Genomic DNA, 57,671 nt, shown 5'->3' with positions numbered 1-57,671 from the left:
GGAGCCAAAGGGTTAGATGCAGGCCCAAACCTCCATATAGCCCGAGTTAATTCGTTACGACGATTGATTGAAGAGTGCCAAACGCTCATTGAACACGCACTCTATTCAGAATCAGTCGCAAAACTACTACAGATCTCAGTGGCTGAAGTCGAACGGAATGCGCAGCGCTCACCTCCCTATCTGCATGGATTCGAGCTGGAACCGGGAGTATGGCGTTTTCCAGCCTGGCAGTTCACCGATGCAGGGGAGATTCCGCACCTGGCCACTATTCTCCCTATCTTAGCGCATCGAGAACCAATGTTTTTAGATCGATTCATGCGTCTTCCACATTGCGATCTAGAAATTGATCACAAACCTGTGAGCCCCAGAGACTGGCTCATCGCCAAACACGATCCAGATCAGATCTTTCAGTTGGTTCGACTTCTGGAGTCAGATTAATTGCCTCTTCTCTTCAATCAAAATCCCTCACTCATCTTCAGGATTAACCCAAAGCCCGTTCTTGATCTGGCGAGGTTCATGACGTCGTATTGACGGCTGCATTTTCCGACTTCCGATGAAAAACAGTCCGAAGGCTCGGCGAGCAAGATTTGGAGGACTTCAGAAATCCGATATTCTGGTCATCAGATTTCTTTACTCGGAGGGAACGATGGATATGCTCGCAGGATTGATTGGCTTTGGCGGATTTTTTCTAACACTGGCACTGCTGGGTCTGGTTGGCTACTGGCGGGCCGATCAATTAGAAGCGTGGGCGAAAAAGCGCTACTCGAAAGGAAATGATTGCCATGGCTAGCAGCTTTCCCGATCATAGAGGCACTGAGGACCTGCGCGTATATCTCGATTGCGCAGCAATTGCGATGCTTATGCTGAGTACTCTCACTCTAGTTGGAGCATACGGGCCATACGCCTGGATAAGTCCCGAGGACATTGAGGGCGTAAGCGGCAAATCGGGATTGATGTTTGTCGCCCCCTTATCGGGAGCATTAATAATCAGCGGCTTTCAGATCACGTCGAATCGCGCTGGCCGAAACCTGCCAACTGCCGCGGAGATGGCGCTGTTTTGTACTCTCCATTTGGTAGCGTTTTTGGCCAGCTATCTGGCAATCGCATTTTTCCAGATCTTAATGACTTCCATGGTCATTTTATTGATCGGCACTGCATTTACCTTTTTTCTTCCTGCAGCTGGCTTCATTCATATCAGAAGAAAGCGTCATCGATCATCTCACTAAAGGAGATGAATGCAAGAAGGCCAATCCGAATATCGACTGGTCCAGCATTGTTTGAGAGAGCTTCTACTTCTCGAATGGCTAAAGAAAAGCCATTTAGCCGCCGGCGAAAGCTACCCCGTCTTGTCGTCTGGCAGGCCCCAGTTCTTTTTTCGCACAACGCCAGGCTTTGCCCTGACTCTACTTCCGGTCAATTGGGTTCGCGTGTGGCTATCAGTCCTCACGCGACGGCTGATCCCGGTCTTCCATGAAATCCTCGGAACCCCCCTCGCTGGAGTCAAAGTACTCATCCCAAACGGGATCGGTAGGTCGCTCATAGCGTTTGACAGAACCTTTTAGCCGCTCAAGTGGCGAAAGCTCCTGCGGGAGAGGCACGGCTAACGCGTCAGCATGGGCCGAATCCACATCCAGATCTTCCAACGGTTCCTGTTCAGTAAAGCGTTTCTTTTTCACCATGGCCATCCTCCGAGTGAGCATCAATGCCACACAGGGCAGTTTAACAGGGCGTCAGCCGCGGCAGCGAGGAGCCGTTCCGAAGAGCCTCTCCGATTCAGTTCATAGATAAGGGGCCAAAGGCGCACCTCACGTTAGAACTCCAGCAATTTGAAGCTCTGGCCCAATAACTTGCAGCGGTCTTTGACTACTCGAAGACAGGTATCACTTGCAGAGTTATTTCCCCATCATTCTCTCGTATCTGATTAATAGACGCCTCGGAACTGAGGAACTCACTCGCGTTGATTATTATCTCAGCATCAGAAGAATGGCAGGTAATACAGATCTCCTTGCTCTCACCGAAGTCCACATCGAGATCCTCGTAAGGGTAACCTGGCGCAAGAGCCAACTTCATGGATGTCCCGTCCGGGCTATCGGTCATCTCCAATAGGGTTTTAGGGACTACTCTCACGCGGATGCTTTCTGAATCCTCATCCACATCCGCCTGGGTGATTAGATCTATACCATGGGATTTCCTCTTCCCCATGTTCTCAATCTGGCCCATGAAGTGATCGTTGATTCGGGCCGCCTGATTCCCCAAATTGCTTGAAATAAGTATCTCATCAGCGACTGCAATCACAGAAACTTCCGCATCCCATCCTTCCTCCTCGATCTCAAAATCTGAGCGCTCAACCATGGTCTTCTCGAAGCGCCTTTTGGCCTCCTCCAGCGGGATATTCAGATAGATAGCGTGGTTCTGATTGTCCGCATAGGTGATGACAACAGCCTGCATTAACGACTTGTCGGTGCGCGGATCGATTCCTTCAGCATCGCTCGACACAGCGACAGACTTAGTCCTAAAAAGAACTTGTGGGGTGGTATTTTCGGTCATGAATTCTCCTTTTCTGACCTGAGTATACAAGACAGGCCTCCGATTCCAGAACAAGCCGCGTGCGATTCTCAGCCAGCCAAAGCAAGTTACTGCTCACAGCTATTCCAAATCCATCAACGCTTTGGTCAGATACGTCTGAAGAGCGTTGGACAAGGTGCTAATATCAACATCTTCACGGTTCCTCTGCCGCTTCCATACCTCATTCCGAAGCCATAGTGCGACGGCATCGAAATTGTCTCGCGCCCTTTGCTGTTTTAGCAGCCAGACCAGGTCTCGCCCTTGCGAAATATTGTTCAAACGAATTAAAACTTCCGCCACTTCGGCGATATCTCTCTGAGTCTCGAAGCTAAGAGATGATTTAGGCATTTTCAGATTCCTCCAAGTCTTCTGAACGCGAGTCAATCAGGCGCTCGAAGGCGCTGCCGTCCATACGGGTCACATTCGGAATAAAACGCGAGTAAACCTTGAACAACATTTCAGTAGAGGAATGGCCCAACACTCGAGCCACCCATTCAGGGTTCTCTCCGGATGCCAACAACAACGTGGCTGCGGTATGCCGTGTCTGATAAGGCCGCCGCTTTTTCAAGTTCAGAGCTTGAAGTAAGGGGTACCAGACGCGCTTGGTCACGTTGTTGTGATCAAGCGGCTCACCGAGACGATTGCAAAATACGAACTTGCTCAGTTTGCCGGTTGCCGCGTGCTGTGCCTTGAGTGCGTCATAAACCGGGCCAAACATAGGGATTTCCCGCTGGGAGCCATCGGTTTTGGTGTATTCGGTCTTACCATTGATCAGCGTCTCGCGAACAAGAATCTCGCGCTTCTCAAAATCCACGTGCTCCCACTTCAAGCCATCGATTTCGCCGGTGCGCATGCCCGTGAAGAAGCGGACTTGATAGTAGTTGCGGTAGTCCTCCCGCACGTACTTGGTGATCTTATCTACCTCATCCATCGAGAAGGGTTCGATCTGGACCTTTTTCAGCTTCAGCGGCTTGATGTTGCGATAGGGATTGGCAAAGTCGTAGCGCTCGGCCCCCTCTGTCAGAATCATCCGTAGGATCGCCATGTGGCTATTAATGCTTTTGGGGGCCATTTGGGCATTGCCTCCCCTGCCCTTACGGGCCCCCAGCTTGTTGCGCGCGGCCAAGATGTGCGATTTGGTGATCTCGGTCAGGCGCTTGTTTTTGAACGCCGGCTTAAGGGAGCTTTCAAGAATGGACTCAACATTGCGCAGATGAGAAGCGCGCCATTGGATCTTGTTCTCTTGGAGCCACAGATCGGCGAAATCAGGGAACAGCGGCGACTGATCGGTTTCCTGATCCGGATCAGCCATTACATTTGAAGCCCGGCTGCTTCCAGAAAGCGCCCCTGCCTTGGCCAGTTTTTTCAGGTTCTTGCTGCCCGGGAAGAATTCAGCGTAATCGAATTCACCCAGGAGAATTTTGGCCTCAACTTTCTGAAGAAGTGCTTCGCACTTTTTACGGTTGGCCGGCGTATCCGGCAGCGCGGTCTGTTCCCTGCACCGCAGCCCCTCGAACATAAAATCCAGATAAAGCTTGCCGGTCTCCTTACGCTCTCTCACCTTACCCATGACATACCGCTCCGCTTGCCATGGGAATTGACAGGTGTTCGTGCTCACGAGCACTGACCAGCATTTCCTTTTCAACTTCTTCCCAGAGAAAGAGAATTTTCCGTCGGCCAAAAGGCTTGATGTAATGCTTGCCCTCCAGCAGTACCGTGTCTTTAAGACATTGACGGATTGTCCGGCAGTCATATTTGATGCGATCAGCCAGCTCTTCAGTGGTCAGATAGGTGTAGGAATTTTCCATCGAAATGTTCCTTCTGTTGCGTTACCCTAGATCAACAAAAGACATTCTCCGTATCAGAATGTCATCCTAAATGACATATTAAGCAACAAAAGTACATTTGCAAGCACTTTTTGCTATTCAGGATGGCATTTTTTAATTAAGGATGGTTGCGAATGATTCGATGTCACCTGGCGCGCCTAATGGGCGAGCGCAAAATGAAGATCGTGGATGTGGCGAGAGAGACGGGGCTGAACCGGAACACCATCACCCTGCTGTATAAAGAAACGGCCCAGAGAATTGATCTCGATGCGTTGGACAAACTGTGCAAGCTGTTCGATTGCGAGGTGGGTGAGCTTCTGGAATTTCAGAGAGATAAATGAAAATCAATCAAAGTTTTCGGGTGCCTACGTCGAAAACTGAGTGAGTCAAAGCAGTGACCCAGTGGACTTTCAGGCACATCGGAAACAATTAAGCTGGCGCTATTCTCAATGGGTGACGCCAGCTATTCCCATTTTCCCCTTTTTCTAAGAGCTCCACTCATCCAGCGTTCGATTACTGGAAACCAGCTTCTTAAGCAAAGGAGCGGGCGCCCAATGAGATTCTCCTGTGTCAGCATAAAGAGTCTCAATACACTCTAATATATGTTCAAGCCCGCGCTGACTGGCATAGAACATGGGACCACCACGGTATGCTGGGAAGCCGTATCCATTTACATAGACCACATCGATATCGCCTGGCCGCAGTGCAATCCCCTCTTCGAGTAGTCGGAACCCCTCATTAATCAAGGCCATCAGGTGTCGGTTTAGAATTTTCTCATCGGACAAGCTGCAGCGCCTGACGCCGTGCTTTTCGGCTTGCGCCCTGATAACTTCTAGGACGACCGGATCGGCTGAACGAGCACGAGTTTCCGGATCATACGCGTAATACCCTGCCCCGGTTTTTTGGCCGAGTCGTCCCAGTTCGACCAGAGCATCGGCGATACAGTAACTTTTGGGATCCCCTTTCTGCTCGTCTGTAAGGGCCTGACGCGCCTTGTACCCGATATCCAGGCCAGCGAGATCACCAACCGCCAGCGGCCCCATGGCCATACCAAAACCTGTCAGCACACCATCTATCTGGGCCGGCTCTGCACCTTCAATCAGGCATAGCTGGGCTTCCCTGGCATATTGTCTGAGCATTCTGTTACCAATGAAGCCGAAACAGACACCGGCCAACACCGGAACCTTGCCTATACGCTTACCCAATGCCATTGCAGTGGCAATTACATCATCTGCCGTATTCTCTGCCCTTACGACCTCTAATAAGCGCATCAGATTGGCGGGGCTGAAGAAGTGCAAGCCAACGACGTCCCGCGGGCGCGAAGTTGACGCCGCAATCTCGTTCACATCCAAGTAGGAGGTGTTGGTTGCCAGAATCGTTCCTCTCCTGCATACCTCGTCCAAGCGACCGAACACTTGCTTTTTCACAGCCATGCTCTCAAAGACCGCCTCAATGACGAGATCAACATTGGCAAGCTCTTGGTAACTGGTGGTGCCGCTGATGAGCGCCTCTCTTTCTGTCGCCTCGGCTTCCGACAGCTTTCCCTTGCTTACACTCATACCGTAATTCTTGCCAATGAGCGCAAGTCCCCTGTCCAACCCATCCTCACTAATTTCGAGCAAGGTCACAGGGATGCCAGCGCTGGCAAATGACATGGCAATACCACCACCCATAGTCCCAGCGCCAATAATGCCGACCCTCTGGACGGCACGGGGAGTAGCAGACTTGTCAATTCCGGGGACCTTTGGTGCCTGCCGTTCCGCAAAGAAAATATGCCTTAACGCAGCCGACTGCTCAGATTTGACACATGCCATGAAGCGGGAACGCTCAAAAGCCAGCCCTTCTTTAAACGGCATTTCCATGGCCGCCTCAACGCAACTCACTATTTTCTGTGGTGCTTCCTGGCCTCTCTTACGCTTATTCAGTTGGCCTCGATAACTCTCAAAGGAGTCTTTGTCGAAGCTGCCTTTCGGGATGGAGAGATCGCGGATCTGTCTCGGGCGCGCCCCGTCAGTGATGAGTTCGCGGGCATATTCCATGGCGCAACGAGCAAGATCGCCGTCAAAAACCCGATCAACAACACCAAGATCCCGAGCTTCCGTCGCACTGATTTTTTTACCGGTTGTCATGATATCCAGAGCAGCTTTTACCCCTGCCAGGCGAGGTAAACGCTGGGTTCCACCCGCGCCGGGCAGTAGCCCCAAGGTAACTTCCGGGAGACCGACGGAAGCTGATGTTAATGCACACCGGTAGTGACAGCTCAAAGCCAGCTCAAACCCGCCCCCCAACGCGGATCCATGTATAGCGGCGATAACAGGCTTGGCTGAAGATTCAAGAGCCGCATTCACCTGAGGCAGCGTCGGCTCCTGCATTGGTTTGCCAAACTCATTGATATCCGCACCGGCGCTAAATGTTCGCCCCTCGCACAAGACAACAATTGCTTTGGTGCCGTCGTCCTGCGCCAACTTTACCGCGTCGCAAATGCCCTCGCGCACACCCCGGGACAATGCATTTACAGGGGGGTTGTCGATGCTGATAATACCGAGATCATCAAGTTGTTGATAAGAGACCAACATATGTGAATCGTTCCTCTATTGAAAGATGGAGTCGAAATCTGAACACGTAACTTAAGTGGGATTGAGGTCAACGGACGGAAGTCAGACGACTCCCCGGGCCTGAAGATTCCGGATTTCTTCAGCTGATTTGCCGAGATCTCTCTCAAGAATTGCGACCGTATCCTCCCCAAGTGAGGGAGGTGCCTTTTCGTATCGCTGCGGGGTTTTGGAAAACTTGATTGGATTCGCAACTCCCGGAACCTTACCAAGAACAGGATGTTCCAATTCCAGCTTCATGTTCCGGGCCTTGACCTGCGGATCTTCAAAAACCTCTGCAATATTCTGAATGGGGCCGCACGGCACTTGTACTTTACCGAGGCAATCCATCCACTCCCGACTAGTCCTCAAGCGGGTGTACTCGCACAGCTTTCCGACAAGCTCCTGTCGATGAACAACTCGCTCCGGATTTGTTGCAAACCGCGGATCCCTCGGCAGTTCTTCGCATCCCATGACGCCACAAAGACGATGGAACTGGGCATCATTACCAACGGCAATGATTACCTGGCCGTCTTTAGTGGGAAACGGCTGGTAGGGTGCAAGATTGGGATGATATTCACCTGTTCGGCCGGGGACCCTGCCGCTACAAAAGTAATTCAGAGCCTGGTTCGCCAGCCAACTGACCTGCACGTCCAGTAGGGCCATATCAATATGCTGCCCCTCGCCTGTTTTCGTGCGGTGATGAATAGCGGCAAGAACGGCGATCGCCGCATTCATCCCGGTGGTCAAATCAGCCACCGCCATACCCACGCGTTGCGGCCCCGCCCCGGGTTTTCCATCCGCCACACCGGTGATACTCATCAATCCCGACTGAGCCTGAATCAGGTAATCGTAGCCTGCGTTATGGGCCATGGGGCCGGTGTGTCCAAACCCTGTGATCGAACAGTAAACAATACCGGGATTCAGCGCTGAGAGGTCTCCATAACCTAGCCCCTTTTTCTCCAACCCACCGGTTTTGAAGTTCTCTACCAGAACATCGCAACCTGCGGCTAATTCACGGATCAGCGCCTGGCCCTCTGGTTTACCAATATCGATGGTCACAGAGTACTTGCCACGATTGGCAGAGAGGTAATAAGCCGACTGCTTGGTAGGATTACCTGCCTTATCCCTAAGCCAAGGAGGGCCCCAATGACGGGTATCATCTCCCTGTTCGGGGCGCTCGACCTTGATGACCTCAGCCCCCAAATCAGCCATGATCTGGGTACACCAGGGGCCAGCCATAACGCGGGACAAATCAAGTACTCGAATTCCTGATAATGGACCAGACATACCAGACTCCTGGGTCAGAGTGAGCTTTCAGCGTTGCGAATCATTTGCTTGGCAATAACCAACTGTTGGATTTGAGAAGTGCCTTCGTAAAGCCGAAACAGACGCACATCCCGATAGAATCGCTCGACACAATATTCACTGATATAACCGGCGCCACCATGGATCTGCACTGCGCGATCCGCGACACGGCCTACCATTTCGGTGCAGTAGAGCTTGCAGCTGGAAGCATTCATGGACACCGCGGCACCGGAATCATAGGCTCGCGCGGTTTCCTCCACCATGCATTTGCCGGCGTAGTACTCGGTCTGACTGTCAGCCAACATTGCCTGGACCAACTGAAAGTTGGCGACTTCAGTGCCGAATTGTTTTCTCTGGGTCGAGTAGGCGAGGCTCTCGTCTATTAGCCTTTTGGCTGTACCAACGCTCAGTGCACTTATGTGCAACCGCCCCCTGTCCAGAACTTTCATCGCTGTCTTAAAACCCTGCCCTTCCTTTCCTCCGATCATGGCAGATACCGGCACTCGAACATCTTCGAAAATCACGTCGCAGGTATGAGAGCCTTTCTGGCCCATTTTCTTATCGGGCTGCCCCAACGAGATGCCCGGTAAATCCGCGTCCACCAGAAAAGCGGATACACCCCGACTGCCTTCCTCCCGACTTCCAGTTCTGGCCATCACCGTGAAAACACCCGCCCGAGGCGCGTTGGTTATATAACGTTTGCTGCCATTGATGACGTATTCGTCGCCGTCTCGCTTTGCCGTCGTCACGACCGAACCCGCATCGGAACCGGCGTCCGCTTCCGTCAGTGCAAATGAACCAATCAGTTCGCCGGAGGCGAGTTTCGGAAGGTACTTTGCTTTCTGTTCGGGAGTGCCGTCGATGATAATGCCTTGGGAACCAATGCCTACGTTGGTACCAAACATCGACCTAAACACCGGTGACGTGTACCCCATCTCCTGAATGATGGCTACTTCCTCACTCATGGTGAGCCCAAGACCACCGAACTCTTCCGGGATTGATAGCCCGAAGAGTCCCATTTCTTTCATTTCCTCGATGACCCCTTCGGGTATGTGATCCTCTTCCGCGACCTGCATTTCCAGCGGAACCAGGCGATCCCGGACATATCGCCGGATGCTGTCAATAAATTGGTTCAAAGTCTCTTTATCAAGTGCCATTCCGTTCTCCAGAACTTATTAAGTTGTGAACTAAATTACTAACTTCTAAACGAAGTAGCTATTATATGATCAACATATCTCCTATAACTTCTACTTATACATTTAACTGTTACCAAAAAATTAATTACCAACCGGTATAACGGCTATTTATCTTTTTGATTATTTTAAAGTTTCATAAAAAAGCCTCGGTAAAACCCAACCGAGGCAAAGGTAGAAATATACTGAAGATTCACGCCTTAATTAAAAGCTTGGTCAACGGTTAGCATTGACCTCAAGTAGCAAGTCTATGCTCAATTAGTTCTTGAGAATTATTCGTCCGGAAACCTTTCCATCGGACAGGTCTTCCACGGCAGATTCAGCCCTCTCAAGGGCCCGAATTTCTACAGGAATGTCTAGAAGATCATGTTGATTGGCAAACGTTACCAGCTCTTTCATTTCGGCCAGTGTTCCTGTGTAGGAGCCGATAATTGTAACTGCCTTCGTGACCAGGAAAGGAATCGGATAGCGCAGTTCGCCGCCATGTAAACCGACAACGACCAGCTTTCCTCCCTTCCTCAGAACCTTAAGGCCAAACTCAACAGTTTGTTCGTTGCCGACGAAGTCCAGAACAGCCATGCAATTCCCGTCTGCCTCCCGAGCCAACGCATCAGTCGCATCTACGCTACGGGGATCGAGTACGACTTTTGCGCCGGCCTTCTTGGCAATCTCTCGTTTATCCTCGGAAACATCCACGGCAACAATGTTACTGATTCCGGCGGATCTCAGCGTTCTGATTGCCAATTGGCCAAGCCCACCGCAGCCAATAACAATCACATACTCTTCTTCGTGCAACGGCTGAATTTTCTTGATCGCTGAAAAGGTTGTCAGGCCGGAACAGGCCAACAGAGATGCATTTGCAGGGTTGAGATTGCCAAGATCTAACAGGTAACGCGGATGGGGAACCGTAATGTATTCCGAGTAACCACCGGGTTTAAAAATGCCGAGTGAAGCAGGCTTACCGCACAGATTTTCTTCGCCCCGCTGACACACAGAACATTCGCCACAACCAATCCATGGATAGATTAACCTACGCTCGCCGATCGATGCATCGCTGGCATCCTCGCCCACGGCCACAATGGTTCCCACAACTTCGTGGCCAAGTGTTACCGGCAGCTTTATTCCACGGTCTCCGAGATTCAGCTTTTTACCGTTGCCAAGGCCGTAATAGCCGTCATGCACATGAACATCACTATGGCAAACACCGCAGTAATCGACTTTCAGCAAAACCTCATTTCCTTGCGGAACGGGTATCTCGTACTTTACCGGTTCCAATTTGCCCGCGAACTCCGAAAACTCATAACGGATGTATGCTCCGTCAGTCTCAGCCTGATTCGACATTATTATTACTCCCATGGTTCAGATAGATACCGGATCGAATAGCACTGTTTATTAAACTTGCCCGTACCCGGTACGAATATCTGGATTATCGGTTTTCGAATGATTCAACTAATAGAACTTCCTAATTATCATCCCGTTATTTTGCCTTTCTGGATTGAATAGAGTTATTTTTCTTTTGTACAAACCTTTGAAACGAAACCTCCTCATTAACATCAAGCCATCCTCGAAATAAAAACAACAACCGGGTTATTCAGAAAAAGCAGGATACTCCAATATCTGAACAGGAATCTTCAATACTCAGACTTGGCCGGGATTTAATCTGCAGTTGAAAGTCTTCAGCACCAGCGTAATCCGCAAGTCGCAATCTTTTATGTAAGGGGCTGAAAGACGTTGTATTCATCAGCAAAAAACCAAGAGGAAAAACAATGACAATTAGCAACGAATCCAATGTCTTGCGCGACCTTTATCAGGATTGGACCAATCGAATGACTGCCAATCCTGATCTTTCCATTGAAAACCTGCGCAGCATGTTTGATGAATGGGGCCAGCCTGCTCTGGAACCGGAAAACGTTCGCTATAAGAGCGACCATATTGGCGGCGTGGAAGCCATCTGGGCATTGCCAGACGGTGCGGATAGCTCACGCGCCATCATTTACACACATGGTGGCGGCTTCGCTGTGGGGTCCGCAGACAGCCATCGTAAAATGGCCGGCCACCTTGCCAAGGCCCTTAAAGTTCAGGCCGTAATTCTCCACTACCGCCGAGCACCGGAACATCCGTTTCCTGCCCAGATTGAGGACGCTGTATCCGCTTACAAAGCGTTGCTGGACCAAGGCTACAAAGCAGACAACCTGATCAACGCAGGCGATAGCGCCGGAGGCAATCTGGCCATTGCCAGCGTGCTCAAGTTCCGTGATCTGGGGCTTTCCCTACCAGGGGCGGTGATCGCCTATTCTCCGTGGCTCGACATGGCGCTGCGCGGCGCCACTCTGGAATCCAATGCTTCAACCGATGCACTCGTTGGAAAGCCAATCCTGGAGGGCATGGCGGGCATGTTTCTCGGCGACAAAACCGATCCACTCGATCCATTAGCCAATCCGTTGGAAAACGATTTCGCCGGTTTCCCGCCGCTTTATATCACCGCTGGAGGCGCCGAAACGCTGCTTAGCGATTCAGAAACCCTTTACGCCAAGGCCAAAGACCAGGGTGTAAAAGCTGTGCTTTCTGTGGTGCCTGGCATGCAGCACGTGTTTCCCGCTCTCTCGGGCCGTGCACCGGAAGCAAACGAGGAGCTGGATCGTATCGCCGATTGGTATCGGAACCTCTGATACCTCTTAACCCGCGCCGGTAATTGCCGGCGCGGGCATACCCTGAATTAACAACAAACGAAGCAACGGGGCGCTTCTTGCTCCGTGGATGAATTGTGTTCGAAGAGGAAACTCACATGAACGAGAAAACCACAAACACAAGAACCGAGACCCCTGATTTTGACGCCGTTGTAGTCGGCGCAGGATTCGGAGGGCTCTATGCCGTTCACAAACTGCGGGATGAACAAGGGCTGAAAGTTCAGGCCTACGACAACGCCAGCGACGTTGGTGGCACCTGGTACTGGAATCGCTATCCTGGTGCGTTATCAGATACCGAGAGCTTCTGCTATCGATTCTCCTTCGACAAGGAGGGATTGAAAAACGCCCGGTGGAAGAACCGCTATCTGACGCAGCCCGAAGTTCTGGACTATCTGAACGATGTGGCTGACCGTTACGACCTTCGGCGCAGCTACCAGTTCCACACCAAGGTAACCGCTGCCCATTTCGACGAATCTACCCAACTCTGGCGAGTCTGGACAGACAAAGATCAGGTGGTTACCGCAAAATATCTGGTAACCGGCCTGGGCCTTCTGTCAGCAACCAACAAACCGCTTTTCGATGGAATGGACACGTTCAAAGGCGAAATCATTCACACCGGTGCATGGCCTGAAGGAACGGATCTCTCCGGACAGCGAGTGGGCGTTGTCGGCACAGGTTCTACCGGGGTCCAGGTTATCATTGCGATGGCCGAAACTGCAGAACACCTGACCGTATTTCAACGGTCTCCACAGTACGTGGTACCGATTGGAAACTGGCCCGAAAGTGAGGAGAAAATTCAGGAATACAAAGCAAACTATGACGCTATCTGGGATCAGGTGAAGTCGTCTGCTGTTGCCTTCGGCTTTGAAGAGAGCACTGTGCCTGCCACCTCAGTCTCGGAAGAAGAACGTGAACGCGTCTTCGAGGAAATCTGGAACAAAGGCGGTGGCTTCCGGTTCATGTTCGAAACATTTTCGGATATTGCAACAGACCAGGAGGCTAACGACGCTGCAGCAAACTTTATAAAGCGGAAAATTGCTCAGATCGTAAAGGATCCCGATACCGCCAAAAAACTGATGCCCAGTGATCTCTACGCCAAGCGTCCCCTGTGTGGCAATCACTACTACGAGGTGTATAACCGCGATAACGTATCCCTGGAAGATGTTAAAGCCGATCCAATTTCAAAGTTCACGGAAAACGGCATTCTCCTTGAAAGCGGCAAGGAGATTGAGCTGGACGCAGTGATCTTTGCCACAGGCTTCGATGCCGTAGAGGGAAACTACACTCGAATCGATCTTAAGGGCCGCAATGACGTCACCATTCAGGATAAATGGAAAGACGGCCCCTTGGGCTATTTGGGGGTAATGGAAGCAGATTTCCCCAACTTCTTCATGATTCTGGGGCCGAACGGTCCCTTCACCAACCTTGTCCCAAGCATTGAGACCCAGGTTGAGTGGATTTCCGATACGATTGCACTGACTGAACGGAACGGCCATAAGACCATCGAACCGAAACCCGAGGCACAGGAAGCCTGGGTACACACCTGCCAATCGATTGCCAATATGACACTTTTTCCCAAAGCCCAATCATGGATCTTCGGGGCGAATATCCCGGGCAAGAAAAATACCGTCCGTTTCTACATGGCCGGGCTTGGCGCCTACCGGCAAGAGCTTCAGGCCGTCGTTGAAGACAACTATTCGACGCTCGAATTCGACAGCTGAGCAACGCATATCAACTACGGAAGGGGGTGGTTAACAAAACTACCGCCCTTCTGTCACCTGAGCAGACTCAAGGAAAAAATGATGAAACGAGTAACTGGAAAGGTTGCCTTGGTTACCGGTGGTGCCATGGGGATGGGGAAATCACACTCGGAACTACTGGCTGCTGAGGGAGCAAAAGTATTCGTCTGTGACATTGACGTGGAAAACGGCAATCAGGTCGTGGAAGCAATTCGCGGCCAAGGAGGAGATGCTGAGTTTTTGCGACTGGACGTGTCCAGTGAAGCTGACTGGAAGGCTGCGATCAAATCAATCAAAGAAAAGGCCGACAGGCTGGACATCCTTGTCAACAACGCAGGAACACTCATTCTCAAACCAGTCCATGAGACCAGTAACGAAGAATGGGATCGCACGTTCGATATAAACGTACGTGGAACCTTTCTCGGCATTCGGGAAGCCGTGCCTCTCATGCAGGAAAGTACCGGCGGCTCAATTATCAATATTTCATCCATTTATGGCATCGTCGGCGCGCCAAGCGCTGGCGCGTACATCGCATCAAAGGGCGCTGTACGCCTGATGACCAAGTCCTGCGCCGTGGACCTCGCAGACTTTAATATCCGCGTCAATTCCGTGCACCCCGGGGTGATCGATACGCCCATGACCAAGGATTTGCTACACGCGGATGAAGAAACCCGTAAAGCACTTCTTGGCCCCACGCTCATGAACCGACCCAGCACACCTGACGAGGTATCAAAAGCGGTGCTGTTTCTCGCATCCGACGAATCATCCTTCGTACATGGCGCAGAAATCGTTGTGGATGGAGGATATACCGCGAATTGATTGAACTTCCATCAGAGCCTGCTTCTACCCGAAGCAGGCCCCTTCCGGCCGTATATCAATCTTCAAATAGGGGCCGGTCATAGAAATGAGTACAATAGTAAGTAGGGCAAGAAGTGGCAACAAGTTGCGGGAGAACTTCGAAGTACTAATATTAAAGATCAATAAGATAGTTACTTTTCTGAGCGGGCTCGCCATGGCCCTAATGATGATACATCTCAGCCTGGATATTCTAGTCCGATTTCTGTTCAACACCCCCTGCCCGAAACTATCACCATAGTTGCTTACTACTGCATGCTCATCGCCAGCTTCCCGCCACTGGCGTACGCCGAGCAGATCAACTCGTCGATCGCCGTGGAAATACTGGCCACGAAGTTCTCTCGGAAAACTCAAAACCGCGTGAACGAATGGATCTACATGTTGATCAGTACAACCGTATTTATGATGACCATCTGAGCCCTCAAAGGAGCCTTGAGTAACCACCGGTCCAACACGTCGTGCTACAAAGTAAAGTATCCGGTAAAAAGAGCTACGCTTATTCCCGGGCCATTCTTGAGCATGTAATGCTCAACCGCCCGGAATGTCAGAAAGAATTCGCGTCAAACAACCAGGTTTTTACCTCGGCTGTATCTAAAACCGCTTATGTAATGTTCTGTAATGGTCCAGTAAATACGGTTGAAGAATTAAACGGCAAGGGCTTGCGAATATCTGGCGCTTCCTAGCGCTCGCTGGGCGAACAACTTCGGGGGATCACCGATGGCAATCCTGGTAAATGAAGTTTATGCAACACTCGAGCAAGGTGTTGTGGATTAAGGATTGCACCTTCCGATCACCCATAGAACTGAACAATTTCAATCTCCATGATGTTGTCGAAAATATTACTATCGACGCGCCAGGCGGTCTATATGCCGCAGGGAGGGGGAGGGGGCAGCAACTTTTCGTGACACGTGGAATCGTTTCAACACCAAAGAAAAGGAAGGTCTGCTGAAAGACGGATCGATTATGGCTGTCTATGTTACCTTCCTCTATCAACAACAAGCCGATAGCGACATTATTAAAGCAAAATAAAAGGCATTAACATGCTGAGGCCAGAAGGTGATCTCCTCTAAAAATCAATATTTTATGAAATTAAATCTGAAGTTCACTCCGGAATTCTACGAAGATGAGTAGAACATTGATGGGGCGAGAACTAAGAAGCTTGCAGGCAAGATGTCCGAACTGGTAGAAAAATAGAACGGACTTGTTGGGAATATCGAGACAGCAAATTAATTGGCTGAGCTTTATTATGATGAAGCTAATTCGAGATTTTATCCTGCTACTTATGGGAAAAGAAAGATGCCACTGATCCATACAGAAAAAAGCCCCGACATAGAGTCGGGGCAACTAGGGGCACAACAACGCTTAAATCAATGTTCAGAAAGTGTATTTAGCCATCGCCTGAAGACGTGTCGCCTTCCCTTCACGCCCCCCCACCAACTCTCGGGTATGGTGGCTAACTTCAATACCGTAATCGACATTCTCAACGGGCGACCACAGGTAGTTCAAATAAAGGCTCGTGTTTTGTTCGCCCTCATTGCTAACGTCAACATTTTTTATGTCGTCCAGATCAGCTTCGGACACACCATAGGCCAGGTTTGCTAAACCAGGACCAACAGCCACGGATATTCCAAGAGTACCGCCAACGGCTTCGATAGCTTCGAGTTTGGCAGTAACAGGGTCGTAGTAGGCCGGCGCAGCCGGGTTTAACCACAGGTAACCACCAACACCTTCACCGTAGACTACTGCACCTTGCAGGCTCACCCTTGATGAAACAGGCATTTTTCCCGAGAAGGTGACACCATAACCGAATTCGTCTTCTTCCCGATCAGCAGCGGCATCATAAGCAGTTAACTTCCGCAACACGGCTCCTAAGGAATAGTTCATACTGCCCAGAGCATCGTCATATCTGAGAGTCAGATCTGGAAGGCTACTCTTGATTTCGACGGTCTCTTCCATTTCATAGGCTCGGCCTCCTTGCTTGTCAGCCTCCTCTAAAGCTATCGAGAGCCCCCCTGTTGAGTAACGAATCTGCGCCTGACGGTCCAGGTTTGTTTGTCCTACCTGACCGGTGAAATCAATGCTCGGCGTGTAACCAAGAAACGTCGAAAAGTTCGTTTCGGTTTGACCTGCAAGAATGCCATTCCATGTACCGTACCCCTGCCGGAGTCGAAAGGTCCCGCCAGGCCCATAAAAATCACCTTCAACCCGGGTCTCGATATTTCCGAGCTCGCTAGGAGTAATGGTTGAAATGCCGATCCTGGACTCTAAGGCGTGTGCGTCAAAATGACCATCGGGGCCATTTGTATCGTCAAGCCTGATATTCTGGTGGATAATCGAAATACCCAGAGGCGAATCGAAATCATAGATGAGGTCAAGCTTTGCGTAACCATACAGCGTAAGGTTTGTGTCGCCCACTGTGATACTTTCAGAAAATGCCGGGAGGGATACTGTCGCCAATAAAATTACACCCGGCAGTTTCAATTTCGCCATCTTAAAATAGCTACGATTCGTTTTGTTACTGAATTTATCAGCAGTACTATTGTTTATATTTTCCTGGATCATCTGGCTTTTCCTTTGTTGATTTTTTATAAAACCAACTCAAATGATCCTGATATATACCTTTGAAATATTGAATGTATTTATTGTTTTTTTGAACCATAAGATAAATAAACCAATTAAATTAAATGGCATTTAAAAAATTTTTAAATTTTTGACAATGATTACAACCAAAATATAAACCGAAATTACTGCATAGCAATTCCACATGAAAATACATGCAACCACGGGATCGGGGAAGTTCATATGGGAGTGAGGTGGTTCCGGAAAATCAGCCAGGCATAAAAACGATGCGCGACTCACTCTTCAAGCAGAGAGTCGGGCATCTAAGGTAAATATATTGATCGGCAATTCAACAAAATTCAGTTAGTTTCGTCTTATTCCTGTATCTGTTAGGCGTTGTAGAAAATTTGTTCTTGAACAGACGCGTCAGATGGCTCTGATCGGAAAAACCACACTCCATTGCAATTACCTTGATCGGTATATCCATCGGCGACTCTAGCATCGCCTTCGCCATTTCCAGCCTCCGCTGAAGAATATAGGCGTGTGGAGGCATACCAAACGCATTTCTGAACAGGCGAATAAAGTACGAATTACTAAATCCCGAGATTTCCGCCAAATCATCGATACTTATACATTGGTCAAGGTTTTCAACAATATATTCTTCAATCGTTTTTTGCTTTGAAACAGGCATACTTCGATCAACCTGAATTTCACGAAGCTTGCATTGAGAATATTCCCTGATCAGATGGATACATATCTGAGTCTCAATGGTTTCCGCATATAGTTGACCACCGAGACTTTCACCCAGGCACTCCCGTTCGTATGACTTCATCAACTCAGCCAGTGTGGCATCCTGAGAAACCGCTCTATGATCGATATTCAAGCTGTCAATATCTTTCTCAAAGAGATCATTAGCGACTTTTTTAATAGCAAACTCGGAGACATAAACGTGTGAGACCTGAATATCATTTGTCCAGAACCATCGAGATGGCTCTCCACGCGCCAGAATTGTCACGCTATCGGTACGAGCGTCCTGATTTGCCCACTTACCCGAATGGAAGAAACCAAGATTCTCAGGCGGAGACTCCCACCTGACCAGCATGTAATCTCGCATTTCAGGAATATAAACTTCAGTTTTATCGAACCGATAGTTTCTCATCGAAAGCCGATTTTTCAGCGAACTTTCTACAGTACCGTCACAGATTACCTGCCCAGGTATAACATTAAGAATGTCATTTGGTGCTAACAAGTTGCTGGTCATTAACGGTCTCCTTTTTGTTTTTGATCGAAAGACCCGAAGATAAAATTAAGTTTATAACCATTTAACTCAAAGAAAACTCATACTCTTGGCTCTCAACCGAAATCAGCTCATCTGAGTCACAAACTTGGTAGCCAGATAACTATCAAAGGTCTCACTGCCACCTTCCCTACCATAGCCGCTTTCCTTGACGCCTCCAAAGGGAGTTTCCGCCAACGCCAGCCCTATGTGGTTCACAGAGACCATACCGACTTCCAGGCCATTGGTAATACGATGGGCATTGCTAACAGATGAGGTGTACGCATAGGCAGCCAACCCGAAGGACAACCGGTTAGCTCGTTCCAGCACTTCGGTGATGCTGTCGAACGGCACAAAACCTGCAATTGGGCCAAAGGGTTCATCATTCATGAACATCGCATCATCAGGAACATCTTTGAGAACCGTTGGTGGATAAAAGTTCCCCGCGCCAGACGGCGTCTCACCGCCCGTCACCAACACGCCGCCCTTCTGGCAAGCGTCGTCAACTAACTTTTGCATCTCCCCTACCCTACGGGATTGGGCCAGAGGCCCCATCGTTGTGGAGTCATCGGACCCACATCCCACTTTGATTTTCTTTGCCTCTTCGGAAAACCTGGAGACAAAATCGTTGTAGATATTCCGCTGAACGAAGAACCGGGTCGGACAGATACAAATCTGCCCCGCGTTCCGAAACTTGAATCCGGCCAAGTCTTTAACGGCTTTGTCGATATCTGCGTCGTCACAAACAATGACCGGCGCGTGACCGCCAAGCTCCATGGTGCAACGTTTCATGTTGGCTCCGGCAAGTGACGCCAGCTTCCGACCGACCGGCGTAGAGCCAGTAAAGCTGATCTTCTGGACGATCGGCGACCTGATCAAGTACTCGGAAATCATGCCAGAGTCACCAGATACGACGTTAAAAACGCCCTTTGGCAAACCTGCATCATGGAATATTTGTGCCATCAGCATCACGGAGGCAGGGGTGTCGCTTGACCCTTTAAGAATAACCGTACAGCCCGCGCCAATGGCAGCGACAACTTTGCGGAAAGCCTGACTGAAAGGAAAATTCCACGGCGAGAAAGCAACGCACACTCCTATCGGTTCCTTAAGTGCGGTTTGTTGTACATTCGATTTTCGTGAAGGAATGATACGACCATATATTCTGCGGCATTCCTCCGCGTGCCATTCAGCATGCTCAGCACAGGACAAGACCTCGCCAATGGCTTCGCGAACCGGCTTCCCTTGTTCCAACGTGAGTACCCGACCCGTGTTCTCTGCTCTTTCTCGAATAAGTTCTGCCACCTTCCGTAAAATCCGGGAACGCCCCACGGCGGGTTCCTTCTTCCACAAACGAAAGGCTTGTTCCGACGATTCCAGCGCCCGGTCCAGGTCACTTTCACTTGCATAAGGTAGCGTGGCCAAAACCTCATTATTGGAGGGATTCATGACCGACTGGCTGGATTCACCATTCCCGTCCACAAACTGACCACCGATGTACATCTTGAGATTGGGATACATATTGCTTCTCCGTCTTTTTTTGGCTCTTCTCCCGCCCCACAAGCGCTTGTCTCGCGCCAGCAACAACGTGCTTCAGCAGACCAAAGCACTCACATTCGTGATTTGCTTTCTTCACGTCGATGGGGAGTACGTTTGAAAAGGGGTAGCGCAACCCTCAAAGAAATCCGCGCGGGCTGATTCGAACGATTTCTACGGCCCTAACCTTTCTTCCTCACAATACTGCACATGATGCAAGGGTTACCTGATAGCGTCTTGAAGCAATTTGTCCGCTAATTGAATAAAAATGACAAAGATCAAAAAAGCCAAACGCCGCGACTAAGACCAAAGCAAAACAGAGAACGCATAAACCAATGTTTCTATTATCGTTTTTAATGACCTTGTTTGAAACGCGATCAGTATCGTTTTTTTCTATATTTCCTAGTGATCGTTGGTATAGCTTAAAGAACGGCTCGCAATCAGCGAGATACGGGATCTAACAATAAGTGATCAACACTGTATGGCTTCCAACCTCAAGATTGATCTTCGCCAACTGAACAGCTTTCTTACCATTGCCGAGAGAGGTAGTTTCAGTCGCGCCTCGGAGGCGCTATTCATTGCACAACCGGCTTTAAGCCGCCAAATTAGATTGCTTGAAGAAGCCCTGGATGCTGAGCTGTTTGTTCGCCATGGGCGGGGTGTTCTGCTAACGACCGCAGGAGAAGTTCTTTATGAACGCGCCAAAGGCCTGCTTCAGGATACAGAACAGCTTCAAGCAGATGTGGCGGCAGTCTCTGGAACCGTAACCGGTCAGGTGAAGCTCGGATTGCTACCAACTATCTCCAACGAATTGGCAACGATGATCGTCAAACAGTTCCGCACACTTTATCCACGTGTAAATCTCGCGGTGAGATCAGCCATGAGCGGCACGCTGCAGCAAATGGTTTCTCAGCAAAAGCTGGATCTGGTGATCACCTATGATCAAAGCAAGCATAAGAACTCGCGCCATACCCCACTTATTGACGAGCGTTTTTTCCTGATTGCTCCACCGAACACTGAAATCTCGAAACGGGACACTGTGAATCTTGACGAAGTTCTCAATCTACCGCTGATCCTACCCGAAGAAAAACATGGCTTGAGAGCGCGAATGGAAAAGGAAGCGATGCAAAGGGGCAAAAAGATCAACCTGGCCTTTGAGGTCAGTGCGTGGCCGCTTCTAAGCGAGATGATCAAGCAGCAGCTTGGTTATACCATTTTGTCCTCTGCCACTGTCAATGAAATGGTGGAACGTGGAGAGGTTGTTGCCGTCCCTATCGTTAAACCTGAACTATACCGTTCTCTGGCGATAGCTACTCCAGGCAACCGGCCCACTTCAATCGCTGTCAGAAAGTTGATTGAGGTGATTTTCTATCAAGTCACACAACACGTCGAATCCGGGCGATGGAGCGGCAAGCTGCTATTTGAAAAACGCCGTTGATTACCAATCCTCTCTCAACCAATGACATATACATTTTTTAGATGCCTTTTATGCCAATCATATAATTGTGACACCCACTTGCAACCTGTAAGTTGGGCGGCCAGAAATGATTACATAGGTCCCCACTTGATCTGCTTCCGGCGGAATGAGGTTTCCAACTGATGAATGTTTTTATTTGCCATCCCCGCCGCTCGGCTATCGGCCGCTTCGGCGGCACCCTGGCCAGCGTTCGCCCTGATGACCTGGCGGCCCACATCTTCAAAGCCGTGCTTGAGCAGGCTCCGGAACTGGACCCGGTCGCCATTGACGAAGTGATGATGGGCTCCGCCAACCAGGCAGGTGAAGACAACCGCAACGTGGCAAGGATGTCTGCCCTGCTGGCCGGCTTGCCTACGTCGGTTCCCGGCACCACTCTCAATCGTCTGTGCGGCTCCGGCATGGATGCCGTGGGCTCGGCTTTTCGCGCCATCCGCGCCGGTGAAATGGATTTGGTACTGGCCGGCGGCGTGGAATCCATGTCTCGCGCGCCCTACGTGATGGGCAAGGCCGACAGCGCCTTTTCCCGTAGCCAGAAGATTGAGGACACCACCATTGGCTGGCGATTTGTGAACCCGCTGATGAAAAAGCAATACGGCATCGACTCCATGCCGGAAACGGCAGAGAACGTGGCCGAGCAATACAAAGTGTCACGTGAAGATCAGGACCTGTTCGCCTTCCGTTCCCAGGAGAAGACGGCCCGAGCCCAGAAGGAAGGACGCTTCGCCGAAGAAATCGTGCCGGTGTCCATTCCGCGCCGGAAACAGGACCCACTGGTATTCGACACCGACGAGCATCCCCGCGAAAGCACGCTCGAGAAACTTGCTGCCCTGCCCACGCCCTTCCGTGAGAATGGCAGCGTGACCGCTGGTAATGCCTCCGGCGTCAACGACGGCGCCGCCGCCATGCTGGTTGCCAGCGAAACCGCGGTAAAACAGCAGGGCCTCAAGCCCATGGCAAAAATCCTCGGTATGGCCACTGCCGGCGTGGAACCGCGCATCATGGGCATCGGCCCGGTACCCGCCGTCCGCAAATTGCTGGAAAAGCAGAACATCAGTATCGACGACATCGACGTAATCGAACTTAACGAGGCCTTTGCCGCCCAGGGCCTCGCGGTCCTGCGTGAGCTCGGCATTGCTGATGACGATACCCGGGTGAACCCAAACGGCGGCGCCATTGCCCTTGGCCACCCGCTGGGCATGTCTGGCGCCCGCCTGCTGATGACCGCCGCCCACCAACTGCAGCGCACCGGTGGCCGTTACGCCCTGTGCACCATGTGTGTGGGTGTGGGCCAGGGTATTGCTACACTGATTGAACGGGTTTGAAATTTAGCTAATGGGCCTGCCGTTGAGGACTGGCCCATTTCCACCCTGACCCATTCAACGACTTGCCTTTCCATCAGCCATTATTAGATGGAGGCATCATCAGAAAAACGCCTGAATCCCGGTCTGGGCTGGACCCAGAATCAAGGCGTGAACATCGTGGGTGCCTTCATAGGTATTCACCACTTCCAGATTCACCAGGTGTCGCGCCACCCCAAATTCATTAATGATGCCGTTACCCCCGAGCACCACTGAAAATGATTGCCGACTTCCTAGAGAAGCAGCGCAATCGACCAAAGTCGGAATAAAACTGACCGAAAAGTGGGGGCGCGAATTTTCGCTTTTGTTTAGCTGAGTCCGGAGTGTGCCCTGGTCGCAACGCGAACATTCAGATTGGACAGGTAACGCGGAGCGAAGCGACGGCCCAATAGGGATCTCCCGTCTTGCGCTCCTTGTTACGTTTTCTCTCCCTCAGGAAAGAGCTGATTAATAAAGTCCGCACAAACTGCAATGTGATGAATACAGTCCCCGATCAACATCGATGAGCCGTGAGCTTGAGAGTTTCGCAGATGAGGAATGCCTTTCAGCATCGCTGTGCACCACTCGTTGGCCGGCGACGGATTTTCAATGTGGCGGAATCCCGCGTCAGAGATCCAACCATTCTGAAGCGCGATACGGAGAAGTTTGCCCAACATCATATGCTTTTCAGGTTTCGCTTTAAGTTTCAGAGCATGCTCGATCACGGTATAGGTTTTCAAATGCACTTCTGGAGCCAGTGCATAAAAATAGTAGCTATAAAGTGCCATGTTTCTTGCGACATTAAATTGACCCTTAATCTCATCCGGGACTTCGTGGTTCAGATGCTCTTGCGACAACAAATCGTGCATTTTTTCCAGGCTAGGAACACCACCACAGACAGCACCCATTAAACGATGCTTTTCGTCCATTTCGGTTAGCTCGTCGAGGCTTTTGAGTTGCTCCATAACCCATTATTCCTTACAAATAACATCGCCTATAAAAAATGTTCTTGGCGCCAGAGTATAACGGACGACGTGATTCACTTGTTGAACACTGTTTCAGTCCCAAACCTTGTGACGGATATTCCCGACAACTTCGCGCAACCATTGGGGCGCTTCCTCGCTTGCGTATAAGCAGCACGCGATCTGACCTTTCACAAACGGTACAGACCTACACCCAAAATCTTGGATCTCGGAAACATCCGTGTAGGGCTCTTCATAAACTCCAAAGACATGTTTCAAGTTCACATAAAACAGGAGATCCATCGACTTACGATCTCTGTGCGCGTATTTGGAATTAGCTTTTGGCTTCTGCCCAGCAGCGTTTGATTATACGGACGCCCCTGTAGCCACCTAGATCTTCGCCGGTTTGAGTTGCTGGAAGAAAACCAAAAGTCTCTCCAAAGAGTTCACCAAGTTTTGCTCCTCAGCCTCAACATCTTCCCAGGTTCGACCAAAACTAGCATACAAGTGGATATCATTTCGCTTTCCGTGAATACGCTTTAAATCAGGCAAGATCGCAGTAATTTCTGGACCGTGGACTCCATGATTCTCCCAAGCATAAATAACCGAGCCAAAGGTTCGGTGCTTCGGGTCTTTTTTCATCAATTTCTTCAAATTGCGGTTTTCTGCGTGGGCCCTCATTGCGCATTCGACGATGGATGCCCCAACGACAATGCTACTCGACACAGCGCCAGCTCTAGTCGAAAGGCTTAAAGGGGTGGGCGTATGCCAATGTGGACGTTCTGCTGGTACCTCCGACCAGCTTTGGAGGCGCCCAATTATCATGTCTTTCAAAAAACTGTAGTACTGATGCGCTTCCGCTATGGCATTAACAGCTTCTTGATCCGGCACGTCACGCCAGAGCATTCGTAGACGACCCAATTCCTGAAGCTGATATTCCGGTTGTGAAAAATCAAACCATCGAGACATAGATAAAGCTCACAACATTCTGGTCAAATAAAACGTTAGCTGGTCGTATAACGCATCGGCTCTTCGGAGTGCCGGAGCGCCAGCACAGGCGCGTCCGGCAATAGGCACTTGTTATGCCTCCCGAGGTCACAACTTAAAGTTCCGCAAGTAGCATCAATTAACCCTAGAGGAAACCTTTCCGACCATCATTTGGGTTGCCGGTGAACACTGTCATGCTTAGTCGGTCCAATACAGAATCGGGCGGATGCTGGTTTTCAACGATCACGATCTGGCTATCGCTACTGTGGTGGTCGACAAGATAAGCATAAAAGCTCTCTTTCAAATTTGTGCCCTGTAGTTGCCGATCTTCATCGCCTTCCGGCTTGAAATACGCAAGAAGCGGCGAGTCCAGCACAACAAAGCCAGGATGCGGCAGGTCGTTTTCGAGGCAATACTCCAGTAATGCGATACTTACCGCTGCGTGCGTAATAGCACGAAGCCCTTTGCCCCGACTACCTCGCGGCTTTCCATCGATGACAAAATCGGTCGTTTCCTTGTCGAAATGAACGAAGCAGTCACCTGGGAAATCCCATGCTTTCAGCAACTTGGCAATCCTGAGTGAAAAGTCATGCGCAACAGAGTCAGGTAGGCCGGAGACGACGGCGCCAGAGGAACCTGCTTCGCCTTCATCTTGCTCTAAAGCTATCCTACGCTCTTCGAGCTTCGCCGCTCTGGCGTATAGGTCGATCCCCCTCTGGACCTCTGCCCGCTTTTCAATAAGCTCCGAGAAAGATGCCCTTTCTTCACTCACAGTCGGCGCTACGGTTTCTTGAATCTGGGCGCTAACATTCTCGTACTCTCGATTTTTATCTAACAACTCTTGTTCTTGAGAGACTGCCTCGGACTTTAATTTAGCGACAGTCGCTTGGAGTTCGCCCTTTAGTCGCACTATCTTTGCAATTTCTGCGGTAGCTGCCTGAACGATCGCCTCAACGTCCCCATCGCAGGCAGCATCATGTTGCTGTGCTTGCGGTGATGCTCCGCAGAGTGGACAAGGAACCGATTCCACATGAGCGAACATCGCTCCGCTTTCCTGTATTGCCGTCAAACGTTCAATATCGACAGCATAGTGCTCAAGGAGAAGATCAAATCTAGCCAACAGATCGACAATTTCGTCTAATCGGTCCCGAATCGCCGTTCGAACATCCACCAATTCTCGTCGTTGCTCCAAAAGGGAATCAAGCTGGGATTGAATAGCCTTCAGATTTTCCCGGCGATGCTCGATAGTCTCGTCGAGGCGACCAATCTGTTCCTTAAGGTCGGCATCTTCTTCACCAAGGTCTGCAATTTCCTGTCTAATTTCGGCCAGCAGTTCATCAATCAGCTCGATTTGTTTTGCACTATCTGTTCCCCTCTGCGTTGTCTCAACAACATCGGAATCATCTACACCCGATAGAAGAAGCTTTATTGTCGCCAACTCGGCAGTTTTCAAAGTGTATTGACCACCCCAGAAGGGCGAGCCGATTTGCTGAATCTCGCCTTCTTGGACGATCACAAGTCTTGCCAGATTCCTGAAACTTAAACTCTGCGTTGTACCCTTCTTCTTGCTGCGCAATATGCGTTTTCCAAGAAGCCCGATTTTATCGAGAAGGAATCCCGAAACGTTGTCGGTTTTTCCGTGACTATGATCTTTTTTGAGGACTTCAACTGCGGCATCCTCATCGAGAAGGTTCCGAGCCTTGAAGTTTCCCCCAGAACTCGCGCGATAGAAGCGCCATTGCTCCCCTGAGGTCATATCAAGGTCGAATTGGATTTCACCGAATGGAGTTCGCTCTGGAATGCCTCTTAATTCGGATCCTCCAAGCATGAAATCAATCGATTCCGCGAGGAACGACTTCCCCGTATCCGATGCGCCGCAAATCACATTCACACCGTTCGAGAACGTCAACTCGGCCATTTTGTTGGGGCCGGAAAATGCGATCCGACGCAGTTGGAGGTACCTGTTGCTCATTGGTTACCTCGCGGTCTATCTATGATTTGGAACTGGGTGGACCAATTCTCAAACAACCGATGCATCGTTTGTCGAATCTCCGATGTTTCCACACCCGCGAACTGCTCGACCGCCCAATGCGCGCGCTCTTTTAGCCTCTGAGAATAGCTGGATGTTAGCGAGGCGAGAAAAGGCGCAGCGGCGTCTCCAGCGATGTAGTCGAAACCTTCCTCTGCGGGTATTTGCTGTATGAGGTTTCGGCTCATCATCAATAAAATGCCCTTTTCAATTAGCCCACGTCGGACTAGCAATTCTCCTGCTCTCATAGGCAGAGCTGCGTGAAGACTTTCAGGCCCATCGGCATCTTCGGAATGGACGACGAGATAATCCATTTCGACCAGTCTTTCGAGGTCGAAAGCTTCCGGATAGGCAGCGACCAGAATCTCTAGAGAGCGGATACCAGTTTCCAGTGGGCTGTTGAATGGTGCCGGGTGAGAGTGGTTAGTCATCGTCCATCATCCATTTGAGACGATCCTCATTCGCTAGCTGGTGGCAGATGCCCTGCCGATCCTGCGACTTGGTTGCTGACGCAAGTGGATTTGCCGTCAAAGCGACAGATGATGCCTGTGCCACTGTTGCTTTCATCCTTTCGTACCCGTTGGGATGGGTTGAGTCGGCAACATCTACGACGCCGTGAAAAATCTCGTCCTGAAGATTGTCGAATGTCCCTTCTGGCACAGTGTCTCTGGCAAAGTTTCTTAATGCTTCAGCATGATAGAAGCGCTCACGTTGCCTCCAGAAATTCTGTTCCAACGTGCTGTGTGCGGCGAGCGCGTTTATATCCTGGAGTGGGCTTCCCAAATGATCTCCATAAGCGTCAAGGAGCTGGCGGATATACCGGCTCTCGGATGTCGCAGGGACAGCGGGCGGCTCTTCGGGATCTGGCCTTGAAGGCAAACCACCGCCAAATCGGACTGCGTGAAACCCGGTATGACTATGCGCTTCAATCAGCTCAACATGTGATTTCGATGAAAATATCCTGAAATCAAAAGCGTCCACATATGACAGTAGTCTTCCGCTGAGCTCGATTTCCTTGGTTGAGGTGATTCCGCTTTTACAGTGCCCCTCCCAATTTTCTTTGAATTTTTCACGAAGCTCGGTCGGTTTATTTAGAAGTTTTTCTAATGTTGTTCCAACACCGAGGGATGCCACGAAATAATGCTTTCGTGGTGGTGTATATTCGCCGATATACGAGTAATAAATGATCTTCCCCAGTTCGACCCAAACATCGCTTGGTCGCAGTGGATTCGCGTAACGTTTACACTGATAATTGTCCCACATATCTTCAAATCCCTTATCAGTGCAAAAACCTGCGATATCGACGCCACAGTCGCCCGAGCCACCGAAGCGACGAACCTTGACATACGAGCCTTCAAGACTCGTTGCCCATTCCTCGATAAAGTCTTCCCAATCATCAGGACTAAAATTTTTGACGCGGATCGCCTTGGGAACGGGAATACCTGATTGCACATGAGCAGACGAAGGTGCAGCTGTTGGCAGCTTAGGCCTTATCTCCTTTAAATCGGTCTCGGCAATCATCCTATATGGCCCTTTTCCTCATAAGGTTCATGAACTTTCTGAGAACACAACAAACGATTAGCCCGGCGCTTCATTCTCCTTCGTGCATAACGTTTGCAGCATGCGCGCCCACGTAGTGAAGCCGAAAGCGCAATATAGTGGGCATCGCCGTACCTGCACTTTTTAGGGCTTAGCCTATGACGCTCTCCATTGTGGTAATTCCCCTAGCATCACGGTAGAAAGGTTTGCCAGCGTCATCGCACTTATCGATAAACTCTTGTACACAAGCGTTGTTCGAAAACAGCAAAATCACGTCGGATGTCTTGAAATTCAGCGCGTTCGGAATCCGCCACTCCCTCTCATGGGACCAATCTCGAATATTCTCTCTATCACTTAAATCAAAGTTGACAATGCGCCACCATTGGTCCCCGGGCAGATAAATTTTCGCTTCTGAAGTCCTGTCATAGACAACCGGTCTTCCGCCCTTTTCAAAAACGTACGTCTTTGAAAACATGACTCCGGTAGGATCATACCGTTTTTTTGCCCAAGTATTCTCTTCCCGAAAAGTTTGCTCGAACCAGCAATTCTGTCCAACCGCGCTGAGCGGCGCATCTTGAAAACAAACTGCGGGCGTGTCGCCAACGATAAAGCCTGAAAAGGTTGTACTGCCAATCAACTTCCCTGACTCAAGTATTTCAAATAGGGAATCGAGGGCCACCTGATCATCGCCCTTAGAGCGTGTTAGGTGAACTAATTCCGTGGTGAGATCACTTCTCTCAACGTGGCGCTTTCTCCATAACTCGAAATCGTATGCCATAGATTCCCTTTATTTACCACTTACAATAATTAGGCTGCGGGCTTGATCATTGCAGAAAGTTGACTGCGTCATGATTACTGACTTTGAACTATCAATGGCGCTGCGCATAAATTTATAAAACAACAGCTTAGCCGAGCATGACCGTCTCTGCCATGTAATCATTCAGCGTCTGCAACTTGCTCCCATCGTACTGGATGAAATGGCTGTGATCGGCTTTAAGGCTCTGGAGGAAAGACCTGAATCGAATGTTCGCTTTTGTTTAGGTGTCGCGTGGGATGCGTGACGGTCGCAAAGCGAGCCTTTCGCAGGGCCGCGCGAGCCCGTTACCTCCCACTCCGATTCACTGGAAGACCTGACGCCATGGGAATATTTGGGCAAACACCAAAGGGTGGAAAACTCTGATCAGCGGTGCAACTGAAATAGGGATGGTTACACAGCCATAGCCAGTCCCAGCACCGCCCACTGAACTGCAAATTCTGTTGTTTACAAAAAAGAACGCGAGTTGTCGCGACTCGTTTCGACAGTCAATTCACGTCTCTGTCATAGTTAGAGATTAAAGACTCGGGGTTGGAGATTTAGATGGGATTCTTTGGAGCGATCATAGTGGTCATGGTGCTTATTATGATCTACAACATATTCACAAAAAATGATTCAGAGACAGAAGAAACCAAGAGGCCTGGTAGCTTCTACTTAAACGAGCATCAGGCTGCCAGAGACGGGAAGATTCACCAGATCGATGACGATGACGGTGGTCCTGGCCACTACATGTGATCCTTCGGCCTGATGAAGAAAAGCCGGGGCGCTCTATGCTCCCGGCTCTGGCTCTAAGGGGACTAAGGCTGTCTTAGTTCTCGGCAGTGAGGAATAACAGCGCCTGGCCGTGATCATACACAACGGGCGGGATCGTTTGGTCTGCAAGCTCCAGCTGGCGCGTGTAAAAGTACACCGTATCGGGGAGATGCTTGCTGATAGCACTCACAAATTCCACGTACTGATCCAAAGAGGTATCACTCAGGCAGTAAGCAGAAAAACGGGGATACTCCATTTCATCGCCGGCGAAGACCTGGTAACCCTTTTTGTTTGGAGCAATGAAATCAGGAATTGTTTTAAGCTCCGACACTTGCTCGGGATACACCTTGAAATACGCGCCACATTCAGTGCCATCGGCCTTCACACCTGAAATCTTCGTTTCAGTGAAGGTTCCGTTGAAAAAGTTATCCGTCAGCTCGTTGTGAAACTCAGGCTCTCCTTCAATCCCCAATTCGTTCATCGCCGTCATCGTGGCGTCTTTAATCTCGTTACCAAGCCAAATGTTGACAGTTTCGGGACCTTCTACCTGGTCTTGCGGTACCCATGCGATGACACTGCTTCGCTCAGCGTGACTCTTATTCGTCGTAGTCAGCGCCCCAAGCAATCCCAGACCGAATGCGTCGCCGAATGACATTGCAAGGGTAGAACTATTCATGAAGTAAGCCACATCGATGGCCAGACCTGTCGCCGTACCCAGACCGCTCGGGATTTGGTCCTTGGGCACCTCTGCATCTTCGAGATCGGTCATTCCAACACTGTGGGTCAGGTTCCATGCCCGACTGTGATCAGGCTCGGCTTCCGTGATTCCGGTAGACGCGCAACCACTGATCAATCCAATGGCCAGCGTGGAGACTATGAGAGGGAACATCTTGGTCTGAAAAGGCATGCATTCTCCTGCGTTAGTGATACGTCGAAGGGCAGGATACAACGACACATGTAGAGGTAAGCTACAAACATTATGTTACTTTATGTTTTAGGAGGCGATGCAAAGTGGACTTATCCCAGTTGCTAAATCGAGCCACGTACTCTTTGGACGACTACCCAGAATCCTTCAGTAGGCAATCTCGTCGTGGCAGAAAAAGGTCTGCTTTCCCAATGGAAGCGTGGATCTTTAAAAAGCGATTACTAATGTCCGCTTTTGTTTAAAAGCTTGGACTTATGCTGGTGCCCTTGTCACTCCTAACCCATGAGTGAACCTACCCCGGTTCAGCCTCTCTTCACTAGCTCATCTCGTCGCGGTAAAAGGTCCGCTTTCCAATGAGAAAGCGTGGCCAGAACCCCGGCCTATGTCGCCATAATGTGGCAGCTTGGGCTAGACTGGAACGTCAAGAACACACTCAGACTTGCAGCGTAGACGACTACTGTCACAGGAAGAACAAAAACTGACTGACGGTCATTTTCCACCTGGCCGCAGATCGAACCGTCACAAGCCATGGCACATATTTGTCACATATACGTCACATGGAATTTCTGCTAGCCCAAACGCAAAAAAGGCAGACCAGTAACTAACTGATCTGCCTTTCTTTAATATGGTAGCGGGGGCTGGATTCGAACCAACGACCTTCGGGTTATGAGCCCGACGAGCTACCAGACTGCTCCACCCCGCATCAAACTGGTTGTTTACCGGGGCTTCCCCCGATCAACGTGCGCGTATACTAAGGATTCGACCGGAACCTGTCAATCGATATTTTCAAACAAGTCGCCAGGATATTGCAGTTCCTGATCCGCGGCGCGGCTGTACAAACCCACGGCATCAATCGCTTCCTGAACCGGGCGGAATGAGCGACGATGGTGAGCGGTTGCACCCAATCTGCCAAGCGCTTCGAGGTGTACGGGCGTCGGATAACCCTTGTGGCCTGCAAAGCCGTACTCAGGGAATTCCTCATGGAGCACAGCCATCTCCCTGTCACGAGTCACCTTGGCGACAATGGACGCCGCACTGATGGCCTCCACCCGGCTGTCGCCCTTCACCACTGGCTCAGAGGTCCAACGCCATTTGGGGCAGCGGTTACCGTCCACCAGTACATATTCCGGCTCGACATGCAGGCCCGCCACGGCACGCTCCATAGCCACCATGGTTGCCTGGAAGATGTTCAGCCTGTCAATCTCATCGGCCTCACAGCGCCCCAGGCTCCAGGATACTGCACGCTCAATGATCTGTTCGTAAAGAGCCTCACGGCGCTTGTCCGTCAGCTTTTTCGAATCCGCCAGGCCCGGTATTGGCTTTTCCGGGTTCAGGATAACCGCGGCCGTCACCACAGCCCCAACCAGCGGCCCGCGTCCCACCTCGTCCACACCGGCCAATAGTCGCCCCTGATATTGGCACTCAAACGGCGGCAAGGGGCGCTTACTCATACTGCTCCGCCTTCTATTAATGCGGAGATGGCTGCAGCAGACTGCTCGTCAGCCCCCTGTCGCAACTGTTCATGCAATTGTGAAAAAGCGGCTGTCAACCGGGCGCGTTCGGATTCATTTTCAAGGCGCTCAAGCACGGCTTCTCCGAGAGACTCGGACGAAGCATCATCCTGCAATAGTTCCGGAACCAGTTGTTCCTTGGCCAGCAGGTTTGGCAAGGCCACATAAGGCACCTTGACCAGCCTTGAGACCAATGCATAGCTGACACGACTCAACCGGTAACCCACCACCATGGGCTTCTTCAGCAACATGGCTTCCAGAGTGGCGGTTCCGGACGCAAGCAATACCACGTCGGACGATGCCATCACCTCTCTCGAACGGCCTCGCACAATGGTCACCGCCAGTTTCACGTCCAGGGCTTCCACCAGTGCCTGAACCTGCTTTTCCCGATCCCGGTTTACGCAAGGAATCACCAGTTGCAAATCCGGACGCCTGCCCTGGATCCAACGGGCGGCCTCCAGAAAAAGAGTACCCAGGCGCTCCACTTCCCCGCCCCGACTCCCCGGAAGAATGGCCAGCACCGGCGCATCTTCCAGAAGCCCCAGGGACTGACGGGCACCAACTGTATCAGGCATCATTGGAATGCGGTCCGCCAGGGGGTGCCCTACAAAGGCCACGGGCACGCCGTGCTCTTCGTAGAAACGGGCCTCAAACGGGAACAGGGTAAGCATAAGGTTGACGGATTTGGCGATCGTGAAGATCCGCTTTTGCCGCCAGGCCCAGACGGACGGGCTAACATAATGGGCGGTCGGAATACCGGCATCACGACACCTGCGCTCAATACCCAGGGTAAAGTCCGGGGAGTCGATACCAATGACGACGTCCGGCGGTGTCGCCAGCAGGTAGTTCATCAGCCGTGCGCGAATATCGAACAGCTCCCGTATTCGCCCGAGCACTTCGACGAGCCCCATCACTGACAGCCGTTCCATAGGAACGAGAGAGTGGAAGCCTTCCGCGATCATTTCATCGCCACCAATACCGACAAACCGCGCGTTCGGATACCTGAGCCGCAGGGAACGGATCAGACCGGCGCCGAGGATATCTCCTGACGCCTCTCCGGCCACGATGGCGAAAGTCACTTTGCGGGTGCTGGCTACAGAGTTTTCGTGATGGTCCGTCACCGGGGCATTCACTCCCTGGTTAGCGGATGATGCCGCGGTGTGCACCACGAAGGGAATCGATCAGGGGCGTAACTTCGGGAATATCGGAGTAGGCTTTTTCGAGCTCTTCAACGGCTTGTTCCGTAGTCAGGCCCTGACGATAGATAACCTTGTAAGCACGACGGAGTGCCAACAACACCTCCTTGCTGAAACCACGGCGGCGCAAGCCTTCCACGTTCATGCCAAACGGCTGTGCAGATTGCCCGCTTGCCATGATGTACGCAGGGATGTCTTTCAGCACAATACTTCCACCAGCACTCATGCTGTGGGTTCCAATATGACAGAACTGATGAACCATGGTGCCGCCACCCAGTATCGCGAAGTCACCAACGGACACATGGCCGGCCAATGTCGCACAATTGGCCAGGATGGTGTTATTGCCAATAATGCAGTCATGCGCCACATGCACGTAGGCCATGAGCAGATTGCCATTGCCGATACCGGTTTCACCACGATCCTGAACCGTGCCCCGATGAATGGTGCAGTTCTCACGGATGATATTGTCATCACCGATAACCAGCGTGGTTGGCTCACCCGCGTATTTTTTGTCCTGGCATTCTTCCCCGACACTGGAAAACTGAAATATGCGGTTATTGCGGCCGATTCTCGTTGGGCCCTTGATGACCACGTGGGACATCACTTCAGTCCCCTCTCCGATCTCAACGTTCGGGCCGATGTAGCTCCATGGGCCAACCGTTACGTTGTCGGCAAGCTTGGCAGAGGGGTCCACAATCGCCTGAGGATGGACTCCCGACCATTCTTTTGTCGCCATCAAACTTCTCTCTCAGCGGTCAATATTTCTGCCACACAGACGACTTCATCATCAACCAGTGCGCGGCACTCGAATTTATAGATTCCACGCTTTCCGGAAATAACCTGTGACTCCATGCACAGCCTGTCCCCCGGCACCACGGGGCGCTTGAAACGCGCTTTACTGGAACCAGCCAGGTATTGTACCACGCCGTCTGAGGGTTTCCGGCCAACCGTCACAAAGCCGAGAATACCTGAAAGCTGCGCCATGGCTTCGATGATCAGCACGCCCGGCATAATGGGGTTATTGGGAAAGTGGCCGGTAAAAAAAGGCTCATTAAGGGAGATATTCTTATAGCCCTTGATGAATTGTCCTTTTTCCAGCTCTGTTACCCGATCAACCAGCAAAAACGGGTAGCGATGGGGCAGGTATTCCATGATCTCGTCGATATACATCATCAGTAGCGGCCTCAGCCTTCCATTTTCTTTTCCAGTTCTTTAAGCCGACGCGCCAAGGCATCAAGCTGACGGAAACGCACAGCATTTTTACGCCATTGCCGGTTGCTGTCGGCGCTGGTTCCAGACGAATACACGCCGGGCTCCCGAATGTCACCAGAAACCAGCGTCATGCCGGTCAGGTGGACGTGATCCGCAATCGTAAGGTGCCCTGCCACACCCGATTGGCCGCCAAAAACACAGTGGCTGCCAATACGTGTGCTACCCGCGATACCCACCATCGCCGCCATGGCACTGTGATCACCAATACTGACGTTGTGCGCAATCTGAATCAGGTTATCGAGCTTCACGCCATCGCCAATGATCGTGTCGTCCAAGGCTCCCCGATCAATTGTGGTGTTCGCACCCACTTCAACATCGTCCCCCAGAATGACCCGGCCAAGCTGGGCTATTCGATGCCAGGCTCCTTTCTCATTAGCAAACCCGAAACCATCGGAACCGATGACCGCACCACTGAGGATATGGCAACGCATCCCCATAACGATATCGTGGGCCAGGGTTACCCGTGGACGCAGTATAGTCTGCTCGCCAATCTGACACCGGGCTCCAATAACACAGCCGGCGCCCACGACAACGTTTTCGCCCACGACAGCCTCAGCCTCAATAACAGCCTGAGGGCCGATGCAGGCCGTATCCGAGACCCTCGCGGAAGACGCCACAACGGCCGACGGGTGAATACCAGGCTCTGGAACCGGCGCCGGGTCAAACCAATGGCTCAGGCGAGCATAGCCGAGGTAGGGGTTATCCAGTAACAGGACGTTGGTAGGACACTGGTCCGCAGTCGATTGCGAGAGTATAACCGCTGAAGCGCTGGTCTCCGTCAGGTAGCGACCGTACGACGGGTTGGCCAGGAAGGCTATCTGGCCCGGAGAAGCCGCCTGAAGCGTCGCAAGCCCGTTGATTTCCGTATCGGGATTGCCCTTGAGCTCCGCGCCAAGCTCAGAAGCAATGTCGCCCAGCCGGTACGAACGCTTTGTCATTGTCAGCTCCACAAGGTTTATCCGGGCGGGCCATTATCCGGCCCTCCGTATCAGCGGTCCAGTTTCTCTAGCAACTCTTCTGTCAGATTCATTTCAGGCTTGACATACACCACCGCCTCGCTGGGCAGGATCATGTCCAGATTGTTCTCTTCCAGGAGCTCCTTAACCGCTGCGTCTACCTCCGGGCGGGCTTCTTCGAGGAACTGTTGCTTGCGATTGGCCACAGTGGAGTCCAGGCGCTGCTTGAGGAAATTGAATTCCTTAACTTTCTCCTGGAACTCAGCAGCCATCTGTTGGCGCTCGGACTCATTCATCATGGCACCGTCTTTCTCAAGCCGCTCCTTGAGCTTGCGGGCGGCCTCCTGGGCTTCACGAACCTTGGCTTCCTCTCCAGCGAAATCTTTCTGTAGTGTCTCGCTGAACGCGCGCGCATCGCTGGACGAGAACAAGGCCTGGCGAAGGTCAACCACACCTATTCTGGTTTCGGCAGCAGCCGGGAATGCGATCAGCAGCATTGACAGAATCGCTGCAACGGAATATCGGAACATGTTATTTCTCCTGTTTATCATTGTCTTTCGCACCCCCTCCGGCCCTGACGATCAGAAGGTCTGGCCGAGGGAGAACTGGAACACCTGAGTGTCATCACCGCTCTTGTCGTTCAAGGGTTTGGCAAGACTGAACGCCAGCGGTCCTACTGCCGTGATCCACTGGAATCCTACACCGGCCGACAGGCGAATTTCATCCAGGGCCGGATCAAAATTCCTATCGGCATCAAAAACCTGCCCCGCATCCACGAAGAACGCGGTTCTCATGGAACGGGTATCCCCAGCAAACGGTGTGGGGAAAATCAGTTCCAGGCTGCCTTCCGTCAACAAGCTACCACCGAAGGGGTCCGGATCAGAGAAGTCGTTCGGCGCATTGGTAGCAAGTGGGCCGAGAGAGTTTGCCTCATATCCGCGCACCGAACCATAGCCACCGGCGTAGAAGTGCTCGTAGAACGGCATCACGCTTCGGCCGTTGTAACCGTCCCCGTAACCAATCTCCGAACGCGCCCTGAATACCCAGGTCTGATTATCATTCAGTGGCTGGTAGAACTCGGTTTTCTGATTCAGCTTATAGAATGTCAGGTCGCTGCCGGGCACCGCTACATCAGCGGATAACGACAGGCTATAGCCGTCCGTTGGAAGAACACCCCTATTTAGTGTGCTGCGCCGCCACGAACCGAACAGGAAATAATTGTTGAAATCGTTGCCTTCTTCATCAATGAAGGTTTTGACCTCTTCTGAGGTGAATGCACCCTCCTTCACCTTGGACAACGTATAACCAAGCCCGAAATTAAGGCGGGTAATGTTGTCCGTAGGATAACCGAAGGTGAGGCGGCCGCCGTACTCATCCAGCAGGTAAGAGGAAATATCCTGTTCTTCAAAGTCGGTTTCACGGGCAAACACGCTGAAACCACGGCTGACGCCATCCACGGTGTAGTATGGGTCTTGGTAGGAAAAATTGGCACTCTTGATGGAGTCACTGACGTTGACACCAAAGGAGACACGCTTGCCGCTGCCAAAGAAGTTGTTCTCGGACACGTTAGCGCCCAGGATTACCCCGGAGGCCTGCGAGAAGCCGACAGACGCCGACAGACTGCCGGTTGCCTGTTCCGCCACGGAATAGTTAACGTCCACCAAATCATCCGTACCGGGCACAGGAACCGTCTCCACATCGACGGTTTCGAAGAAGCCAAGCCGCTCCAACTTTGTTTTCGAGAATTCGATCCGGTCGGTGGAGGCGACGCCACCTTCCATCTGGGTCATTTCCTGGCGCAACACATCGTCCCGGGTGGAGACGTTGCCATCAAAATTGATGCGCCGGACATACGCCCGCTTACCAGGCTCCACGAAGAAGGTTACTGACGCTGTATTGTCATCGGCAGGCTCCGGCACCGCATTCACGTTTGCAAACGCATAACCTTCGCGGCCAAGACGACGGGAAAGCGCTTCCGAAATCGCCGTCATCCGGGAACGAGAGAACACGTCGCCCTCTTCAATGGGAATAAGCTCCCGCAGCTCTTCCTCAGGTACGATCAGCTCACCGCGCAGGTTGACGTCTGACACCGTGTATTGAGGCCCCTCGTTCAACGAGATGGCAATAAACACCTGTTTCTTGTCGGGGGATATCGAGACCTGGCTGGACTCAACCGTAAAGTCGATGTAGCCGCGGTCAAGGTAGAAGGACCGCAGTGACTCCAGGTCGCCGCTCAGGCGCTCCCGGGCATACTTGTCAGCACTGGTGATGGAATTCCACCAACTGGTGGTCTGGAGCTCAAACAGATCCAGCAGCCGCTCGTCGTCAAACGCGTCGTTACCCACAATATTGATGTGCTGGATAGCCGCAACCGTACCTTCGTTAATGTCCAGCTTGATGGCAACGCGATTGCGGGGAAGGTCCTCGGCGGTGGCCTTCACCCGCGCGTTGTAACGACCCTGACTGATGTAGGACCGGAGAATCTCAAGCTCCAGTCGCTCAAGGGTCGCCCTGCGAAATACCTGCCCCTCCTGGAGACCCGCTCCGGATAGCGCATCCATCAGCATGGGGGTTTCGATGTTCTTGTTGCCTTCAATGTCTATGGACGTGATTGAAGGTCGCTCCTGAACCGTAAGGATCAGCACACCACCATCACGGCTGGCTTTGATATCGGTAAACAGGCCGGTGCGAAACAGGTCTTTGATCGCATCGGACAGCTCCACCTCATCGACCGGCTCCCCGATCGAAACGGGAAATGCGGAAAATACCGTCCCTGCGGATACCCGCTGAAGGCCTTCTACCTCGATATCGGATACGGTGAATTCATCAGCCAGTGCCGGTTTTATGGTTGAGGTGGCGACTACCAAGCCTACAGCTATACCCAGAAGAGAACGTCTCATTCAATAATTTCGCCTGTTGATGCGCGTAAGGAGTTCGCAATTCTCACAACCGCATCAGGTCGTTGTAAAGTGCGAACACCATTAATGTAAGGATCATTGCCATTCCAATACGCAGTCCGAACGCCTGGGCCTGCTCTGATAGAGGCTTCCGGCGGATGGCTTCAATGGTGTAATAGACAATATGCCCACCATCAAGAACCGGTATTGGCAGAAGGTTCAGCACCCCAAGACTGACACTGAGGTAGGCAAGAAAACGAATAAAGTCTTCGAAACCGGAACTTACACTGGCTTCCGCTATCCTGGCAATGGTAATCGGGCCACTAAGGTTAGTGGGAGAAAGCAATCCGGTCACCATTTTTTTGATCGCGACCAGGGTCAATCGAGTGTCACCCCAGGTTTCGGAAACCGCGTTGGGAATCGCTGCCAGGGGACCATAACTGACATCCCTGAGTACGTGATCAGGCCAGGTCACCTCGCTGACACCCGCACCCACAAAACCGGTAACACTGCCATCGTCTGCCGTTCTTTCCGCGGGCGTCACACGGATTTGTTCCATGCGGCCATCGCGTTCGACCGTTAGCTCCAGGGGCTTTTCGGGCGCCTCGCGTATGAAAGCCACCAGTTCGAACCAGTCCGCTACTGGCTTGCCGTCCACCTCAACCACTCGGTCGCCGGATTTCAACCCGCCGGCCTCAGCCCGGCCACCCGGTGATATCTCCCCCAGCACTGCCGGTACGTCGGGCCGCCAGGGCGTCACACCAAACTCATTCAACGGGTTCGGCGTGTCCTCACTTAGACTCCAGCCATCCAGAGCTCCCCGCAGAGTCCCGCGGTTACCGTTCTGCGAGACATCGATGGTTACCTCACCAAACTCACCCGTGCGCTCAAGCAAGCGCATGTTCACGTCGCGCCAGGATGTCACACGACGGCCGTCGACCTGGTGGATTTCCATGCCGCTGGTGAGCCCGACCCGTTCCGCGACACTCCCCTGACTGACGTCGCCTACAATGGGCGCAACCGTGGTGAAACCAACCACGCTGAGCAGCCAGTAGGCAGCAATGGCAAACAGGAAATTCGCTATGGGCCCAGCGGCAGCAATAGCGATACGTTTCGATGGGGGCTTGGCATTGAACGCCTGATCCTTGAGCTCTTCGGGCACCGGCCCTTCCCGCTCATCCAGCATTTTCACGTAGCCACCGAGAGGGATCGCCGCAACCGCAAACTCGGTGCCCTGCCGGTCGTACCACGAAAACAGAGGCTTCCCGAAACCAACAGAAAACCGCAAAACCTTGACACCGCAGCGGCGAGCCACCCAAAAGTGACCAGCTTCATGGAGCGTCACCAGAATGCCCAGCGTGAGTATCAACGCCAATACGGTTTCAACGATCTGCATAATGCTCTCTGTTGGTGATGATAGAACCGCCTCTCAGGACTCGCATGGTTCAGACAGCCAGCGCCTGTATCTGTTCCCGTGCGACAGCCCTGCCCTCGGCATCCTTCGCGAAGATGGTATCGAAACTGTCTGCCGGTACAACCTCGGTGGCTGCCAACGTACGCTCTATGATAAGGGGGATATCCGCAAAACACAGGTTACCGGAAAGAAAGGCCGACACAGCCTCTTCGTTCGCAGCATTCATTACCGCTGGTGCCGTTCCACCCTCGTGGAACGCCTCCGCTGCTAACCTCAGGCACGGAAAGCGCTCCAGGTCCGGGCGCTCAAAGTGAAACTGCCCGATGCGAAACAGATCCAGCGGAGCAACACCGGCTTCAATTCTTTCGGGCCACGCGAGACCGTTAGCAATGGGTGTGCGCATGTCGGGACTACCAAGCTGCGCCAGAACGGACCCATCGGCGTACTCAACCATCGAATGAATGATGCTCTCCGGGTGGACATGCACTTCAATCATTTCCGGCGTGGTATTGAACAGCCAGCATGCTTCTATCAGCTCCAGCCCCTTGTTCATCAAGGTCGCGGAATCGACTGAGATCTTCTGCCCCATCGACCAGTTGGGGTGATTGCAGGCCTCGGCAGGCAGCACATTGCGCAGGGATTCGGCCGAGTGAGTACGAAACGGCCCACCGGAGGCAGTAAGCAGAATGCGAGTAATACCCGCACCACGGGTATCCCGGATCTTGTCCGGCGGCATACATTGGAAGATGGCGTTATGTTCACTGTCGATCGGCAGAACGTCTGCACCCGACGCCAGAACGGCATCCATAAACAGCTTGCCCGACATAACCAGTGCTTCCTTGTTGGCAAGCAAAACGCGCTTACCCGCCCTCACTGCAGCAAGCGTAGGCGGTAATCCCACGGCTCCAACGATCGCCGCCATAACCGTATCGGAATCATCATCGCCCGCAACCTGGCATAACGCTTCCGAGCCGCCGAGAACCAGGACGGCAGGCAAATCACTTAACGCACGGGACAACGCTTCAGCCGCATTTTCATCGGCCATGACCGCATACCTCGGACGAAACTCATGGCAGAGTTCCACCATGCTGTCGACACTGGTACTGGCGGTTAGCGCTGAAACCGAAAACCGGTCCGGGTGGCGACGAATCACATCGAGTGTACTCAGGCCAATGGAGCCCGTCGCACCAAGTATCGAAACACGACGTTTCACAATAGTCACCATTGCCCCGTCGTCAACCAACCCATCAGCGTGATGATCAGGGCGAACACCGGGATGGCAGCCGTCAGGCTGTCGATTCTGTCCATGATACCGCCATGGCCCGGCAATAGCTGACTGCTATCCTTAATACCCCTGAAACGTTTCAGCATGCTTTCCAGCAGATCGCCAAGCACGGAAACGGCACCGGTAATCAGGCTGGCAACAACCAGAAGCAGCAACTGCATGGTGGTGGCTGAGGCCAGCACACTGATCACAATTGCGAAGATCGCGACCGCCACCAGACCACCCCAGACACCCGCCCAGGATTTTCCCGGACTGACCCTGGGTGCAAGCTTCGCTTTGCCAAACGCACGGCCGGCAAAATAGGCGCCGATATCCGCGACCCAGACCACGCAGAAAACATAAAGAATCAGTAGGAGGTTATTGGCACTGTCGCCGAACTGAAAGCCGCCAGTGCGAAGATGGTTAAGCCCTACCCACGCGGGAACCAGCACCAACAGGCCCATCAGGGCACGGGCAGGCACGCCGCCCCAGCGCTCTGAACCGCCGGGGTAGTTTCTTACCAGCAGGAAACTCAGTACCCACCAGAACAATGCCAGCCAAAGCACCGCAACTGCCGGAACGTTCAGCAGTCCGTACAGCACCGCCGCGACCACAAGGGCATATACAACACGGGCCGCGGGCGCAGTCAGGCCGGACATGTTGGCCCACTCCCAGGCACCAACGGTAATAATGGCCCCGGTAAACAGGGCGAACCCCAGGGGCGGCAGGAAGAAAATTCCGCCAATCGCGATGGGGGCCAGGATAAGCGCGGTAATAATACGGGTTTTAAGCACGATATCGTTCGCTATCTTGTCGTTATTGTTCTGACGAAACGCTGGCTATCTGGTCGTCTGTCTGACCAAAACGGCGTTTCCGACCCGCATATGCCTGCAACGCCTGCCCCATTTCCTGCGCCTGGAAATCGGGCCAGTAAACGGGAGAAAAATACAGTTCGGTATAGGCCAGGTGCCAGAGCATGAAGTTGCTGATGCGTTGCTCGCCAGCCGTACGAATCATCAGGTCCGGCATGGGCAAGTCACCAATAGACAGATGTTGCTGAATAAGGTCATCGGTGATGTCGGAGGGCGCCAGCTCTCCAGAACGGACCTTCTCAGCCACTTTACGACTGGCTTGGGTGATATCCCAATGCCCGCCATAATTAGCGGCGATAACCAGCGTCATCCGGGTATTGTCGCGAGTAAGCGCCTCGGCGCGCTCCATATGTTCCTGCAGGTTTGTACTAAACGCGGAGCGATCGCCGATAATGCGCAGGCAGATGTCGTTGCGGTGCAACTTTTTGACTTCCCGCTCCAACGCAAACAGGAACAGGCGCATCAGGGCCGACACTTCATCCTCGGGACGGCGCCAGTTCTCGCTGGAAAACGCAAACAGGGTAAGTACCTCCACCCCTTCCCGGGCACAGGTTTCAACCACTGATCTCACTGCTTTCACGCCGGCCTTGTGGCCGGCGACACCTTTCAGTCGCCGGGCTTTGGCCCAGCGATTGTTACCATCCATGATAATGGCCACATGCCGGGGCCGGCTACCAGCCGAAACCGGAATCTCTGCGGATACACTTTCCGTCATGCAATCCCCTGTTCAGCCGATACCGGACAACTGCAATGGCACCGGCTGATCATTGTGCTGAATTGGACCGGCTGATCAGACAGCCATCAGGTCCTCTTCCTTGGCCTTGAGCTGCTTCTCGATCTCAGCGATATAACGGTCAGTCAACTTCTGGATTTCTTCCTCACCGTAACGCTCTTCGTCTTCGTTGATGTCTTTTTCCTTCAGCAGCTCTTTCAGCGTGCTGTTGGCATCACGACGCGCGTTGCGGACGGAAACCTTGCCGTGCTCCGCATCAGCCCTGGCCTGCTTGACCATTTCCTTACGGGTTTCCTCGGTCAGCATCGGCATGGGAATTCGAATAACCTCACCGTTGTTGGACGGGTTCAGACCCAGATCCGACATCATGATCGCTTTTTCGATCTTCGGTAACAGCGGCTTTTCCCAAGGCGACACAGCCAACGTACGGTTATCCTCAACGTTCACGCTCGCCACCTGCTTGAGCGGTGTCTCCTGGCCGTAGTAATCCACGGTTACGCTGTCCAGGATGGACGGATGTGCTCGCCCGGTACGAATCTTGTTGAAAGCCCAGCTCAGGGATTCAAGGCTTTTCTTCATCTTCTTTTCAGCATCAGCTTTAATATCGTCAATCACTGCAGCGTCCTCGGATTCGTTGTACAAAATGTCTCAATCAGATTATTCAATCAGTGTGCCTTCCGACTCTCCGGTCACGATACGGGTCAACGCGCCAGAGCGGTTCATGTCGAAGACCCGGAGAGGCATGCCATGATCTCGCGCAAGGCATATAGCGGTCAGATCCATCACGCCCAGCTTTTTGTCCAGCACTTCGTCATAGGTGAGACGATCGTATTTTTCCGCAGTCGGATCCTTGTAGGGATCGGCGGAATAAACGCCATCAACCTTGGTTGCCTTCAGCACGGCATCCGCTTCAATTTCGATCCCCCGCAAACAAGCGGCTGAGTCGGTCGTAAAGAACGGGTTACCGGTGCCTGCACAGAAAATCACCACATCGCCGTCTTTCAGGTCGCGTACCGCCCGGCGGCGATCATAATGCTCAACAATACCACTCATAGGGATGGCGGACATAACCCGGGTACGGATATTGGATCGCTCCAGGGCGTCACGCATGGCCAGTCCATTCATGACCGTTGCCAGCATGCCCATATGGTCGCCGGTCACCCTGTCCATGCCAGCGGCGTTCAACGCCGCACCGCGGAACAGATTGCCGCCGCCAACGACCAGGCCGACCTGAACACCAATGCCAATGAGCGAACCAATATCCAATGCCATCCGATCAAGCACTTTTGGATCAATGCCAAAATCGTGCTCGCCCATCAAGGCTTCACCACTGAGTTTGAGCAGGACGCGTTTGTATCTGGGCTGGGTATTGGACGACTTCGGCATGAGGATCCCCTTCTATGTGTCTGGCTTGGTGCCTGGCAGGACAAGCTTCTCAGGCTTGTATCTGACATACTCCTCAATAAAAAGGGGTATCTCAGATACAAGCCCGCCACGAGAACCGGAAAATTCCGGCTAACGTGGCAGACTTGGAAGGTGCCCCGGACATCGCCCTGGCACCTGTCAGAAGGATCAGGACTTGCCGGTACCTGCCGCCGCAGCGACCTCTGCCGCAAAATCCACTTCTTCCTTCTCGATACCTTCACCGACTTCCAGGCGAACAAAGCTAACCAGCTCACCGCCGTTGTCCTTAATCAGCTGACCCACGCTTTGGTCAGGATTCTTGACGAACGGCTGCTCGACCAGGCTGTTCTCCGCCAGGAATTTCTTGATCCGGCCACCCATCATCTTTTCGACGATTTCAGCAGGCTTGCCTTCCATATCAGGCTGGGCCTTGATGACCGCTTTTTCTTTCTCAAGCTCGTCGGCCGGCATGTCTTCCGGCTTGCCAACCCGCGGGTTAACAGCGGCAACGTGCATGGCAACGTCCCGAGCAACTTCAGCGCTGCCTGCGGTGAGGGCCACAACAGACGCAATCTTGTTGGTGCTGTGAACGTAAGCACCCACAACCGGGCCTTCCACCCGTACGATACGACGAACGGTGATGTTCTCGCCGATCTTCTGAACCAGCGCTTCACGCTTGGCTTCCAGATCGCCTTCCATCAGTTCGGCAACGTCTGTTCTGCTGTTCTCAAACGCAACATTCAGAACGTCGTTGGCGAAATTCATGAAGTTGTCATCACGAGCAACAAAATCAGTCTCGGAGTTCACTTCCAGGATGTAAGCGACAGTGTTGTCGTCAGACACCTTGATCAGGGAAACACCTTCAGCAGCGGTACGACCCGCCTTCTTGGCAGCCTTCAGGCCGGAAGACTTACGCAGCTCTTCAATTGCGGCATCAACGCTTCCGCCAGCTTCCACCAATGCCTTTTTGCATTCCATCATGCCAAGGCCGGTGCGCTCACGAAGCTCTTTGACCATTGCAGCAGTAATTGCAGCCATGTTCATTCCTCTTAACTGTTCCGAATTCTGGACCGGTGTGCCCGGAGGTAAACCACGGGCACACCCTACAACCTGTTCGCGAAGGAACTATTACTCCGCAGCGGGAGCAGCACCTTCCGCGTCTTCGCTGACTTCTACAAACTCGTCAGCGCCGGCACCGGCAGACTGGGCCGCTTCGATGCAGGTTTCAGCAACGGCCTGCACGTAAATCTGGATCGCGCGGATGGCATCGTCGTTGCCCGGAATCACGTAATCAACGCCGTCAGGGTCGCTGTTGGTATCAACAACGCCGATCACAGGAATGCCCAGCTTGTTGGCTTCCTTGATGGCGATACGCTCGTGGTCAACATCGATCACGAACATGGCGTCCGGCAGGCCACCCATGTCCTTGATACCGCCGATTGAACGCTCAAGACGGTCCATTTCGCGGGTACGATCCAGAGCTTCTTTCTTGGTCAGCTTGTCGAACGTACCGTCCTGGCTCTGTGCTTCCAGGTCGCGATAGCGACGGATTGACTGGCGAATGGTCTTGTAGTTGGTCAGCATGCCGCCCAACCAGCGATGGTTCACGTATGGCTGACTGGAGCGCAGTGCTTCTTCCTTGATGATCTTGGCCGCCGCACGCTTGGTGCCAACGAACAGGATCTTGTTCTTGTTGCCCGCGAGGTTATGAACGAAGTTCAACGCATCGTTCATGGCAGGAACAGTCTGCTCAAGGTTGATGATATGAATCTTGTTGCGAGCGCCGAAGATGAACTTCGACATTTTCGGGTTCCAGTAACGAGTCTGGTGACCGAAGTGGGCGCCTGCTTTCAGCAGGTCACGCATATTTACCTGAGCCATGATATTTACCTTTTTAGCTTCGGGTTAGTCCTCCACACGTCCGATTGCCCCAACCTGGCTCCGTCGCCTTTATATAGAGACAACATGAGCAGGCACCCTGGGACAACGTGCCGACGTGTGTGCGAATTTGCCGGATTTGTTTCCAGCGGGCGCGTTTATACCATAAATCGCCCGCCGGATTCCATTAATTTGTGTCCCGGAAAGCACGGCAAAACCGCCTCTTCCTTGTACCGGGCAACACTCCCCCTTAAAATGCGTGTTTGATCCAAATCAACGGGAACCCCAATGCAGGTATCGATCAAGACTCCGGAAGAAATCGAGAAGATGCGTGTCGCTGGCCGCCTGGCGGCCGAAGTTCTTGAGATGATTGGCGAACACGTCAAACCGGGCGTAACAACCGAGAAGCTCGACAGTATTTGCCACGCTTATATGGTGGACGAGCAAAAGACCATTCCGGCGCCGCTGAACTACAAGGGTTTCCCGAAATCGGTATGCACCTCAGTGAATCATGTGGTCTGCCACGGCATCCCGAACGAGAAAAAGGTGCTGAAGGACGGTGACATCGTCAATATCGACGTCACGGTAATCAAAGACGGATGGCACGGTGATACCAGCAAGATGTTCATCGTCGGCAAGCCCAAGCCCGGCAGCGAACGCCTGATCCAGATCACCCAGGAGTGTCTGTATAAAGGCATTGAACTGGTAAAGCCTGGCGCCCGGCTGGGCGACATTGGTCACGTGATCCAGCAGCATGCTGAGAAGCATCGCTATTCTGTGGTACGGGACTATTGCGGCCACGGCATTGGAAAGGTGTTTCACGAAGACCCTCAGGTGATGCACTACGGCAAGCCCGGCACCGGGATGGAACTGCAGGAAGGCATGACCTTTACCATCGAACCGATGATTAACCAGGGAAAGTACCACACCAAGCTGCTGCCGGATGGCTGGACCGTGGTGACCAAGGATCATAAGCTCTCCGCGCAATGGGAGCACACTATCCTGGTGACATCGGACGGCTACGAAGTACTGACCAAGCGCACGGAAGAGTCATTCTAGGTGGACCTCAGCGAACTGGAATCCAGGATAAGCAACGACATCTCACCTGTTGTAGCAGCCCGGGAGCTGTTGAAGGAACGCTACAACGCAGACGCAGAAGCGTTCCGGCAGGGAGCTGATGTTCGCGCACTGGTCCATTCCCGGTCCGGAACCCTGGATACCGTTCTTGCCCTGATCTGGAACCGCTACGCCTTTGCCGCCTCTGCCGATATCTCTCTCGTTGCAGTCGGCGGCTATGGCCGGGGAGAGCTTCACCCTCACTCCGATATTGATCTGTTGATCCTCACCCGGAGCGGTATAGAAGAGAACTGGCAGGAAGACCTTGGCGCTTTCATAACACTCCTGTGGGACCTGAAGCTGGATATCGGCCACAGCGTCCGCAGCATCCAGGAAAGCATGGATGCCGCCAGAGAAGACGTCACGATCCTCACCAACCTGTTGGAAACCCGCACCATCGCCGGCCCGGATAACTTACGTGACGAACTCAGTCATCAGGTTTATTCAGACGCCATCAGCTCTGACCGCGATTACTTCATCGCCAAACGGGAAGAGCAAAAGCAGCGCCACGCGAAATACGGGGACACAGAATACAACCTTGAGCCCAATGTAAAAGGCTCTCCAGGCGCGCTGCGGGATATACAGACCATCGGCTGGATTACCAAGCGACATTTCGGCCTGCAGAATATCGCGGATCTGACACGCTTCAGCATCCTGACCGAAGAAGAGCACCGGATACTATTGCAGGGCGAAACCTTCCTGTGGCGACTTCGCTTCGGCCTGCAGCTGATTGCCGACCGCAACGAGAATCGCCTCCTGTTTGACCATCAACGGGCACTCGCCCAGATGTTGGGTTACAAGGATGAGGGCAAGCGGCTGGGCGTCGAGTTGATGATGCAGTCCTACTACCGCACCGTGCTGGCCCTGGCGGAGCTGACCGACGTTATTCTTCAGTACTACGACGAGGCCATCCTCGGCGCCGGAAGTGACGACGACATCCTGCCCCTGAACAAGCGCTTCCAGATTCGCAACTACTACATTGAAGCCGTCAACAATCAGGTCTTCGCCTACGCGCCCTATGCCATCATGGAAATATTCGTTCTGATGGCGCAGCATCCGGAGATCAAGGGCATCCGCGCCACCACCATCCGCTCACTGCGGGCGCACCGCCACCTGATTGACGACGCTTTCCGCTCGGATCTGGCCGTTACATCCCTGTTCATGGAACTGCTGCGGACGCCCCACGCCCTCGACCAGACCCTGTCGGCTATGAAGAAATACAACGTGCTGGGCCGCTACCTCCCCGAATTTGGCCAGATCATCGGCCAGATGCAGCACGACCTGTTCCACATCTACACCGTGGACGCCCACACCATGCGGGTGATCCGCAACATGGTGCGGCTGGACAGCGCCGACGCCCGCAATGAATACCCGTTGGCATCCCGACTGATTCACAGGCTACCAAAACTCGAAACCCTGTATATTGCGGGCCTCTATCATGATGTGGCCAAAGGCCGGGGTGGCGATCACTCAGAGCTGGGCGCAATTGATGTCGAGAGCTTCTGCGAACGCCATCACCTCAGCGAGCGGGACACCCAACTGGCCTCCTGGCTGGTGGAAAATCATTTGCTGATGTCGATGACCGCCCAGCGCAAGGACATCTCCGACCCGGACATCATTCACGGCTTTGCCCGCGCCGTGCCCAGCCAGGTGCACCTGGACTACCTTTACGTGCTGACGGTGTGCGATATCAGCGCCACCAACCCAAAGCTTTGGAACACCTGGCGCGCCTCGCTGTTGCGTCAGCTTTACATCGAGACCAAGCGGGCACTCAGACGCGGCTCGGAAACGCCGGTAGACCGTCAGGAATGGGTGCGCGCCACTCAGTCCGAGGCACGGGAGATTCTCCACGCCCAGAATATGACGGACGAACAGATCGACGGAATCTGGGAAACTCTGGACGAAGACTACTTCCTGCAGGATTCCACGGTAGACATTGCCTGGCAGACCGCTGCCATCATCCGCCATGGCGATGATCCCGACCCGCTGGTGCTGATTCGTGACACCCGGGGCGGCCCTACTGACGGCTACTCCCAGATCATCATTTATATGAGTGACCGTATTGACCTGTTCGCGGCCACCACGGCGGTGCTGGAACAACTTAACCTCAACATCGTCGATGCTCGCATCAGCTCAAGCGAAGGCCCCTTCTCCATCAGTTCCTACATTGTTCTGGACGAGAAAGGCAAACCCCTGGGCATTGACCCGGCCCGCAAGGATCGGGTTCGCATGCGCCTGATTGAGGAACTGGATGACCCGGAAGATTACCCTGACATCATCCACCGCCGCACTCCCAGACAGCTGAAGCACTTTGCCTTCCCCACGGAAGTGACCTTCTCCAATGACACCATCAACCAGCGCACGGTGATGGAAGTGATCACACCGGACCGCCCGGGGTTGCTGGCCCGCGTTGGACAGGTATTGTTGGAGCATCGCGTGCGGCTAACCAACGCCAAGATTGCGACGCTGGGTGAACGGGTGGAAGACGTATTCTTTGTAACCGACGAGCACGGCGAGCAGATCAGCGACCCCGCAGTCTGCCAGGCCCTGCAGCAGGATCTTTGCCAAATGCTGGATGACACCCAATGAACCCCGACCTGGACAGGCTACACCCCTACCCGTTCGAGAAATTGACCAAACTCAAGTCCGGCATCAGCGTTCCCAAGGACCTGACGTCGATTTCCCTGGGCATTGGTGAGCCCAAGCATCCGTCTCCGGAATTCGTCAAACAGGTGATCTCGGATAATCTGGACAAACTCGCCAATTACCCTACAACGAAAGGCACCGACGAACTGCGTCAGGCCATCGCGCGCTGGGCCACCCGCCGCTTTGAACTGACACCCGGATCACTGACGCCTGAGCACCATATCGTTCCGGTGAATGGCACTCGCGAAGGCATCTTCTCGCTGGTGCAATCGGTGGTGGAATCCAGCCAGAGCGCCACCGTGGTCAGCCCCAACCCGTTTTACCAGGTCTACGAAGGCGCCGCGTTCCTCGCTGGCGCAACACCCCATTACCTCGCCTGCGACGCAGACAGCCATTTCATACCGGACTTTGACAAGGTTTCGGAATCCGTATGGAAAGACTGCCAGGTCCTGTTCCTGTGCTCACCGGGCAACCCCAGCGGTTCGGTAATTCCCCGGGAGACGTTGGTGCGGGTCATCGAATTGGCGGACAGGCATGACTTCATCGTCGCGTCCGACGAATGCTATTCCGAGCTCTACCCCGACGAAGGCCAGCCGCCGGAAGGATTGCTGCAAACCTGTGCCGCTATTGGCCGCAACGATTTCGCCCGCTGTATCGTGTTCCACAGCCTGTCGAAGCGGAGCAACTTGCCGGGCCTGCGGTCCGGTTTCGTGGCCGGCGATGCCGATATCCTCAAAGGCTATCTCAAATACCGCACCTACCATGGCTGCGCCATGCCCATACACAACCAGCTGGCGAGCATTGCCGCCTGGAGCGATGAAGACCACGTGCAAGAGAACCGGGCGGCCTACCGCGCCAAGTTTGAGGCGGTGGTACCCATCCTGCGGGAAGTGATGAACGTGGACTTTCCCGATGCCGGGTTCTACCTCTGGCCGGAAACCCCGATGGACGACGAAACGTTCGCGCGGGAACTGTCGGCCCAGCAGAATGTGCACGTGCTCCCCGGGCGCTACCTCTCTCGCACTGTCGATGGCCATAATCCTGGCAAAAACCGGGTAAGAATGGCCCTGGTGGCGCCGGTTGAAGAATGCGTGGAAGCGGCCAAACGCATTGTGACTTTTGTAAAGGCAAACAGGACATGAAACTCTACGGCATCCGAAATTGCGACACCGTCAAGAAAGCCCGAAAATGGCTGGACGACGCCGGCATCGACTACGAATTCCACGACTTCAAGAAGGACGGGCTGGACACTGACCGGCTCAGCCAATGGGAGCAGGCGGCCGGCTGGGAGGTGTTACTGAACCGTCGCGGCACCACGTGGCGCAAACTTCCGGACGAGGTTCGTGATAATATTAGCGCCCAATCCGCCCACGACCTGATGCTCGACAATCCGTCCATCATCAAGCGGCCCGTGGTTGAGCACGGCAACACGGTCAGCGTCGGCTTTAGTGCCGATGAGTGGGCCGAACGATTCAAACACTGAGAACCAGGAGCACATCAATGAGTTTTGCATTCGGAATTGGTATCGGCACCCAGAACAATCAGGGCGAGTGGCTGGAAGTGTTTTACCAGCAGCCGGTCATCACCCCCGATAACGGCCTCATCGAAGTGGCTCAAAACGTTCTGGATTACCAGGGAGGCAATCAGGCGGTATCGGTGACGCCCGATCAGCTCAAGGCGCTCTCGGACGGATTACGACAGCTGGGCCAGATGGAACAATCCGCCCTGGCGGGCAAAGCTGCCGAGAGCCGGCGCCCGGTCGTGGTGACCCTACTGGACACCGACGACACTGCCTCCAGCACGCCAGAGGTCTACCTCAAGCTACACCTGATCTCCAGTCGCCAGGCCAGACCCCATGAGCTGAAACTGGACGGCATTTTCGGCCTGCTGCCAAACCTGGCCTGGACCAGCGAAGGCGCCATCGACCTTAACGAGCTGCCAGAGCGCCAGCTCAAGGCGCGCCTCGAAGGCCGCACCCTGGAAGTGAAGTCCGTCGACAAGTTCCCACAGATGACGGATTACGTGGTACCAAAAGGCGTGCGCATCGCCGACACTGCCCGTGTTCGCCTGGGCGCCTATGTGGGTGAAGGCACCACCGTGATGCATGAAGGCTTTATCAACTTCAATGCCGGCACCGAAGGCACCAGCATGATCGAAGGCCGCATCTCCGCCGGCGTGATGATCGGCCAGGGCTCGGACCTCGGCGGCGGCTGCTCCACCATGGGCACCCTGTCTGGCGGTGGCAACATCATCATTTCCGTTGGTGAGAACTGCCTGATCGGCGCCAATGCCGGAATCGGCATTCCCCTGGGTGACCGCTGCAAAGTCGAAGCGGGCCTGTACCTTACCGCCGGCACCAAGGTAGCCCTGCTGGACGACAACAACGAACTGGTTGAAGTCATCAAGGCACGGGATTTGGCCAACAAGCCGGATCTTCTGTTCCGCCGTAACAGCCAGACTGGCGCGGTTGAATGCAAGACCAACAAGTCCGCCATCGAGCTGAACGAAGAACTGCATGCAAACAACTAATTCCGCAGAGCTTTCCCCGACCCTCAAGCTCGCCGTTGACCTGATCCGCCGGCCATCCGTTACCCCGGACGACGCCGGCTGTCAGGAACTGATGATGTCGCGGCTCTCTGCCCTTGGCTTCAAGGGCGAGGCCCTGCGCTTTGGCGAAACCGACAACCTTTGGGCCCGCAAGGGTTCGGAAGGCCCCCTGCTGGCGTTTGCAGGCCATACAGATGTTGTGCCCACCGGTCCGGAGAAAAACTGGCGTCATCCGCCGTTCGAGGCGGTGATTGACGATGGCTTTCTTCATGGCCGGGGCGCAGCTGACATGAAAGGCAGCCTGGCGGCCTTTGTCACAGCCTGCGAGCGGTTTGTGACAAACCATCCCGATCATCGGGGCTCTATTGCCTTGCTGATCACCAGTGACGAGGAAGGTCCGGCCCAGGACGGCACCGTGAAAGTGGTGGAAACCCTGGAAGCCCGGAATGAAAAAATCGACTGGTGCCTGATTGGTGAACCGTCCAGCACCCGTGAGGTGGGCGATGTCATCAAGAACGGCCGCCGGGGCTCGCTCCATGGCTATCTCACAGTACAGGGCACACAGGGGCACGTGGCCTACCCGCACCTGGCGGAAAACCCGGTTCATACCGTTGCCCCGGCTCTGGACGCCCTCGCGAAGGAATTCTGGGACAATGGCAATGATTTCTTCCCGCCAACCACCTTCCAGATCACCAGGATCGAAGCTGGCACCGGGAGCAACATCATCCCCGGCGAGTGCCTGGTTCACTTCAATTTCCGCTACTGCACGGAAAACACAGCGGAAAGCCTGGAAGAAAGAGTGGTTGCCATTCTCGACCGCCACGAGTTGAAGTATGACCTGCAATGGCATCTGAGCGGCCGGCCATTCCTGACCGATAGTGGATCGTTGGTTTCGGCGGCACAAAGTGCCATCCGCTCCGTTACCGGCAGGGAAACCGAGCTGTCTACCTCGGGCGGTACGTCGGATGGACGCTTTATCGCTCCGACCGGCGCCCAGGTTCTGGAACTTGGCCCCATCAACGCCACCATCCACAAAGTCAATGAGTGCGTGAAAGCCGCAGACCTGGACACCCTGTCAGAGATTTACGAGCAGGTACTTGTGGAACTGCTGGCCTGATCAGTAGTGGGGAGGAGGCGTTTCGTCCTCCTCCTTTCTGATGTTCGATGACGACACTTCCTTGAGCTGAGTGTTCAGCTGCTTCTTCGCCTCCCAGAGTTCCCGGATATCCAGCTCCTGACGGGCCACCTGCTCGCTCAGGGTATGAATGATGTCGTCCTGGAATGCCAGACGCGTTTCCAGTTCGTCCAGCCGGGCTTGCAGATCTTTGTCGCTCATAAGGTTTTTGGTTCTCCGGGAAGGATTCCCATCAAGGTATTGTGTGATCAATTTGGTGTCGGCGGACACGCCGCTTGGTCAGCGCTCCCCGTTATCTGGTATCATCCCGCTTTTGCCCGCCGGGGAACCTGCAAGACCCGTTTATGTCCTGCTGGCCCCAGCGGTTTTCACCGCCGGAGACCCGATTTTACCCGATATCCGGCTCTTTATCGTTAGCGTTAGATGAATGGAGAAACTTCAGTCCATGCAAAACCCAGCAAAAGCGATCGTCCTTGCTCTCCTGGTCGCGATTCCGTCACCTTTTATCCTCGGTTTTCTGTTGGTGACTTTCACCCCGGAACTCTTCCAGATTCTGTCTCAGGCCGGCACTAGCGAGGAAGCAACCAGTACCACGTTTGTATTGGGCAGCGCCCAGGGCATCGCAGCCTATATTATTGCGGTTGTCCTTTTCGGCCTGGCAGGCTTCGTTACCGTCGCTCTGGCAGCCAAGAAACCCTCAGCCGTGAAGCAGCAAGCGCCTCGCGCCAGCACGGCACCTCGCCAGCCGGCCCCGCGCAAGCAGCAATCCCAACCGGATTACGAGGATGACGATGACTACGACGACAGCACCCCTGAAGGCAATGAGGAAGGCACCGTCAAGTGGTTCAACGTCAAGAAAGGCTTCGGGTTTATCGTTCGCGATAGCGGCGATGAAGTCTTTGTACACTTCCGCGCCATTCGTGGCCGTGGCCGCCGGGTATTGCGCCAGGGCCAACTGGTCCGGTTCAGCGTTGTCGAAGCGGACAAGGGCCTTCAGGCGGACAACGTGTCCATTCTGAGCGACTGATCCACGAGAACGTGCATCACAAAAAAGGGGGCAGCCAACCGGCTGCCCCCTTTTTTATTGCTGTGAAAAACTCAGTTCCAGACCGCCAGTTGCTCTCCGCGCTGATCCAGCCGCCACCATTTCTCATCCTCCACGGGCTCCCCTTCTTTCCAGTCACCGGGGCTGCAGCGAATCTCGGTATCCATGGCGCGCCAGGCACTCCGGGCGCAATCGAGGTCGGACACCCAGGGCAGATCCTCACCCTCCAGGATCACAGAGGTGTATCGCTTGCCACCTGCACCGGGGTACAGATTAACGCGGACTCTATGCGCCCGATAATGAGCTGATCCTTTCACCGCCCTGTCACCCAGCGCGTCATCCCTAAGCTCAATGTCGTCCAGATGACTGGCAAGCCAGCTCGATACCGCTGACGACTCCAGGTCACGAATGTAGATTTCGAGATCCCGCACCTTCTGTTTCTCCTGCCGGTTGATCACAATGGACCACATAGTGAACCGGCCCGGGGCGGGCTGCAACCCAGCGTTCGAGTTCATGGCGAAGGTCATCGATTTTCAGGGTCCTGAGCGTACCCTCTGCTTTTCGCTCATGCCACGCCACCTCCGCCGCCGCACGCTCAACGGCCAGGCTTTCAAGGGATCGCTCCAGTGCCTCTGTCGGTTGTTGCCTGGCCATTGCCACCAGTGACTGTCGCCGCAGCGTATCGGTCCTGCCAGCGAGCGCCATACCCTCAATAGGGCCTCGTTCGGCAAACAGGTTCAATCGGGCGGCTGCGCGCTCCACCCACTGGATCATACCGCCAGGAGACCCGACCAGCCGACTCCGGCTTGAGGCGGCATAGCGGATAAGCGCCTGGGACAACTCTATGTTCCAGCGCTTTTCAATCGCTGGTTGATGAGCCGTCAGGATGGCAACCTTCTGGCCGGTACTCGTGCCGGGCATGTCAAAGATATCAAAATCCCGCCCCAGGCAACGCTCCAATTGCCCAACGGCAGCCTCTGCTTCCGGTGAGTCTGGCCCCAGCATGACCACGGGGCCCGGATATCCGGTAACCAGACTGCGGGCCACGCTGAGCTCGGGCGCCATCATTGCAGCCAGGTCCACCGGAGAAACGTTATCCAGAACCAGCGCGGGATAATCCTTGCAGTCGATGCCTTTGGACGGAATGGCGGGATTCTCGCTGGCCATGATTTCCGCCTCATTGCGAAGGTCCAACCTTATAAAACCACAATACAGGAACGGCAATAGTGCCTGTAGCCAACTGGTTTTACCGGTACCCCTTGCCCCTCTCACCCACACCAGCGCTCTTGGAACCGAGACCAGGGTAATCGATACATCTTCCGCCAGCTCCAGCCAGTCCAGGTCGGTAATCACAACGGGCGTATCGCCTTTGTCGGAGGTTTCGGCGACTTGCTGCTGTTCGTCCGCAGCGGGCCACCGGTCAACCAGTTCCAACACCGCAACGTAGGCTTTCTCCTGCAGGCGTTCGGCGTTACGAGTCAGCACCGACAACAGGATGGGCCAGTCCAGCCAGGGGGCATTGCTCAGTTCGCGGGCGGAAGAAAACCAGTACATGAGCTGTGAGGACAACTGGCCCTCTCCGCCCACTTCGGTCACGATGGGTTGCTCACATTGGATGGTGCGGGTCAGTTCGTCAAGATCAACACCGCGGCTGCGCAGGAATCCGCAGATGGCAGGTTCACCATCCAGCAGCGCCAACAGGAAATCCTCAACGGTGATGGCATAACCGCCTCGCTGGGCAACGCTGTCACGCGCCCGTTGCAGTGCGGTTTGACAGAGGGGGCTCAGGCATCCTTGCCAGTCTTCCATTCACTTCTCCTTGTGTGTCGGGCATCATCCTGATGCCGTTTCATGTAGATCAATCAGACCCGGTTGTAGGTGTCCTCGAAACGCACAATGTCGTCTTCACCCAGGTAGCTACCCGTCTGCACTTCAATCAGTTCCAGGGGAATAACGCCAGGGTTGGTCAGCCGATGGGTCACACCCAACGGAATGTAGGTGGACTGGTCCTCGGTCAGCAACAACACATCGTCGCCGCGGTTGACCGTGGCCGTTCCCTTCACCACCACCCAGTGCTCGGCACGATGATGATGTTTCTGCAGTGACAGCGACGCGCCCGGCTTAACCGTAATGCGCTTGACCTGGAAACGTTCCCCCATGGCGATACCTTCATAGGTGCCCCAGGGGCGGTGGACCTTCTTATGGAAGCGGTGTTCATGGCGGCCCTGAGCCTTGACCTGGGCAACCAGCTTCTTCACATCCTGAACCCGACCACGATCGGCCACCAATACCACATCATCCGTTTCAACGATGACGTGATCCGTAATACCCAGCGCCGCAATCAGACGGCCCTCTGAGTGAATGTAGGAGCCGGAAACGTCTTCGGTAATCACATCTCCCCGGCACACGTTGTTGTTCTCATCGTGGGGCTGGATATCCCAAAGCGCGGACCAGGAGCCCACATCCGACCACCCGGCATCCAGGGGCACCACCACCGCATCGTGAGTCTTTTCCATCACCGCATAGTCGATGGAATCATCCGGGCAAGCCCTGAAGTTCTCGGCACCCACGCGAGTGAAATCCATGTCAGCGTTGCGCTCCTTCCAGGCAGCTCGGCAGGCTTTCATCATCTCGGGCTGCTGGCTTTCCAGTTCTTCAAGGTAGCGATCAGCGCGAAACAGGAACATGCCGCTGTTCCAGAAATAATCACCCTCTTTCAGATACTGGCGGGCGGTGTCTTCGTCCGGTTTTTCCACAAAGGCCGCCACATCGTTGTACCCTTCGTGGGCCGCGCCGGCCTTGATGTAGCCGTAACCTGTGTGAGGCGCGC

General features: G+C 53.3%; 55 protein-coding genes, 1 tRNA gene and 1 pseudogene (2 of these 57 running past the window's edge). 16 read left to right on the top strand and 41 right to left on the bottom strand.

Annotated elements, in window-relative coordinates; translation table 11 throughout:
* From AAGD24_RS07795 to AAGD24_RS07785, 3 genes are all read left to right on the top strand, one after another.
* Nucleotides 1-438 carry the 3' portion of a hypothetical protein gene (locus AAGD24_RS07795; protein ID WP_219496117.1) on the top strand. Its footprint begins 186 nt before the window's first position, so 438 of the gene's 624 nt are visible here — the last part of the coding sequence; its start codon lies beyond the left edge, outside the window; it ends in the stop codon at nt 436-438.
* 208 nt (nt 439-646) lie between these two features.
* Complete coding sequence (locus AAGD24_RS07790) at nt 647-790, top strand: hypothetical protein (RefSeq protein ID WP_219496119.1); 144 nt, start codon at nt 647-649, stop codon at nt 788-790.
* Nucleotides 783-1,226: a hypothetical protein gene (locus AAGD24_RS07785; protein WP_219496121.1), complete on the top strand. Its 444-nt coding sequence runs from the start codon at nt 783-785 to the stop codon at nt 1,224-1,226. The genes AAGD24_RS07790 and AAGD24_RS07785 overlap by 8 nt, the downstream gene beginning before the upstream one ends.
* 210 nt (nt 1,227-1,436) lie before the next feature.
* Here the strand turns inward: AAGD24_RS07785 and AAGD24_RS07780 are convergent, their stop codons facing one another.
* The 5 genes from AAGD24_RS07780 to AAGD24_RS07760 all read right to left on the bottom strand — a co-directional run bounded on the left by AAGD24_RS07780 (nt 1,437) and on the right by AAGD24_RS07760 (nt 4,373).
* On the bottom strand, nt 1,437-1,679 hold the full coding sequence (locus AAGD24_RS07780; RefSeq protein ID WP_228744613.1) for a hypothetical protein: 243 nt from the start codon (nt 1,677-1,679) through the stop codon (nt 1,437-1,439).
* Nucleotides 1,680-1,863: 184 nt separating this feature from the next.
* Complete coding sequence (locus tag AAGD24_RS07775) at nt 1,864-2,547, bottom strand: hypothetical protein (RefSeq protein ID WP_219496123.1); 684 nt, start codon at nt 2,545-2,547, stop codon at nt 1,864-1,866.
* Between the two features lie 99 nt (nt 2,548-2,646).
* Nucleotides 2,647-2,913 carry a hypothetical protein gene (locus AAGD24_RS07770; RefSeq protein WP_092034143.1) on the bottom strand — a complete coding sequence of 89 codons (267 nt, stop codon included), beginning with the start codon at nt 2,911-2,913 and terminating at the stop codon, nt 2,647-2,649.
* Entirely contained in the window at nt 2,906-4,135 is a 1,230-nt protein-coding gene (locus tag AAGD24_RS07765) for a site-specific integrase (protein ID WP_219496125.1), read from the bottom strand. Before AAGD24_RS07765 ends, AAGD24_RS07770 begins: the two co-directional genes overlap by 8 nt.
* Nucleotides 4,128-4,373 (bottom strand): hypothetical protein, encoded by a 246-nt coding sequence (locus AAGD24_RS07760; RefSeq protein ID WP_219496126.1) that lies wholly within the window; start codon nt 4,371-4,373, stop codon nt 4,128-4,130. Before AAGD24_RS07760 ends, AAGD24_RS07765 begins: the two co-directional genes overlap by 8 nt.
* A 152-nt stretch (nt 4,374-4,525) precedes the next feature.
* Between AAGD24_RS07760 and AAGD24_RS07755 the strand changes: the two genes are divergently transcribed.
* Nucleotides 4,526-4,732: a helix-turn-helix transcriptional regulator gene (locus AAGD24_RS07755; RefSeq protein ID WP_219496133.1), complete on the top strand. Its 207-nt coding sequence runs from the start codon at nt 4,526-4,528 to the stop codon at nt 4,730-4,732.
* 144 nt (nt 4,733-4,876) lie between these two features.
* Here the strand turns inward: AAGD24_RS07755 and AAGD24_RS07750 are convergent, their stop codons facing one another.
* The 4 genes from AAGD24_RS07750 to AAGD24_RS07735 form a co-directional block, all read right to left on the bottom strand.
* Nucleotides 4,877-6,967 carry a 3-hydroxyacyl-CoA dehydrogenase NAD-binding domain-containing protein gene (locus tag AAGD24_RS07750; RefSeq protein WP_219496142.1) on the bottom strand — a complete coding sequence of 697 codons (2,091 nt, stop codon included), beginning with the start codon at nt 6,965-6,967 and terminating at the stop codon, nt 4,877-4,879.
* 81 nt (nt 6,968-7,048) lie between these two features.
* Complete coding sequence (locus AAGD24_RS07745; protein WP_219496144.1) at nt 7,049-8,272, bottom strand: CaiB/BaiF CoA-transferase family protein; 1,224 nt, start codon at nt 8,270-8,272, stop codon at nt 7,049-7,051.
* A 14-nt stretch (nt 8,273-8,286) separates the two neighbouring features.
* On the bottom strand, nt 8,287-9,447 hold the full coding sequence (locus AAGD24_RS07740) for an acyl-CoA dehydrogenase family protein (RefSeq protein ID WP_219496146.1): 1,161 nt from the start codon (nt 9,445-9,447) through the stop codon (nt 8,287-8,289).
* Between the two features lie 294 nt (nt 9,448-9,741).
* On the bottom strand, nt 9,742-10,824 hold the full coding sequence (locus AAGD24_RS07735) for an alcohol dehydrogenase (protein ID WP_273623708.1): 1,083 nt from the start codon (nt 10,822-10,824) through the stop codon (nt 9,742-9,744).
* A gap of 425 nt (nt 10,825-11,249) precedes the next feature.
* Between AAGD24_RS07735 and AAGD24_RS07730 the strand changes: the two genes are divergently transcribed.
* From AAGD24_RS07730 to AAGD24_RS07720, 3 genes are all read left to right on the top strand, one after another.
* Nucleotides 11,250-12,152, top strand: coding sequence for an alpha/beta hydrolase (locus AAGD24_RS07730; RefSeq protein ID WP_273623710.1), 903 nt, complete (start codon nt 11,250-11,252; stop codon nt 12,150-12,152).
* A 116-nt stretch (nt 12,153-12,268) separates the two neighbouring features.
* Complete coding sequence (locus AAGD24_RS07725) at nt 12,269-13,891, top strand: NAD(P)/FAD-dependent oxidoreductase (RefSeq protein ID WP_273623712.1); 1,623 nt, start codon at nt 12,269-12,271, stop codon at nt 13,889-13,891.
* 81 nt (nt 13,892-13,972) lie between these two features.
* Nucleotides 13,973-14,728 (top strand): glucose 1-dehydrogenase, encoded by a 756-nt coding sequence (locus AAGD24_RS07720; protein ID WP_273623713.1) that lies wholly within the window; start codon nt 13,973-13,975, stop codon nt 14,726-14,728.
* A gap of 1,410 nt (nt 14,729-16,138) precedes the next feature.
* Here AAGD24_RS07720 and AAGD24_RS07715 read toward each other — a convergent pair.
* The 3 genes from AAGD24_RS07715 to AAGD24_RS07705 form a co-directional block, all read right to left on the bottom strand.
* Entirely contained in the window at nt 16,139-17,326 is a 1,188-nt protein-coding gene (locus AAGD24_RS07715) for a DcaP family trimeric outer membrane transporter (RefSeq protein WP_219496153.1), read from the bottom strand.
* Nucleotides 17,327-17,672: 346 nt separating this feature from the next.
* Nucleotides 17,673-18,584 (bottom strand): helix-turn-helix transcriptional regulator, encoded by a 912-nt coding sequence (locus tag AAGD24_RS07710; RefSeq protein WP_219496157.1) that lies wholly within the window; start codon nt 18,582-18,584, stop codon nt 17,673-17,675.
* Nucleotides 18,585-18,686: 102 nt separating this feature from the next.
* Entirely contained in the window at nt 18,687-20,117 is a 1,431-nt protein-coding gene (locus tag AAGD24_RS07705) for an NAD-dependent succinate-semialdehyde dehydrogenase (protein ID WP_219496158.1), read from the bottom strand.
* A 496-nt stretch (nt 20,118-20,613) separates the two neighbouring features.
* Between AAGD24_RS07705 and AAGD24_RS07700 the strand changes: the two genes are divergently transcribed.
* Together AAGD24_RS07700 and pcaF are read left to right on the top strand one after the other, a co-directional pair.
* A complete protein-coding gene (locus tag AAGD24_RS07700; RefSeq protein ID WP_219496160.1) occupies nt 20,614-21,570 on the top strand; it encodes a LysR family transcriptional regulator in 957 nt (318 codons plus the stop codon).
* Nucleotides 21,571-21,731: 161 nt separating this feature from the next.
* Complete coding sequence (pcaF, locus tag AAGD24_RS07695) at nt 21,732-22,931, top strand: 3-oxoadipyl-CoA thiolase (protein ID WP_273623715.1); 1,200 nt, start codon at nt 21,732-21,734, stop codon at nt 22,929-22,931.
* A 99-nt stretch (nt 22,932-23,030) separates the two neighbouring features.
* Here pcaF and AAGD24_RS07690 read toward each other — a convergent pair.
* The 25 genes and pseudogenes from AAGD24_RS07690 to rpsB form a co-directional block, all read right to left on the bottom strand.
* Nucleotides 23,031-23,177 (bottom strand): annotated as a pseudogene (locus AAGD24_RS07690) (acyl-CoA dehydrogenase); the annotation flags it as partial.
* 206 nt (nt 23,178-23,383) lie between these two features.
* Nucleotides 23,384-23,911 carry a hypothetical protein gene (locus AAGD24_RS07685; protein WP_228744612.1) on the bottom strand — a complete coding sequence of 176 codons (528 nt, stop codon included), beginning with the start codon at nt 23,909-23,911 and terminating at the stop codon, nt 23,384-23,386.
* A gap of 93 nt (nt 23,912-24,004) precedes the next feature.
* Nucleotides 24,005-24,211, bottom strand: coding sequence for a DUF1780 domain-containing protein (locus AAGD24_RS07680; protein WP_219496164.1), 207 nt, complete (start codon nt 24,209-24,211; stop codon nt 24,005-24,007).
* Between the two features lie 87 nt (nt 24,212-24,298).
* The gene (locus AAGD24_RS07675) at nt 24,299-24,877 is read right to left on the bottom strand and encodes a hypothetical protein (RefSeq protein ID WP_219496166.1); all 579 of its coding nucleotides are present in this window, start codon (nt 24,875-24,877) and stop codon (nt 24,299-24,301) included.
* 163 nt (nt 24,878-25,040) lie between these two features.
* Nucleotides 25,041-26,867 carry an AAA family ATPase gene (locus tag AAGD24_RS07670; protein WP_219496168.1) on the bottom strand — a complete coding sequence of 609 codons (1,827 nt, stop codon included), beginning with the start codon at nt 26,865-26,867 and terminating at the stop codon, nt 25,041-25,043.
* Entirely contained in the window at nt 26,864-27,355 is a 492-nt protein-coding gene (locus tag AAGD24_RS07665) for an ABC-three component system middle component 2 (RefSeq protein ID WP_219496171.1), read from the bottom strand. Before AAGD24_RS07665 ends, AAGD24_RS07670 begins: the two co-directional genes overlap by 4 nt.
* The gene (locus AAGD24_RS07660; RefSeq protein ID WP_219496173.1) at nt 27,348-28,445 is read right to left on the bottom strand and encodes an ABC-three component system protein; all 1,098 of its coding nucleotides are present in this window, start codon (nt 28,443-28,445) and stop codon (nt 27,348-27,350) included. Before AAGD24_RS07660 ends, AAGD24_RS07665 begins: the two co-directional genes overlap by 8 nt.
* A gap of 169 nt (nt 28,446-28,614) precedes the next feature.
* The gene (locus AAGD24_RS07655) at nt 28,615-29,241 is read right to left on the bottom strand and encodes a hypothetical protein (RefSeq protein WP_219496175.1); all 627 of its coding nucleotides are present in this window, start codon (nt 29,239-29,241) and stop codon (nt 28,615-28,617) included.
* Between the two features lie 844 nt (nt 29,242-30,085).
* Nucleotides 30,086-30,937, bottom strand: coding sequence for a hypothetical protein (locus AAGD24_RS07650; protein WP_219496179.1), 852 nt, complete (start codon nt 30,935-30,937; stop codon nt 30,086-30,088).
* Nucleotides 30,938-31,581: 644 nt separating this feature from the next.
* Nucleotides 31,582-31,658: transfer RNA gene (locus AAGD24_RS07645), tRNA-Met, on the bottom strand.
* 70 nt (nt 31,659-31,728) lie between these two features.
* Nucleotides 31,729-32,406, bottom strand: coding sequence for a ribonuclease HII (gene rnhB / locus AAGD24_RS07640; RefSeq protein ID WP_041335156.1), 678 nt, complete (start codon nt 32,404-32,406; stop codon nt 31,729-31,731).
* Nucleotides 32,403-33,587: a lipid-A-disaccharide synthase gene (gene lpxB, locus AAGD24_RS07635; protein ID WP_273623002.1), complete on the bottom strand. Its 1,185-nt coding sequence runs from the start codon at nt 33,585-33,587 to the stop codon at nt 32,403-32,405. The genes rnhB and lpxB overlap by 4 nt, the downstream gene beginning before the upstream one ends.
* Nucleotides 33,588-33,606: 19 nt before the next feature.
* Complete coding sequence (gene lpxA, locus AAGD24_RS07630; RefSeq protein ID WP_273623004.1) at nt 33,607-34,398, bottom strand: acyl-ACP--UDP-N-acetylglucosamine O-acyltransferase; 792 nt, start codon at nt 34,396-34,398, stop codon at nt 33,607-33,609.
* A complete protein-coding gene (fabZ, locus tag AAGD24_RS07625; protein WP_036206143.1) occupies nt 34,398-34,835 on the bottom strand; it encodes a 3-hydroxyacyl-ACP dehydratase FabZ in 438 nt (145 codons plus the stop codon). Before fabZ ends, lpxA begins: the two co-directional genes overlap by 1 nt.
* Nucleotides 34,836-34,846: 11 nt before the next feature.
* Complete coding sequence (gene lpxD, locus AAGD24_RS07620; protein ID WP_273623009.1) at nt 34,847-35,872, bottom strand: UDP-3-O-(3-hydroxymyristoyl)glucosamine N-acyltransferase; 1,026 nt, start codon at nt 35,870-35,872, stop codon at nt 34,847-34,849.
* 50 nt (nt 35,873-35,922) lie between these two features.
* The gene (locus AAGD24_RS07615; protein WP_041335153.1) at nt 35,923-36,420 is read right to left on the bottom strand and encodes an OmpH family outer membrane protein; all 498 of its coding nucleotides are present in this window, start codon (nt 36,418-36,420) and stop codon (nt 35,923-35,925) included.
* 51 nt (nt 36,421-36,471) lie between these two features.
* Nucleotides 36,472-38,790 (bottom strand): outer membrane protein assembly factor BamA, encoded by a 2,319-nt coding sequence (bamA, locus tag AAGD24_RS07610; RefSeq protein ID WP_036206138.1) that lies wholly within the window; start codon nt 38,788-38,790, stop codon nt 36,472-36,474.
* A gap of 43 nt (nt 38,791-38,833) precedes the next feature.
* A complete protein-coding gene (rseP, locus tag AAGD24_RS07605; protein ID WP_041335150.1) occupies nt 38,834-40,183 on the bottom strand; it encodes an RIP metalloprotease RseP in 1,350 nt (449 codons plus the stop codon).
* A gap of 49 nt (nt 40,184-40,232) precedes the next feature.
* Nucleotides 40,233-41,426 (bottom strand): 1-deoxy-D-xylulose-5-phosphate reductoisomerase, encoded by a 1,194-nt coding sequence (gene ispC / locus AAGD24_RS07600; RefSeq protein WP_174447637.1) that lies wholly within the window; start codon nt 41,424-41,426, stop codon nt 40,233-40,235.
* On the bottom strand, nt 41,420-42,259 hold the full coding sequence (locus AAGD24_RS07595) for a phosphatidate cytidylyltransferase (RefSeq protein WP_075194517.1): 840 nt from the start codon (nt 42,257-42,259) through the stop codon (nt 41,420-41,422). The genes ispC and AAGD24_RS07595 overlap by 7 nt, the downstream gene beginning before the upstream one ends.
* A 22-nt stretch (nt 42,260-42,281) precedes the next feature.
* The gene (uppS, locus tag AAGD24_RS07590) at nt 42,282-43,052 is read right to left on the bottom strand and encodes a polyprenyl diphosphate synthase (protein ID WP_036206128.1); all 771 of its coding nucleotides are present in this window, start codon (nt 43,050-43,052) and stop codon (nt 42,282-42,284) included.
* A 75-nt stretch (nt 43,053-43,127) separates the two neighbouring features.
* Nucleotides 43,128-43,685, bottom strand: a complete 558-nt coding sequence (gene frr / locus AAGD24_RS07585; protein ID WP_040474182.1) for a ribosome recycling factor — start codon at nt 43,683-43,685, stop codon at nt 43,128-43,130.
* Between the two features lie 42 nt (nt 43,686-43,727).
* Complete coding sequence (gene pyrH / locus AAGD24_RS07580; RefSeq protein WP_007151790.1) at nt 43,728-44,456, bottom strand: UMP kinase; 729 nt, start codon at nt 44,454-44,456, stop codon at nt 43,728-43,730.
* A 186-nt stretch (nt 44,457-44,642) separates the two neighbouring features.
* Nucleotides 44,643-45,512 (bottom strand): translation elongation factor Ts, encoded by an 870-nt coding sequence (gene tsf, locus AAGD24_RS07575; protein ID WP_036206125.1) that lies wholly within the window; start codon nt 45,510-45,512, stop codon nt 44,643-44,645.
* A 90-nt stretch (nt 45,513-45,602) separates the two neighbouring features.
* A complete protein-coding gene (gene rpsB, locus AAGD24_RS07570) occupies nt 45,603-46,355 on the bottom strand; it encodes a 30S ribosomal protein S2 (protein WP_036206122.1) in 753 nt (250 codons plus the stop codon).
* 285 nt (nt 46,356-46,640) lie between these two features.
* Between rpsB and map the strand changes: the two genes are divergently transcribed.
* From map to dapE, 6 genes are read left to right on the top strand one after another with little or no spacing between them, the layout of a single operon-like run.
* Nucleotides 46,641-47,411, top strand: a complete 771-nt coding sequence (map, locus tag AAGD24_RS07565) for a type I methionyl aminopeptidase (RefSeq protein WP_041335145.1) — start codon at nt 46,641-46,643, stop codon at nt 47,409-47,411.
* A complete protein-coding gene (locus AAGD24_RS07560; RefSeq protein ID WP_269400118.1) occupies nt 47,412-50,057 on the top strand; it encodes a [protein-PII] uridylyltransferase in 2,646 nt (881 codons plus the stop codon). It begins immediately after the preceding gene.
* Nucleotides 50,054-51,256, top strand: a complete 1,203-nt coding sequence (dapC, locus tag AAGD24_RS07555; RefSeq protein WP_269400117.1) for a succinyldiaminopimelate transaminase — start codon at nt 50,054-50,056, stop codon at nt 51,254-51,256. The genes AAGD24_RS07560 and dapC overlap by 4 nt, the downstream gene beginning before the upstream one ends.
* Nucleotides 51,253-51,597 (top strand): ArsC family reductase, encoded by a 345-nt coding sequence (locus tag AAGD24_RS07550; protein WP_036206111.1) that lies wholly within the window; start codon nt 51,253-51,255, stop codon nt 51,595-51,597. Before dapC ends, AAGD24_RS07550 begins: the two co-directional genes overlap by 4 nt.
* Before the next feature lie 17 nt (nt 51,598-51,614).
* Entirely contained in the window at nt 51,615-52,643 is a 1,029-nt protein-coding gene (gene dapD / locus AAGD24_RS07545) for a 2,3,4,5-tetrahydropyridine-2,6-dicarboxylate N-succinyltransferase (RefSeq protein WP_075194515.1), read from the top strand.
* Nucleotides 52,630-53,778 (top strand): succinyl-diaminopimelate desuccinylase, encoded by a 1,149-nt coding sequence (gene dapE, locus AAGD24_RS07540; protein WP_151981785.1) that lies wholly within the window; start codon nt 52,630-52,632, stop codon nt 53,776-53,778. Before dapD ends, dapE begins: the two co-directional genes overlap by 14 nt.
* Here dapE and AAGD24_RS07535 read toward each other — a convergent pair whose 3' ends face one another.
* Nucleotides 53,779-53,997 (bottom strand): SlyX family protein, encoded by a 219-nt coding sequence (locus tag AAGD24_RS07535; protein ID WP_007151799.1) that lies wholly within the window; start codon nt 53,995-53,997, stop codon nt 53,779-53,781.
* Nucleotides 53,998-54,241: 244 nt separating this feature from the next.
* On the opposite strand from AAGD24_RS07535, the gene AAGD24_RS07530 reads away from it, so the two are divergent.
* On the top strand, nt 54,242-54,823 hold the full coding sequence (locus tag AAGD24_RS07530; RefSeq protein WP_036206100.1) for a cold shock domain-containing protein: 582 nt from the start codon (nt 54,242-54,244) through the stop codon (nt 54,821-54,823).
* Nucleotides 54,824-54,894: 71 nt separating this feature from the next.
* On the opposite strand, the gene AAGD24_RS07525 is transcribed toward AAGD24_RS07530, so the two are convergent.
* The 3 genes in view from AAGD24_RS07525 to AAGD24_RS07515 are tightly spaced (at most 53 nt apart) and all read right to left on the bottom strand, a layout consistent with a single transcriptional unit that may run on beyond the window.
* Complete coding sequence (locus AAGD24_RS07525; RefSeq protein ID WP_136634016.1) at nt 54,895-55,272, bottom strand: hypothetical protein; 378 nt, start codon at nt 55,270-55,272, stop codon at nt 54,895-54,897.
* Nucleotides 55,244-56,650 (bottom strand): hypothetical protein, encoded by a 1,407-nt coding sequence (locus tag AAGD24_RS07520; RefSeq protein ID WP_136634015.1) that lies wholly within the window; start codon nt 56,648-56,650, stop codon nt 55,244-55,246. Before AAGD24_RS07520 ends, AAGD24_RS07525 begins: the two co-directional genes overlap by 29 nt.
* 53 nt (nt 56,651-56,703) lie before the next feature.
* Nucleotides 56,704-57,671: the 3' portion of a mannose-1-phosphate guanylyltransferase/mannose-6-phosphate isomerase gene (locus tag AAGD24_RS07515; protein WP_075194511.1), read on the bottom strand. The gene runs 439 nt beyond the window's last position; 968 of the gene's 1,407 nt are visible here — the last part of the coding sequence; its start codon lies off the right edge, out of view; the stop codon is at nt 56,704-56,706.

This window comes from Marinobacter sp. M5B (assembly GCF_042604615.1).
In the GTDB taxonomy this organism is placed as follows: Bacteria; Pseudomonadota; Gammaproteobacteria; order Pseudomonadales; family Oleiphilaceae; genus Marinobacter; species Marinobacter salarius.
Note: the sequence above shows the minus strand (reverse complement) of the source record. Positions and strands in the feature narration are given on the sequence as shown.

Coding starts and splice junctions, on each gene's coding strand:
- AAGD24_RS07670 (WP_219496168.1), bottom strand. CDS start 26,867: ATGAGCAACAGGTACCTCCAACTGCGTCGGATCGCATTTTCCGGCCCC.
- AAGD24_RS07715 (WP_219496153.1), bottom strand. CDS start 17,326: ATGATCCAGGAAAATATAAACAATAGTACTGCTGATAAATTCAGTAAC.
- AAGD24_RS07530 (WP_036206100.1), top strand. CDS start 54,242: ATGCAAAACCCAGCAAAAGCGATCGTCCTTGCTCTCCTGGTCGCGATT.
- AAGD24_RS07680 (WP_219496164.1), bottom strand. CDS start 24,211: ATGGATCTCCTGTTTTATGTGAACTTGAAACATGTCTTTGGAGTTTAT.
- AAGD24_RS07725 (WP_273623712.1), top strand. CDS start 12,269: ATGAACGAGAAAACCACAAACACAAGAACCGAGACCCCTGATTTTGAC.
- AAGD24_RS07760 (WP_219496126.1), bottom strand. CDS start 4,373: ATGGAAAATTCCTACACCTATCTGACCACTGAAGAGCTGGCTGATCGC.
- dapC (WP_269400117.1), top strand. CDS start 50,054: ATGAACCCCGACCTGGACAGGCTACACCCCTACCCGTTCGAGAAATTG.
- lpxA (WP_273623004.1), bottom strand. CDS start 34,398: ATGGCGACAAAAGAATGGTCGGGAGTCCATCCTCAGGCGATTGTGGAC.
- AAGD24_RS07660 (WP_219496173.1), bottom strand. CDS start 28,445: ATGATTGCCGAGACCGATTTAAAGGAGATAAGGCCTAAGCTGCCAACA.
- AAGD24_RS07650 (WP_219496179.1), bottom strand. CDS start 30,937: ATGCCTTTTCAGACCAAGATGTTCCCTCTCATAGTCTCCACGCTGGCC.
- AAGD24_RS07700 (WP_219496160.1), top strand. CDS start 20,614: ATGGCTTCCAACCTCAAGATTGATCTTCGCCAACTGAACAGCTTTCTT.
- AAGD24_RS07550 (WP_036206111.1), top strand. CDS start 51,253: ATGAAACTCTACGGCATCCGAAATTGCGACACCGTCAAGAAAGCCCGA.
- AAGD24_RS07675 (WP_219496166.1), bottom strand. CDS start 24,877: ATGTCTCGATGGTTTGATTTTTCACAACCGGAATATCAGCTTCAGGAA.
- ispC (WP_174447637.1), bottom strand. CDS start 41,426: ATGGTGACTATTGTGAAACGTCGTGTTTCGATACTTGGTGCGACGGGC.
- bamA (WP_036206138.1), bottom strand. CDS start 38,790: ATGAGACGTTCTCTTCTGGGTATAGCTGTAGGCTTGGTAGTCGCCACC.
- AAGD24_RS07770 (WP_092034143.1), bottom strand. CDS start 2,913: ATGCCTAAATCATCTCTTAGCTTCGAGACTCAGAGAGATATCGCCGAA.
- fabZ (WP_036206143.1), bottom strand. CDS start 34,835: ATGATGTATATCGACGAGATCATGGAATACCTGCCCCATCGCTACCCG.
- AAGD24_RS07685 (WP_228744612.1), bottom strand. CDS start 23,911: ATGGAGCAACTCAAAAGCCTCGACGAGCTAACCGAAATGGACGAAAAG.
- AAGD24_RS07720 (WP_273623713.1), top strand. CDS start 13,973: ATGAAACGAGTAACTGGAAAGGTTGCCTTGGTTACCGGTGGTGCCATG.
- AAGD24_RS07665 (WP_219496171.1), bottom strand. CDS start 27,355: ATGACTAACCACTCTCACCCGGCACCATTCAACAGCCCACTGGAAACT.
- tsf (WP_036206125.1), bottom strand. CDS start 45,512: ATGGCTGCAATTACTGCTGCAATGGTCAAAGAGCTTCGTGAGCGCACC.
- AAGD24_RS07535 (WP_007151799.1), bottom strand. CDS start 53,997: ATGAGCGACAAAGATCTGCAAGCCCGGCTGGACGAACTGGAAACGCGT.
- pcaF (WP_273623715.1), top strand. CDS start 21,732: ATGAATGTTTTTATTTGCCATCCCCGCCGCTCGGCTATCGGCCGCTTC.
- AAGD24_RS07740 (WP_219496146.1), bottom strand. CDS start 9,447: ATGGCACTTGATAAAGAGACTTTGAACCAATTTATTGACAGCATCCGG.
- map (WP_041335145.1), top strand. CDS start 46,641: ATGCAGGTATCGATCAAGACTCCGGAAGAAATCGAGAAGATGCGTGTC.
- AAGD24_RS07735 (WP_273623708.1), bottom strand. CDS start 10,824: ATGTCGAATCAGGCTGAGACTGACGGAGCATACATCCGTTATGAGTTT.
- AAGD24_RS07705 (WP_219496158.1), bottom strand. CDS start 20,117: ATGTATCCCAATCTCAAGATGTACATCGGTGGTCAGTTTGTGGACGGG.
- AAGD24_RS07745 (WP_219496144.1), bottom strand. CDS start 8,272: ATGTCTGGTCCATTATCAGGAATTCGAGTACTTGATTTGTCCCGCGTT.
- AAGD24_RS07730 (WP_273623710.1), top strand. CDS start 11,250: ATGACAATTAGCAACGAATCCAATGTCTTGCGCGACCTTTATCAGGAT.
- lpxD (WP_273623009.1), bottom strand. CDS start 35,872: ATGACAAAGCGTTCGTACCGGCTGGGCGACATTGCTTCTGAGCTTGGC.
- pyrH (WP_007151790.1), bottom strand. CDS start 44,456: ATGCCGAAGTCGTCCAATACCCAGCCCAGATACAAACGCGTCCTGCTC.
- rnhB (WP_041335156.1), bottom strand. CDS start 32,406: ATGAGTAAGCGCCCCTTGCCGCCGTTTGAGTGCCAATATCAGGGGCGA.
- AAGD24_RS07755 (WP_219496133.1), top strand. CDS start 4,526: ATGATTCGATGTCACCTGGCGCGCCTAATGGGCGAGCGCAAAATGAAG.
- rseP (WP_041335150.1), bottom strand. CDS start 40,183: ATGCAGATCGTTGAAACCGTATTGGCGTTGATACTCACGCTGGGCATT.
- uppS (WP_036206128.1), bottom strand. CDS start 43,052: ATGACGGAAAGTGTATCCGCAGAGATTCCGGTTTCGGCTGGTAGCCGG.
- AAGD24_RS07750 (WP_219496142.1), bottom strand. CDS start 6,967: ATGTTGGTCTCTTATCAACAACTTGATGATCTCGGTATTATCAGCATC.
- AAGD24_RS07780 (WP_228744613.1), bottom strand. CDS start 1,679: ATGGTGAAAAAGAAACGCTTTACTGAACAGGAACCGTTGGAAGATCTG.
- AAGD24_RS07790 (WP_219496119.1), top strand. CDS start 647: ATGGATATGCTCGCAGGATTGATTGGCTTTGGCGGATTTTTTCTAACA.
- AAGD24_RS07655 (WP_219496175.1), bottom strand. CDS start 29,241: ATGGCATACGATTTCGAGTTATGGAGAAAGCGCCACGTTGAGAGAAGT.
- AAGD24_RS07765 (WP_219496125.1), bottom strand. CDS start 4,135: ATGGGTAAGGTGAGAGAGCGTAAGGAGACCGGCAAGCTTTATCTGGAT.
- AAGD24_RS07785 (WP_219496121.1), top strand. CDS start 783: ATGGCTAGCAGCTTTCCCGATCATAGAGGCACTGAGGACCTGCGCGTA.
- AAGD24_RS07710 (WP_219496157.1), bottom strand. CDS start 18,584: ATGACCAGCAACTTGTTAGCACCAAATGACATTCTTAATGTTATACCT.
- AAGD24_RS07520 (WP_136634015.1), bottom strand. CDS start 56,650: ATGGAAGACTGGCAAGGATGCCTGAGCCCCCTCTGTCAAACCGCACTG.
- rpsB (WP_036206122.1), bottom strand. CDS start 46,355: ATGGCTCAGGTAAATATGCGTGACCTGCTGAAAGCAGGCGCCCACTTC.
- dapE (WP_151981785.1), top strand. CDS start 52,630: ATGCAAACAACTAATTCCGCAGAGCTTTCCCCGACCCTCAAGCTCGCC.
- dapD (WP_075194515.1), top strand. CDS start 51,615: ATGAGTTTTGCATTCGGAATTGGTATCGGCACCCAGAACAATCAGGGC.
- AAGD24_RS07615 (WP_041335153.1), bottom strand. CDS start 36,420: ATGTTCCGATATTCCGTTGCAGCGATTCTGTCAATGCTGCTGATCGCA.
- AAGD24_RS07775 (WP_219496123.1), bottom strand. CDS start 2,547: ATGACCGAAAATACCACCCCACAAGTTCTTTTTAGGACTAAGTCTGTC.